Source organism: Paenisporosarcina sp. TG-14, assembly GCF_000297555.1.
In the GTDB taxonomy this organism is placed as follows: domain Bacteria; phylum Bacillota; class Bacilli; order Bacillales_A; family Planococcaceae; genus Paenisporosarcina; species Paenisporosarcina antarctica.
In genome coordinates this window covers 1-55,024 of sequence record NZ_AMGD01000056.1, presented here as the reverse complement: position 1 = coordinate 55,024, position 55,024 = coordinate 1, and the positions used below count along the sequence as shown (strand labels likewise).

Sequence of the window (55,024 nt, the reverse complement as noted above, 5' to 3'; positions counted from 1 at the left end):
ACTTAAAATGATAATCTACAAAACTAAAAAAGACATAAACAAATTCTTCTTTTCAGAAGAATTTTGTTTATGTCTTTTTTAAACGATTTTTAATGGGATAAATGTGTAGAAGAGTGTAGTAGAATTATAAGTATGGAGAATAATTGGTGCCTTGTGCCTCCTGCAAAAGGTTCTCTTTATGATTCAATATCTATCCAGTCCAAAAATCTGTTTGAGATACCAAATAAAACGAGAAAAACACGGCCTTGTAAAAAAAGTTTAAAAGACCGCTAATTCAAATGCGAATTAACGGTCTATTTTGATGTTTAATTTGTTTTGTAAAGCGAACTGAACTGCCTGCAATAGCTTTTATAGTCCCTTTTTATGTGGTTTTAATGTCTTGCATTCCGGTTATCAATTCGGCACCTTGTCTCATTTAACTGATCCACTTACAAATGTATGGTCTTTATAGTACATATTTTTCACTAATACGTTTGGACCAAGGCATTTTACAGCGGGACAATGGCAGTTCAGTTCTTTTGCAAGAGGCGAGTCTAGCCATAGATCGAATATGAAAGGCAAAGAATCACTTTTGAGATTGCCAAGTACAGGGGCGTCACCAAAATCAGTCACAATGACTTCTCCAGAGAAAATATTAATATTTAAACGTGAACGTCCATCCGGGTCATTTCGAACAGTTACATTCAATTCTTCTTTCAGTCTTTGTTGTAGTTTGCGATCCTCAATGCTATCGCTACATGGATAAAATGGCAATGTGCCAAATAACATCCAGGTGTTCTTATCTCGGATATCCAGTAAATGATGAATAGCTTGCCGCGTTTCTTCTAGAGTCAAAGATGACATACTGCTAGCAAAATCAGAGGGGTACATAGGATGAATTTCGTGTCTTGCGCATTTCATTTCTTTTACCACTTGGCGATGTATATGCTCTAAGTAAGGTAAAGTTTTTTTATTTAACATGGTTTCTGCAGATACCATTACACCCGCTTCAGATAACATACGACTATTTTCAATCATTCGCTTAAATAGTTTAGCGCGTTGCTCGTAGGATGGTTTTCTCTCCATTACGGCAAACCCGGTTTCCACAAACTCGTCCACCGTTCCCCAGTTATGTGAAATATGTAAAACATCTAAGTAAGGAGCAATCATCATATATCGCTTTGGATCAAGTGTTAAATTCGAGTTAATCTGTGTGCGTACCCCTCGCTCATGAGCGTATTTTAATAGAGGGAGAACATAATTTGTCACCGACTTTTTGGATAACATCGGTTCACCACCGGTTATGCTTAACGTTTGTAAATGTGGAATTTCATCTAGACGCTGGCGCAAAAGGTCAAAGGGTAATGCCTCTGGATCTTTCGTTTGTAATGTATAGCCAACTGCACAATGAGCACAACGCATATTACAAAGTGTTGTTGTAGTGAACTCAATATTCGATAGGGTTAGCTTCCCGTGGTTTTCCATATCTAAATAGGCTTCCCAAGGATCGTAGGATGAGGTAAGTCTCTGCATTGTTGTGTTCTTCATTAAGTGATCATCCTTTCTAACATGAAACATTGTCCCATAACTACTTCTTATTGAAAACGTTAGATTGTAGATTTCAAACGAATTCAAGTAATATAAAAAGAAAAGGTGAATTTTATGGAGTATACAAATCCAATTCTTTTCTACGATGGAAACTGTGGTTTTTGTCAACGTTCGGTACAGTTTGTATTGCAACATGAACAAAGTGAAGTAATGCACTTTACTCCACTTCAAAGTGAACTTGCTACTCAAATTAAAAAAAAATACCCGGAACTGCAAAAAATTGATTCAATTGTCTTACTTAAGGGAAAAGAACTATTAGTAGAGTCTGATGCAGCTATAGCACTTGCATCCTACTTACGTGCACCGTACCATCTTTTGAAATACACACAATTTGTACCGAAAGTGTTTCGCGACAGTGTATATAGGGTTATTGCAAAGAATCGACACCGCTTGCTACGCAATACCGAATCGTGTTTAGTACCTACAGCCCACCAAAGGAAAAGATTTTTGAGTTAAAGTAAAGGGGATATTTAGATGTTTTTAGAAGACAATAATGCAATCCGAAAAGAGTTATTTCAGACAGTTGAAGGATTAACGGACGAACAGTTCAACAAAATCCCATCAAATGGAGGTTGGTCTGTAAAACAAATATTTGAACACCTCGTGCGAATGGAAACAGTAATTGCGACAAATATCGCAAGAGAACTAAAAAATCCAGATAGCCCAAAATCGATGAAAAAACCGATTGCACTTTCTACGAATCGTTTAATAAAAGTGAAAGCCCCAGGTTATACTGCACCAACCAAAGATTATAAAGTAAAACAAGAAATGGAGAAAGAACTCCATGATACACGTCTATTCTTATTAGATGTCTATGAATCAAGCACAAAAGATGTCTTTCTTAACAAATCATTCAAACATCCCATTTTTGGTCAAGTTCCATTGATCCAATGGTTTCCCTTTGTTGGTCTACATGAAAAAAGACATTTAAAACAATTAAAAAAAACAATCGAAATGTTGTAAGGTCATAACAAATACTTATCACAACCTATAATCTTTATGTAATTTACTTATAAACTAGACTGAGTTATGATTAGAATTGGAGAAAAGTCCCTAGCAATAGATGAGAGCCTTTTCATAAATTAAAAGGAGGAATTAGACATGGCAAAAAGTAACTTGCACAATAGCCGCACTTCTTTCGAATTGAACGGTAAAACGTATAACTACTACCGTTTAGCAGCATTAGAAGAAGCAGGGGTAGCAAATGTTTCCAAACTTCCTTATTCAATTAAAGTATTACTTGAGTCCGTATTGCGCCAACACGACGGATATGTTATCAAAGATGACCACGTAGAAAAATTGGCAAAATGGGGTAAGGACGTTGATCCTGAAGCGGAAGTACCTTTTAAACCATCACGCGTTATCCTTCAAGATTTCACGGGGGTACCTGTAGTTGTAGATTTAGCAGCACTTCGTTCAGCAATGGCTGAAATGGGTGGAGACCCAGACAAAATCAACCCAGCAATACCGGTTGATTTAGTTATTGACCACTCTGTTCAAGTAGATAAATATGGTACATCTGACTCACTTCGCGTTAACATGGAGTTAGAATTCGAACGTAATGCAGAACGTTACCAGTTCCTTAGCTGGGCTCAAAAAGCTTATGACAACTACCGTGCTGTACCACCGGCAACGGGTATTGTTCACCAAGTTAACTTAGAGTACTTAGCAAACGTTGTTCATGCAGTAGAAAACGAAGATGGTTCATACGAAACGTATCCAGACACATTAGTAGGTACTGACTCACATACAACAATGATTAATGGTATGGGTGTTCTTGGATGGGGCGTTGGCGGAATAGAAGCTGAAGCAGGTATGCTTGGTCAGCCTTCATACTTCCCAATACCTGAAGTTATCGGTGTTAAACTAACAGGTGACCTTCCAAACGGAACAACAGCAACTGACTTAGCACTTAAAGTAACAGAAGTACTTCGTGCACAAGGCGTTGTTGGTAAATTTGTTGAGTTCTTCGGAGCTGGCGTAACAAAACTGCCACTTGCTGATCGTGCGACAATTGCTAACATGGCACCAGAGTACGGTGCTACTTGTGGTTTCTTCCCAGTTGATGAAGAAACACTCGCATACATGCGTTTAACAAGCCGTGATGAAGAGCACATCCAAGTAGTAAAAGAATATTTAACTGCAAACGGTATGTTCTTTACGGCTGATAGTGAAGATCCAATTTACACAAATGTTGTAGAACTTGATTTATCTAAAATTGAACCAAATATGTCAGGACCTAAACGTCCACAAGATTTAATTCCTTTGTCTCAAATGAAACTTGAGTTTAACAAAGCGGTTGTAGCTCCTCAAGGCAACCAAGGATTCGGTCTATCTAAAAAAGAATTCAAGAAATCTGCAACAATTACATTAGATGACAAGGAAGTAACAATTCCTACAGGTGCTATTGGAATTGCAGCGATTACATCATGTACAAATACTTCTAATCCATTTGTTATGATTGGTGCGGGTCTTGTTGCGAAAAAAGCAGCAGAAAAAGGCTTACGTCCACCAGCATTTGTGAAAACTTCACTTGCTCCAGGTTCAAAAGTAGTAACAGGTTACTTACGTGACGCTGGACTTCTTGAACCACTAAGTGCTGTAGGATTTGACTTAGTTGGCTACGGTTGTACGACTTGTATCGGTAATTCAGGTCCAATGCTTCCAGAAATCGAAAAAGGTATCATTGAAAACGATTTGCTAATTACATCTGTCCTTTCAGGTAACCGTAACTTTGAAGGTAGAATTCACCCATTAGTGAAAGCAAACTACTTAGCTTCACCACCACTTGTTGTTGCATATGCATTAGCGGGTACGGTAGATATTGATCTTCAAAATGAATCACTAGGGCAAGACCAAGCAGGAAACGATGTATTCTTTGCTGACATTTGGCCAACAACTGATGAAATCAAAGCAGTTATGCTAAAAACGGTTACACCTGAATTGTTCCGTAGTGAATATGCACGCGTATTCAATGAAAATGAGCGTTGGAATGCGATTGAAACATCAAACGATGCATTGTATACATTTGATGAAGATTCAACGTATATTCAAAATCCTCCATACTTTGAAGGATTATCAATTGAGCCAAGCGATATTCAAGCGTTAGCTGGACTTCGTGTAGTTGCGAAATTTGGGGATTCAATTACAACTGACCATATTTCACCAGCTGGTGCAATTGGTAAAGATACACCTGCAGGTAAATACTTGCGTGACCGTGGAGTAGAAGTACGTAACTTTAACTCATACGGCTCTCGTCGTGGTAGTCACGATGTAATGATGCGCGGTACATTTGCTAATATTCGTATTCGTAACCAAATCGCAGCAGGTACAGAAGGCGGATTCACAACTTACTGGCCAAACGGCGAAATTATGGCAATTTATGATGCTGCTATGAAATATCAAGAAGATGGCACTGGCTTAGTTGTTTTAGCAGGTAAAGATTATGGTATGGGATCTTCACGTGACTGGGCAGCTAAAGGGACTAACTTACTAGGCATTAAAATAGTTCTTGCTGAAAGCTATGAACGTATTCACCGTTCGAACTTAGTGATGATGGGTGTTTTACCACTTCAATACATGGCAGGTCAAAGTGCAGAAACACTTGGCTTAACAGGGAAAGAAGAAATCAGCGTGAATATTGCTGAAGGAGTAAAACCTCGTGATATCTTAAAAGTTGTAGCTAAATATGCTGACGGTTCTGTAAAAGAATTCGACGTTTTAGCACGATTTGACTCAGAAGTAGAAGTTGATTACTATCGTCATGGTGGTATCTTACCAATGGTATTACGTGACAAATTGAAAAACTAAAAACTGTGAGAAGACTGTCCTTTTGGGCAGTCTTTTTTTAATTATTAGAAAGATATTACTTTTTAGCTCTTCTGCTCTCACGGACACCAGATCTTCTACACCAGAATCTAAGGAATGCAAGAGAAGAGCGAAGATGTGTTCTTGTCATGATTAATACGGTTCTTTCATTTATGAAGACCTAAAGATACTTTTAATTTAGGGAACTAATGTTCTATAATACTTTTAATTATATAAAAGTTGATAATGACCGTGAGAGCAACTGAAATTCTTAAAGCTATTCAAAATTAAATCCATCAGAGAAACACTTATTAATAGAGTATTTAATTGATTATTTTACTGTATCTTCCTCCACCGGTAATGTTATGCAAGATATTTAGTAGAAACATGGACAAAAAGGGCACTTGATAAGGAAGGTAATCTAATTGCAGATAAATTGTTTGGAACGAGTGAAGGTAGATATATTGATTGGTGAAGCTCCAGCTAAAAGAGAGAACTTCCATATAATTAGGATTTATATTTTTCTACTAATATCAACATTAAACTTTAACAGAGCCTTATTTTAAGGAAAGTAAAAAGAGGTTGAAATTAACTAAAGTTACTGGCATCATTTGAGGTCACCTGAAATACTTGTGAATTAAATTTAGTAAGTGTAAGGCGGCATTTCGTTTGAATTTAAACGAAATGTCGTCTTTTTCTTTCATATCCCTTACTTTGATTCTTTCAGCAATGTCATAATTCATTTGAGATTTACTGCGAATATGGCCATGGCCCTTGCATTTGCATACCAAATAAACTCGCATATGATGATACATCATACCAATATAATATGCTCTATCAGAACTCGTGGGAGGCATCCACAAAGCGCTGAAGCGTGTATTATAGGAGTCAATATTGGTAGACTTTTTCAGTGGACTACACCATTTTGCCGGGTTTTTATTATGATTCGTTCTTGAAATTATGATGAAGTATGTTTACGATTCGAAGCTAACCAAAAATCCAATTCATATAGTGTAAAAAGATACATAGAATAAAAATAATTGATTGCCGATAGAAAAAAAGAGGGTGCATTACTTTTATCACTGAATTTTCAATCAAATTAAATATTGCTATGATATAATTTTGGTAAATAGTTTGTAAGAGAGGGAAATTTTACATGGAAGTACCTTTATTGAAGTCAAAAATCGTTCCACCCGTGACCAGTGAAACGTATATGCGTAGGGCTTCTTTAACACGCACATTTAAACAAATCTCTTCAAAAAAAAGTGCGTTGATTTCAGGTGGGGCAGGATATGGAAAAAGTTCTGCTATCGCTCAATTTATCGCGGATAGTAGAATCAATTGTTCGTGGTACACCGTGTCATCAGAAGATGATGATTTGGTTCCGTTTTTAAGATACTTAATCGGTAGCATCCAACGTATCGTTCCTAGCTTTGGGCAACAATTGCTGAAGGACTTATCTATTCAACCTTCTTTTACTAGTGATAAAGAATTAATCACTTGGCATGCATGGTTTGTAAGTGAGCTAGATCAAATCGCTGAACCTTTGGTAATTGTCATTGATGATTATCATTTAATCGATCATGTTTTCTCTATCAATTTTATGGTGGAGAGAATTATAGAACACTGTCCATCATATGTACATATTGTTTTGATTTCTCGATCAAAACCTAAATGGACACAGTTATTAAAGCTGAAAATGAGTGGACAATTAATAGAAGTGAATGAAAAAGACTTGGTTTTTACAGAAGAAGAAATAATTGTGTATTTTGAAGATTATTTTGAGCGTCATTTAACAAAAGAGGAATCCAAGTATATTTTGGAAATTACAGAAGGTTGGGCAATTGCTATTCAATTAATGGCGGTTAAATCTGTGAGCGAAGACAGTAGTTTTAATGTTTCTCTAAAACCAGCTATGGAAGATTTATTTCATTATTTGTCCGAAGAAGTATTTTCAAGATACAAAGAAGAAGAGCAAAGTTGGCTCATGCAATTTTCAGTTTTCCTGACGTTTTCTTTGAAATTCATTCAGTTATTTTTTGGTAAGGAAGCTGTGCACTTCTTACAATCGTTCCGTAATCAACACGGCTTCATTCAACAATTAGGTGAAGATTCGGTTTTTCGGTATCACACATTATTTCAACAATATTTAATTACTAAATGGAAAAACACTAATCTAGCAGGATTTCAAAAGGCGCATAAATTAGCTGCTGAACATTTTGAACAGAAAAGCGATTCTATTCGTTCTATTTATCATGCACTTCAAAGTAAAGATGTTCATTTTATCACTCAGATTGTCTTGAAAACTGTGCCTAAGCTATTAAAATTAGGGCAATTTGATTTAATTATAGATAGTTTAAAAGAGATACCTCAAAGTTATTTTGACGAGTTTCCAGCACTTTATTACTTTGAGGGAGAAGCGAATCGTTATCTGGCATATTATGAAAAATCAAAACAAGCCTATCAAAAAAGTTTATTATTAGCCACAGCTAAAAAAGACGCATTTTATTCGAGTTATGCACATGCAGGGCTTGCGCATATTTATTTAGATACGATTCAGCCGGGTTTGGCGGATCCGCATTTAGCCAATGCCATATCTTTTGCGAATCAGACGGAGACCATGTCACAGAAAGATATGAACAATTTAAAGCGACAATTTGCAGAAAACCTAGTGAATTTAGGGAAAACAAAAGAAGCAAAAACTTTTATTGAAGATGAGCAATTACCAGAGACTTTATTAATCAATGGTAATTTAGATGCACGAATATTATTAAGGATGGGAAAATTATCTGACTCACTTCAATTATTAGAAAATCGTTTGAAAGAAGAAGATATGGTGCCAGACTCACATCGCGAAACAGCTGTTCTATTAGCTTTACTTAATGCAATGATAGGCAATCTTTCTCAGGCTAGTTACTATGCAACTAAAGGGATTGAAAGTGGGATCAGGGAAAAATCCAAATTTGTAGAAGCCGTTGGATTGATTAGAAAAGGTCATGCGGAAAGTGTAGATCGACATCATTTTTTAGATTCTCCTGATTCTGAGCGTATGTACCTACAAGCAATCGAAAAAATGGATCAACTGAATGTATCAAGAGGAAAAGCAGAACCATATTTGGGGCTTGCGCTTTTAAAAGCTAAACAAGGATTTCAATATGAAGCGTTGATTCTTGCAGAAAAGGGATTAATAGAAACTGAACGTGTTCAAGATGCCTGGTTATCTGCATTTATAAAAATTGGCATAACAATAATTTATTGTACATTTCATCAGTATGATCAGGCGAATAGCTATGCAAAACAAGCAAAAGTTGACTTTACTTTATGTGGAGATTCATTTGGTAAAATGGTTGCTTCGTTTTGGTTAAGTATTTGTGCATTTGAATTAGAAGACAAAGAACAATTTTCACAAGAAATAAAACAGTTTGCTCATATACTTTTGGAAGAACAGTATATATTTTTTATTGAAAAAATAACGATGTATGGACCGCTTGATATTCAACAATTCTACCCGCTAATTCAGTATGCGATGAAGAACTGTCCTGATAATGAAGAAATTCATCGAATAGGTCAACATTTACAGGTAGAGCAACATGTTATTTACCCGGGTTATACTTTACATGTTCAATTACTAGGACCAATATCTATTTCTTTAGGTAGAGAGGAAGTAGAAGATCGTAAATGGCAACGTGAAAAAGCAAAAGATTTATTTGTATATTTATTTATCCATAAAAATAGATTTGTTCCAAAAGAGGAACTGGTGAGTGAACTATTTGGTGATCAGGATGAAAAGACAGCTGTTCGAGATTTTAAGGTGGCACTTAATGCACTGTATAATGTACTAGAACCAAAAAGATTTCCTCGTGCGGAATCTTATTTTATCATTCGTAAACAAACAATGTATCGAATTCATCCTAAAGCAGCAATCGTAAGTGATGTCGAAAAATTTCAACAGCTAGTTGCTCAAGGATTAGATGAACGAAATCCACAACAGGCTAGTGCATTATTAAAATCAGCTATAGCTTTGTATAGAGGAACTTATTATTTAAATCAAAATGTTTACAATTGGTTTCAATTTGAGCAAGACCATTTTCACCAAATGTATTTACAAGTTATTGAAAAGTTAGCTCAGAATGCTACTAGACTCCAGCAATTCAATCAAACCATTTACTGGGCTGAAAAATTAATAAAATTGGATTATACATGGGAAGAGGCATACCGCCTTTTAATGTACGCGCACTATCAAAAAAACAATAGATCACAAGCGATTAAGTGGTATGAAAAATGTGTGCAAATGCTCTTAGAAGAGTATGAATTGAAACCCATGGAAACAACAGAACGAATGTTTGAACTGATTGCTAATGGATATGCCTAACCTGTTTCGAGTAAATCTCGATACAGGTATTTTTATATTTCTAAATTGTAACTCATTTGTAACTAAGGTTTTATATGATAAAAACGAAACAAGTAATCGCTTACAAAAAGTACAAAGAGGAAGGGGATTTTCATGAAAAGAAAGGCATGGTTTTTTCTGTTTTTAGCTTTCGTATTAATCATTAGTTCTGCTTGTACAAACTCAGACACTACAGAGGACACCAAAGACAACGAAGGGAAGGTTCCAGTAAGCGGTACTGGGGAAGAAGGGGGCACTATTAAAATTGGCGTGTTAGCGTCTTTAACTGGAGCCTTAGAATCTTATGGTAAACAAACACAACGTGGTTTTGATTTAGGGATAGAATACGCTACAGAAGGAACTATGGAAGTGGCAGGCAAAAAAATTGAAATTGTTTATGAAGACACTGAAACGAAACCAGAAGTAGCTGTTCAAAAAGCGACTAAGCTACTAGAAGATGATGAAGTGGATTTTCTTGTAGGATCTTCTAGTTCTGGTGATACGTTAGCAGTCTTACCACTAGCAGAAGAATATGAAACAATTATGGTAGTTGAACCAGCAGTTGCAGACAGTATTACAGGAGCTGAATTTAACCCATACATTTTCCGTACATCACGTAACTCATCACAGGATGCAGTTGCTGGAGCAGCGGCAATTGCAAAACCAGGTGTTAAAATTGCAACGTTTGCACCTGACTATTCATTTGGTTTAGATGGCATTGCAGCATTTAAAAAAGCAGCAGAAGAACTAGGAGCTGAAATTGTTTTGGAAGAGTATGCAGATCCAGCGGCTACAGATTTTACTTCTAACTTACAAAAAGTAATTCAAGCAAAACCAGATTACTTGTTTGTCGTTTGGGCAGGAGCAAACTCACCATGGAATCAAATTGCAGACTTGAAAATTCAAGAAAAAGGCATCAAAATTTCAACAGGTGCTCCTGATATACCAGCTTTAGCGACCATGGAGCCTTTAATAGGCATGGAAGGATTCTCAGTTTACTACCATACATTACCTGATAACGACGTAAATGATTGGTTAGTAGAAAAACATAAAGAAAAGTTTAACGGGGAAGTTCCCGACTTATTCACTCCAGGAGGAATGTCAGCTGCTATATCAATTATTGAAGCATTAAAGAAATCTGAAGGAAATGCAGATGGTAATGAATTAATCGGAATTATGGAAGGGATGTCTTTTGACACACCGAAAGGAACCATGACATTCCGTGAAGATGATCATCAGGCTTTACAAACGTTGTACTCCATTAAACTTGAAAAACAAGAAGGTATTGATTATCCAGTGCCGGTGTTAATTCGCGAATTATCACCTGAAGAAACAGAACCACCAATTCAAAACTAAACTACTGAGACGGCCTGTTCATTCAGGTCTGTCTCTCTCCATGTGTGAGAACCAGTCTTGATTATGGAGAGAGACAGAAGAAAGGATGAAACCCATGACAACGATATTAAAAACTGAAAACTTAACCATTCGTTTTGGTGGACATATAGCTGTAGATCACATCAATTTCGAAATGCCAGAAAATCAATTCAAATCAATTATTGGACCAAACGGAGCTGGAAAGACCACTTTCTTTAATTTAATTAGTGGAGAATTAAAACCAACTGAAGGTAAAGTTTATTTTAAAGATGAAGATATGACCCGTTTTTCTTCTGTTGACCGCACGCGAAAAGGGTTGGGTCGTTCATTTCAAATTACGAATGTGTTCCCCAATTTAAGCGTGTTAGAAAATGTGCGTATAGCTGTACAGTCCAAAGAAAAAATTCGCTACCAAATGATACGTCATATTTCAAAGTACCCATCTCTTAGTCAAAAGGCTGAAGAGTTGCTAGGACTTGTTCGACTCTATTCAAAAAAACATGTAATTGCAAGTCAATTATCTCATGGGGAAAAACGCAAACTAGAGATTGCGATGTTACTAGCTTTAGACACGGAAGTTTTATTGTTAGATGAACCGACAGCAGGGATGTCACTCGAAGAAGTTCCCGCAATATTGGAAGTCATTAGACGGATAAAGGAACAAGGAAATAAAACAATTCTATTGATTGAACACAAAATGGATATGATTTTAGATTTATCGGATTCCATTATGGTGCTGTTTAATGGCAAGGTTTTAGCAGATGGAACCCCTATAGAAATTATGCAAAATGAAATGGTTCAAAATGCTTATTTGGGAGGATTATACGATGAGCACATTGCTAAAAGTTGAGGACGTTCACACCTATATTGGACAATATCATATTTTGCAGGGGGTAAACTTTCAAGCAAATGAAGGAGAGGTCAGTGTATTACTTGGTCGTAATGGTGCAGGGAAAACAACCACACTTAAAACAATATTAGGTTTAACACCCGCTACCAAAGGACGTATTGCCTTTAAGGGACAAGAGATTACAAAAAAACAAACTCACGTGATAGCAAACAATGGAATTGGGTATGTTCCAGAAGATCAAGGAATTTTTGCCACATTGACAGTTGAAGAAAATATGAAAGTGGCTATGCGTACTGAAGATGAAATAACTATAGGGAAGCAGGAGTATGTATTAGATTTATTTCCAGATTTAAAAATATTTTGGAAAAAAGATGGGGGTCTATTATCAGGCGGACAAAAACAAATGCTAGCTATGGCACGCGCCTTTGTAGGAAACAATCAACTTCTTTTAATAGATGAACCTTCAAAAGGGCTTGCACCTATTGTAATAGAAAAAGTAATGGAAGCCATTATTGACATGAAAAAACATACAACCATCGTATTGGTCGAACAAAATTTTATGATGGCAAGCCGAATTGGTGATACATATACACTCTTAGATGATGGTGAAACCGTCCAATCGGGATTGATGCAAGACTTAATACAAGATGAACAAATAAAGCGTAAATATTTAGGGATAGGATAAGGAGGTACAGTCATGGAACTACTCATGAATTTGACCATAAATGGGCTAGCCACCGGTATGTTAATCTTCCTTTTAGCTGCCGGGTTAACGTTGATTTTTGGATTGATGGACGTACTTAACTTTGCTCATGGTGGATTATTTGCATGGGGCGCATTTTCTTCAGTTTGGTTTTATTCACTTACGGAAAGCTTTGTACTTGCTATTCTTGGCGCTATTCTAACGGGTATCCTCCTGGGATTTATTACAGAAAAGCTAATTATCAAACCTGTTTATGGCAATCACGTCCAACAAATATTAATCACATTAGGTTTTATGCTCGTGTTAACAGAAATGTTAAAAGTCGTGTTTGGTCCAAATCAAATTGCTGCCAAAACCCCAGCTTACTTTGCAGGTAGCTGGGAAATCGGGGACGTAATTATTATTAAATACCGTGTATTCATTATCGTTGTAGGTTTCCTTGTGTTCGGTGTTGTTCAATATATTTTAAAGAAAACGAAAGTTGGTTTAATCGTTCGTGCAGGTGTAATGAACAAGGAAATGGTTCAAACACTCGGTATTAATATAAATAATGTGTTTCTATATGTATTTATTGCTGGAGCAGTATTGGCTTCTCTCGGTGGTGCTTTGATGGCACCATACTCAGGTGTAATATACGCAGAAATGGGAATGGAATTTGCCATATTAGGATTCATTGTCGTCGTAATAGGAGGGATGGGAAGTTTTCCAGGATCCTTGCTAGCAGCAATTTTAGTGGGTTTAACAGGAAGCTATATGGCTTACTATGTTCCTTCCCTATCGTTAGCAGTAAACATGTTGATTATGGCGATTGTATTAATTTTCCGACCGCAAGGATTATTTAGAGTAAAGGGGTGAAGAGATGACTACAAAATATCAATGGAACAATATTTTCCTATCCATTATTGTCATTGTGTTGTTCATCTTCCCTTTTGTAACAGACTCAAGGACTTGGACAATACTTTTAACACAAATTTTCATTTTTTCGATTCTAGCAATGAGTTATGACATTTTACTAGGATATACAGGTATTGTGTCATTTGGGCACGCGATGTTTTTCGGAATTGGTGCGTATACCACAGGAGTAATGCTAGATCGCGTTGAGCCAACGATAGGTATTTTTATTTTATCAATTGTCATAGGCATGATCATTGCAGGCATTATTAGCTTTCTCGTGGGTTTATTGACTCTACGATTAAAGAGTCATTTTTACGCTATGTTAACACTTGCTCTATCAGGATTATTTTTAGTTCTTGCTGAAAAATGGCGTAGTTTAACTTCAGGGAATGACGGTTTTACGTTCCGGGCACCAGAAGTTTTTAAAGATCGTGCGGTGTTCTATCTAGTCGTACTAGTGTGTTTAGTTGTGACCTATATATTACTTAGACGATTTGTTCAATCCCCACTTGGTCAAGTATTGGTAGCAGTCCGTGAAAATGAGCAACGAACAAAATCATTAGGTTATAAAGTGCTACATTACAAAGTGATTGCATCAGTTGTGGCTGGTGTTGTTGCTAGTTTAGCAGGAGCACTCTATGCAATAAGTTTACGATTTGTAAATACCAGCGTCTTGACGATGGATATTACATTAGATGCCTTATTAATGACAATCATTGGAGGTGTTGGAACACTTATTGGACCTATAATAGGCGCTGGGGTAATAGAGTTATCGCAACACTATTTGTCAGGTCTTGCAAAAGATTATCCTATATTTGAACGTTGGATTATTTTCTTTGGAATTCTCTATATTTTAGTGGTAATTTTCTTCCCGGCAGGTATTGTCGGAACGATACGACAAGCTTATTATAAAAGAAAAAAACCACGTGAAGTAGAAGGTCGATCTAACTCGGAGGAATTATAATGCATATTGGAATCGCTAGTACCGGTGTATATATCCCTTCACAATTCATGTCGGCAGAAGAAATTTCATCTTCTTCTGGAATCCCATTACATGTTGTCAAGAACAAAATGGGGATTACAAAAAAAACTATTCCTGGACCCAATGATCATACTGTTCAAATGGCTATATGGGCAGCTCAAAACGCACTTGTAAGAGGTCAAATTGACCCGAAATCAATCGATTGTATCATTTATATTGGTGAAGAGCATAAAGAATACCCTTTATGGACTGCAGCAATTAAAATTCAAGAAGCAATTGGTTCCTTCCACGCATGGGGTTTTGATGTTTCACTTAGATGTAGTACAACAACTTTAGCTTTGAAGTTAGCGAAAAGCTTAATGTTATCTGATGATTCAATAGAGACTGTGCTTTTAACAGGTGGTTATCGAAACGGAGATTTTATTGATTATTCAAATGAACGAACACGGTTCATGTTTAATCTTGGTGCTGGTGGAGCTGCAATAGTTTTGAAAAAAAATCATGGTGAGAATATAGTTCTTGAATCAGACATTATGACAGATGGATCGTTTTCTGAAGATGTTGTTGTTCCGGTAGGGGGCACAAAAACCCCCTTAACAGGAGAGTTATTAGCTTCAGGTGCATATAAACTTGATGTTTTAGATCCCAATGGTATGAAAAAGCGGTTGGAACTAAAATCTATGCAAAATTTTCTACAAGTTATTAGACATTCGTTGGTAAAGAGTGGGTTTTCAGAACAAGATATTTCATACCTAGCTATACTTCACATGAAAAAATCAGCACATGACTTCGTATTACATGAACTTGGATTATTGGAAGATCAGTCGATATATTTACATGAATATGGACATATTGGCCAACTAGATCAAATCATTTCTTTGCATCTAGCAGAACAACATGGAAAACTGCAAAAAGGAGACATTGTTGTATTAGTTAGCGCAGGTATCGGTTATGCCTGGGGAGCTACAACAATAAACTGGGGATAAAAATAGGGAGGAATTCACATGACGTTGCAAAAAGTGTTACTAGGTAACGGGGAAACGATTTCTTATCGTGAACGGGATGGTGGAGAACAAGTGATTGTGCTCGTTCATGGAAATATGACATCTTCCAAGCACTGGGATATCTTGATTGATGAATTAGATTCGAAATACAAATTGTATGCACTCGACTTAAGAGGTTTTGGAGAATCGAGTTATCATACTCGTGTTCAAGGAATTGAAGACTTTGCTCATGACTTAAAAGGTTTTGTCGATGCTTTAGGACTTGATGCATTTCATTTAGTGGGATGGTCAACTGGTGGTGCAGTTTGTATGAAATTTGTTGTTGAATATCCTGGTATGTGCGAAAAACTCATCCTTCTGGCATCAGCATCCACTAGAGGGTATCCATTCTATGGAACGAACGCAGATGGAACGCCCGACATGCAAAGACGTCTACGAACTATTGAAGAGGTAGAAAATGATGCAAAAACAAAAACCATTCAATGGTTATATGATACAAACAATCGTGAAGGATTAAAATCGGTTTGGAATGCGTTAATTTATACACATAAACAACCAGATGAAACAAAATATGAAGAATATGTAACGGATATGTTAACACAACGGAACTTGGCGGATGTTTATTATTCTTTGAATAGGTTTAATATAAGCGGCATTCATAATGGGTTAATTGAAGGGTCAAACAAAGCTAAAAATATTTTAATACCGGTATTAGTTTTAAGAGGAGATCGGGATTTTGTGGTTTCTCAACAAATGACGCTCGAAATAGTTGAGGACCTTGGAAATGCGACATATATTCCGTTAATAAATTCAGGTCATTCTCCACTTATTGATGATTTGTCACAACTCACACAACAAATTGAAGCGTTTTTAGGGTAGTAGATTATAGTTGAATGATGTGAAACAGGAAGGAGGGGAACCAATGTATAACGATCAAACCTGGTTTTTAAAACGTGCAAAAATGGTCCCTTCTCACCTAGCGTGTATAGATATCGATAGTGGTCAGCAATGGACGTATGCTCAATTTACAAATTTAATTAAGGAATGGGTCCATCGGTTATCGCTTGAAAAGTTGCAACAAGGTGACAGAGTTGCAATTCTTGCTAACAATCACCCAGAGTTACTGGCCATTTTATTTGCATGTGGGTTGAAAGGTTATATATACGTACCCTTAAATTTCCGTTTAAGTCTAATGGAACTGACAGAAATTCTTACTAATTGTGAACCAGCCATTCTAATTACTGATCATTCTTATGAAGTGCTTATATACTCATTGCCTGTTAAAAAGATGCTAAACCGTGAAGTGCTACTAGAAGGGAAATCATTTATTAATGAGTCAATTCAAGTGACATCTATTTCTGCTGATGAACCATGGATGATAATCTACACAGGAGGCACGACAGGTAAACCTAAAGGAGTACAACTTTCTTATAACAACGTAAATTGGAATGCAATGAATACTATTGTAAGCTGGGGGCTTTCTGCTAGAGATTGCACGGTTACATATATGCCTTTATTTCATACCGGAGGTCTAAATGCACTTTCAATCCCTATCTTAATGGCGGGTGGCACAGTAGTCATTGGTGACCGATTCGATGGGCAGCAAGCGATAGAGGAAATAATTAAACGTAAAGCCACTATTTCATTATTTGTACCGACAATGTATCAAGTGATGACGCAAACAGAGACATTCAAAAATAGTGATTTTCCAAACGTTAAAGTTTTTTTATCTGGAGGTGCTCCTTGCCCTTTTGCTATATATGAACAATTTGAAAAAAAAGGATTACCCTTTAAAGAAGGCTATGGTCTTACAGAAGCGGGTCCTAATAATTTTGTGATTGATGTAGATGCTGTAAAGTTTAAGAAAGGATCAGTAGGTAAGAATATGCAATTTGTAGATACGTTAATTGTTTCAGAAATGAATAAACCTACTGCTATTAATGAGGTTGGTGAACTCTGGATTCGCGGTAAACATGTATTTACAGGTTATTGGCGAAATGAAAAGGAAACAGCCGATGTCATGAATGACGAGTGGTTAAAAACGGGAGATTTAGCAAAAATGGATGCTGAAGGCGACTATTATATTGTTGGAAGAAAGAAAGATATGATTGTGACAGGTGGAGAAAATGTGTATCCTCAAGAAATTGAACATTGCTTACTCCAACATAGAATGATTAGAGAGGCAGCAGTTATTGGACTTCCTGATGAGAAATGGGGGGAAGTTGTTACTGCATTTATTTCTCTTACAGAACCTACTTCGTATTCAGAAAAACAATTAATTGACCATTGTCGTCAGTATTTAGGTGGCTACAAAGTTCCAAAGTCATTTATTATAGTAGAAGAATTACCTAAAACACATGTTGGAAAGATAGATAAAAAACAATTGCTTTACTTAAAACCTTAGGCGGCAAGGCATTACTCAAGGTTTTTCAACACAAACTTCAAAATCATGGATTAAATGTATATTTTCTAATGAATTATGGCAGATTGTACTTGGGGTAGTTTTTTTGCTAAGGAAGTATTCTCCATTTTTAGAAACTTAGCGTTAAATATTTTCTCAATATTTAGTTTTTAGTACTAATTTCCTTTCCTTCGGGAATTTTTGGAACGATTCGATAAGCTTTTCATAAAATGAAGATAATACGTGTGGTAGAAATGAACAATCAAATTGAGAGAAATATGATAATTATACCGTTACGCAAAAGGAGACAATGTCTTATGAGTTAGGGAGGCTATAGGTTATGCTTGGTGAGCAATAGTAATTAATTGGATTTATAAATACGAGTATTTATATGACATTAACCAATTTCTTATCTTGAACGCTATGGTGTAGGCTGCTTAATGATAATTTATCACAGCTAACACAACGAATTGACGAATTATATATAGGGGGTCATTTTTTGCGTTTACAAAATCAAATTGCCATTATTACCGGGAGTGCAAATGGCATTGGATATGCAGCGGTCGAACGTTTTGCAGAAGAGGGAGCTCAAGTCATTCTTGCTGATTATGATGAAGTAGCGGGGACAGTAGCTGCTAAACAGTTAAAAGAAAAAGGATATGACGTGACATTCATACACGTAAATGTAGCAGATCGTGAAAGTGTACAACAATTAATTGATCAAACGGTTAAAACGTATGGCGGTATTGATATTTTGGTCAATAATGCAGGTATTACAAGAGATGCAATGTTAGCTAAAATGGACCCTGCTGATTTTCAGTTTGTATTAGATGTCAATGTAAACGGTGTCTTTAACTGTACACAAATTGTACTGCCACACTTAATTGAAAAAGGAAAAGGGAAAATTATTAATACTTCTTCCGTAAGTGGTGTATATGGAAATGTAGGACAAACGAATTATGCTGCCTCAAAAGCTGCTGTGATTGGGATGACTAAGTCATGGGCAAAAGAGTTAGGTCGCAAAGGTATTAATGTTAATGCAGTCGCTCCAGGATTTACCCGTACTTCAATGGTGGAAAAAATGCCTGATAAAGTTATTCAACAAATGACGTCAATCATCTCTTTGCAACGATTAGCTGTGCCAAAAGATATCGCAAATGCTTACTTATTTCTAGCATCATCAGAATCAGATTATGTGCATGGTCACGTCCTTCATGTTGACGGCGGAATAATGATGTAAGAAATGATGGAAGGAAGGGTACATTTGTATAATGGTCAATCTTCTTTGTTAAATTGGACCTTCTCTCCAAAGCTATTTGTATAGCTAGTGATCGAAATGAACCTATGCCCAGTTATCACATCTAATTGAAGATATGAATGAACTCCTTACATACTCGATATATGCCAAAATTCTAACCCGAGTTGTTCTTCCACAAGTGATATTATTCATTATTAAGCAACTACTCGTAGCTTCAATTTCAAGAACTGCTTTTTCTTGTTCAATTTTGTATAATGGACGAGAGGTGAGCAAGATGTTTGTGAGTGAAAAAGAAATTGAAATACGCTACGCTGAAACAGATCAAATGGGCGTTGTTTATCATGCCAACTATTTAGTATGGATGGAAATTGGCCGAACAAGTTTGATTGAAGACTTAGGATATACCTATGCTGGTTTAGAGCGAGAAGGATATTTATCTCCTGTTACGGATTTGACGATTCAATATAAAGCATCGATGAAATATGGTCAGAAAGCTACCGTTCGAACTTGGGTAGAATCACATGGTAAACTTCGAACTACTTATGGCTATGAAATTCTTCACGCAGACGGAACTATAGCAGCGCTAGCTAAGTCTGAACATGTACTGGTAAAGAAAGATACATTTCGACCGGTGTCACTTAGAAAAGTGGATGCACATTGGGATGCTAAATATACTGAAATTGCAAAGGTCAAAAGCTAATGGCTTTTGGTCTAAAACGTCCAGAACTACTATCATGGAAAGAAGCTGTCAGCAGAGGGGATATTGCTTTTCTCACTCATTACTGGTTAGATGATCGTTTCCCAGGTTGTAAAACGGTTACGAAAGTCGGTTGTTCAGATATTGACCGACTTATTAAGTGGGGAGCTCAATACGGCTTAAAACCTGAGTGGATCGATTATAAAAAAGAATATCCACATTTTGATTTATTCGGACATCATCAAGAAACTATTTTGCTTAAAGAAGGCATGCTAGACCAATTACAACGTTTCACACATAAATAAAATCCACTATGAGTAAACACTCATAGTGGATTTTATCTTTATTTCTTATATGAATAGGTAAGTTCTTTTAATTCTTTGTCAACGTTTACGTGTAAATCATGATGATCAAAATACCATTCATCTCGACTTTCAATATAGAAATGAATGTTATCTTCTTCATACTCAACTGAAGGATCCATTGGTTGTTCTTTGGTTACACCTAATGAAAAAGCATCATGCAAAGAACTTGAACCACCGTAGCGAGCATAAAAATGAATATATTCTCCAGATTTCGTTTCCATTTCCTCTTTAAACCAGGTCATTGCTTCTTTTGATATGACAATTTTCATTTTTACACACCCTTTCATAGTCTATACGTATTGTATTATAGCCACTTTACTTTTGGCTCGGTTCCTGCCTTTATTCGTACAATATTTGCGCGATGGCGATATAATACAAATGATGTTAACAAAATAATAACCATTAATAATGGGATATCAATTTCATAAAAAACGTTGTATAGGGTGGTATAAACTAAACCAATAATACCAAGAACCATTGACGTAAATGATACCATTTTCGATAGTTTCAAAACGATAAAAAAAGACACGAGCATAAGGATGAATATCGGCCAGTGATACGCTAAAAGAACGCCACCAGAAGTCGCTACAGCTTTACCACCCTTAAAGTTAGCGAAAATCGGATACATATGACCTACAACTGCCACTACACCTAAGATGAGCGGGTGTATGTCTGTAACTGAGAAGAAAGGAAGGAGCGGTAACAAAGTAGCTGCCGTTCCTTTTAAAATGTCCAAAATAGAAACAATTAATCCTGCTTTAACACCTAATGTTCTAAATGTATTTGTTGCGCCTAAATTTCCACTGCCATGTTTTCGGATATCTGTTTTGTAAAAAAGTTTTCCAATCCATAAAGCAGAAGGAATAGATCCTAGCAAATAAGCTAGTAATAAGATAATTACAATGTTCATAGAGTGCTCCTTTTAAATACGTTATACTTCTTGATATGTACAACCTAGTTTATCACTTGTCACAACACGTCACAACCAACTTCAACGCTTAACAAGAACTTTCATTAACCTAAATAAATTACTTAAAGATCATGTATTAAAGCATGAGACTCATTGCAATGGCGACTTTCATTCTATACAATGAAAACATCTGTTTGTTTTTTGGAGGAGAACGATTTGGCAAAAAATCAATCATCAACAGCATATAATGACGATGCAATTCAAGTACTCGAAGGCCTAGAGGCGGTTAGAAAACGTCCTGGGATGTATATTGGTTCTACGGATGCTAGAGGATTGCACCACTTAGTGTATGAAATTGTCGACAACTCTGTGGATGAAACCCTAGCTGGATATGGAAATCATATTATTGTAAATATTCATGAAGATCAAAGTATCAGTGTTCGAGACTTTGGACGTGGGATGCCCACTGGTATACACAAGACCGGAAAACCAACTCCAGAAGTTATTTTCACTATACTTCATGCAGGAGGTAAGTTCGGACAAGGTGGTTACAAAACAAGTGGGGGGCTACACGGTGTAGGTGCTTCCGTAGTGAATGCCCTATCGTCATTTTTAGAAGTTACCATTCATCGTGATGGCAAGAAGTTTCGTCAACGATTCGAAAATGGCGGACACCCTGTAACAACACTTGAACATATTGGTTCAACAAAAGAATCAGGAACGTCTATTCATTTCTTACCGGATTCAACAATCTTTTCTGTTACAAAATACAACTATGAAACCATCAGTGAACGTTTACGAGAGTCTGCCTTTTTATTAAAAGGATTAAAAATCGAGTTAAATGATTTACGTTCCGGCAAACAAGACATCTTCTTCTATGAAACTGGCATTGAGGCATTCGTAGCTTATTTGAATGAAGAAAAAGATGTCTTACATCCGGTTTCCTATGTAGAAGGAATACAAGATGAAATTGAAGTCGAATTTGCTTTTCAATTTAATGATGGGTATTCGGAAACGATTTTATCATTTGTAAACAATATACGAACGCGTGATGGTGGTACGCATGAAACAGGTGCGAAATCTGCTCTAACCCGTGTTTTTAATGAATATGCTAGAAAAACTAGTTTATTAAAAGAAAAAGATAAAAATTTAGAAGGTGCAGACATCCGTGAAGGTGTTGCAGCGATCATTTCAGTTCGTATACCTGAAGCAATTCTTCAATTTGAGGGGCAAACGAAAAGTAAATTAGGAACAAGTGAAGCGCGAGCAACTGTTGATGCAGTAGTTTCTGAGAAACTATTATATGTATTAGAAGAAAATGCAGAGTTGAGTGCATCACTTGTTCGTAAAGCGATTCGAGCACAACAAGCACGAGAAGCAGCCCGTAGAGCACGTGAAGATGCTCGTAATGGTAAAAAGTCTAAGAAATCAAGTTCTATATTGTCTGGTAAGTTAACACCAGCACAGTCTCGTAATGCAGCAAAAAATGAGCTTTATTTAGTAGAGGGAGATTCTGCTGGTGGTTCTGCCAAACAAGGTCGTGACCGCAGCTTCCAAGCAATTTTGCCTCTCCGTGGGAAAGTCATCAATACGGAAAAAGCGAAACTTGCAGATATTATGAAAAATGAAGAAATATCTACCATTATTCATGCAATTGGTGGGGGAGTAGGCGCTGATTTCTCAGTTCCAGACATCGCCTACGATAAAATTGTCATTATGACAGATGCAGATACAGATGGAGCACATATTCAAGTGTTACTTTTAACATTCTTTTATCGATATATGAAGCCGTTAATAGAAGCTGGAAAAGTATATATTGCTTTACCACCACTGTATAAAGTATATAAAGGTGCAGGAAAGAAAGAAGTCCTCATTTACGCATGGACCGAAGCAGAACTTGATGTAGCTATTCGCAAAATCGGTAAAGGGTACTTGATTCAACGCTATAAAGGTTTAGGTGAAATGAATGCCATTCAATTATGGGAAACTACGATGAATCCAGAGACAAGAACGTTAATTCGTGTAGAAATTGACGATGATGCTCGTGCTGAAAGACGTATCACTACGTTGATGGGTGACAAAGTTGAACCAAGACGGAGATGGATAGAAAACAATGTTAATTTTGGCTTAGATGAGAACAGTAACATTTTAGAAAATGAGCTCATCCATGCCGAGGAGGATTCAGAATGACACAAACCGAACGCTATCAAGATTTACCATTAGAAGAAGTCATCGGCGACCGGTTTGGCCGTTATAGTAAATACATCATCCAAGATCGTGCATTACCAGATGCAAGAGATGGCTTAAAACCAGTGCAACGTCGTATTTTATACGCGATGTTCCATGAAGGTAACACGAACGAGAAACCGTTTCGTAAATCAGCTAAAACTGTTGGTAATGTGATTGGTAACTATCATCCGCATGGTGATAGTTCCGTTTACGAAGCCATGGTACGAATGAGCCAAGATTGGAAAGTTCGACACATGCTAATTGAAATGCATGGTAACAATGGTTCTGTAGATGGTGATCCACCAGCAGCTATGCGTTACACAGAAGCACGGTTGTCAGCTATTTCTGGTGAAATGCTTCGAGATATTCAGAAACAAACAGTAGATTTAATACAAACATTTGATGACTCAGAATTAGAACCAACTGTTTTACCAGCTCGTTTCCCCAATTTACTAGTTAACGGTGCAACTGGTATTTCAGCAGGATATGCAACAGATATGCCACCTCATGCGCTACATGAAGTATTAGATGCCGTATTAATGAGAATGGCTAACCCTGAAGCAACTGTAGATGAACTTATGACCGTAATAAAAGGGCCAGATTTTCCTACAGGTGGCACTATACAAGGTATTGAAGGCATTAAAAAAGCGTATGAAACCGGTAAAGGGAAAATTGTTGTTCGTTCAAAAGCTGTAATTGAACCGCTAAAAGGCGGTAAAGAACAAATCGTGATTACCGAAATTCCTTTTGAAGTCAATAAAGCGGTTTTAATTAAGAAAATTGATGATCAACGCTTGGATAAACGGTTAGACGGCATTGCAGATGTCCGTGATGAGTCTGATCGAACAGGTTTGCGTATTGTAATTGAATTGAAAAAAGAAATAGATGGTCGAGGCATTTTGCAATTCTTATTTAAGAACACAGATTTGCAAATTGCATACAATTTCAACATGATTGCGATTCATAATCGTCGACCAACCATGATGACACTCCCAATACTATTAGACGCCTATATTGGACATCAAAAAGATGTGGTGACTAGACGTTCTAATTTTGATTTACAAAAAGCAAAAGATCGAATTCATATTGTTGAAGGTTTAATGAAAGCTCTCTCTATTTTGGATGAAGTCATCATTACCATTCGTGGATCTCAAGATAAGCGTGATGCGAAAAATAATTTAATAAGTGAATTTGCTTTTACTGAACCCCAAGCAGAAGCAATTGTTTCTCTTCAACTTTATCGATTAACAAACACGGATATTACAGACTTGAGAAATGAAGAAGCAGAACTTCAAAAAACAATTAAAGAGTTATTAGCCATATTAAATAATGAATCTATTTTAATTAAAGTTATTCAACAAGAGATGCAAGCCATTCGTAAGCAATTTGCTGAACCACGAAGATCAATCATCGAGAACGAAATCGAAGAAATTAAAATAACGCTGGATGTTATGATTCCAAGTGAGGAAGTCATTGTTACTGTGACGAAAGATGGCTATGTAAAACGTACAAGTACGCGTTCTTATAATGCTTCAAACGGCAAAGACTTCGCGATGAAAGACTCGGATTATCTGTTATTTGAGTCGATGCTAAACACACAACATCACATATTATTATTTACAAGCTTAGGGAAATATATATATCAACCCATTCATGAGTTACCGGAGATTCGTTGGAAAGACTTAGGTCAACATGTATCCAGTATGGTTTCTCTTGATGCGAATGAAACGATAATAAAAGCAATACCAATCGACAACTTCGATGAAGATCGTTTTATCTTAGCCGTTTCAAAATTTGGTCAGATTAAGCGTTCGACGCTTGCAGAATATCAAGTTCAACGATATTCACGTGCGTTAAATACTATGAATTTGAAAAAAGGTGACGAAGTCATTCATATTGATTTAGTCACACAATCTGACGATGTCATTATCGTGACTCATAGTGCTTATGCTGTACGATTTAATATGGAAGAAGTCACTGTAACTGGTGTTAAAACCAGTGGTGTTAAAGGGATAAACTTAAAAGAAGAAGATGTTGTAGTAAATGCAACTACCATATCAGCAGGTGTACGTGGTGATTTATTACTTGTAACACATCGTGGTGCCGTTAAAAAAATGTCGTTGAAAGAATTTGAAAATGGTACTCGTGGTAAACGCGGGATTGGTGTATTGCGTGAATTAAAATCAAATGCTCACAGAGTAAGTGGCGTACTTTTCGTACAAGATAACGACCAAGTGATGATTGAGACATCAAAAGGTGTACGTGAACTTGTTGATACGAAACCTATTCGTGTAACAGATCGTTATTCGAACGGCTCATTTATTGTCGATACAGACAAAGATGGAGATGTCGTACGATTATGGAAGGTTCTGAAAAAGAAGGAATATAGTAAGAAATCGTGAAAGGATACAACGGGGGAGTCAATGTAGCTTCCCTTGTTATAAATAGTGAAAAATATGTGGAGAAATCGTAATGTGTGGATTATTTTAGTAGGCGAATTGATTGCAGGTCTTGGATTATGGACGGGAATCATCGGAAATTTGGAGTTTATGCAAGAACGAATTCCATCAGATTTCTTAAAAGCAGTTATTATGGCCATTGGTTTATTAGCAGGTATTTTAGTTGGTCCACTTGCTGGAAAAGTAATTGATCAATCGAAGAAAAAGACCGTCCTCTTAATATCTGGATTTGGTCGAATGATTAGTGTTTGCTTTATGTTAATTGCCATTGGCACGGGATCAATATGGTGGATGGTTGCATTTATGATTAGTATCCAACTATCAGCAGCATTTTATTTTCCAGCGCTACAAGCAACCATTCCTTTAGTTGTTAAAGATGCACAATTGCTTCAAATGAATGGCTGGCATATGAACGTAGCGACGATGGCTCGTGTCATTGGAACAGCGCTTGCGGGTGTAGTATTGGTGTATTGGTCGTTAGAATCCCTTTATTTCATATCAATCTTTGCTTATGGTGGTTTGCTGATCTTTACATTTATGCTACGTATCGATGAGGAAGAGGGAACAGAGGCACTAGTAAAAGTTTCCGCACCAGGTAAAGGCGGATTTATGGAAGTTTTTCCAATATTAAAGTCGTACCCAGCTGTCATGATGACATTAGTGATGACATTAATTCCTTTGTTATTTATAGGATCATTTAACTTATTAGTCATTAATATTAGTGAATTGCAGGATTCAGCATCGATTAAGGGAACCATATATGCAGCAGAAGGTATTGCGTTTATGATTGGTACGATTGTTGTGAAATATATCGCTAAAAAATGGAGCACAAGCACAATATTATTCTTTTTTGCATTTGTCATTGGTTTTGCAGAGTTAATCTTAATATTTGCAGCTAATCCATTATTGTCGGTAACAGCATTTGCAGTGTTTGGTTTCGCAGTTGGTTGTTTTTTCCCAACGGCGATGACGATTTTCCAGAAGCAAATGCCAAGAGCATTCCATGGAAGATTTTTCTCATTCCGAAATATGTTGGAGCGAGTAATTTTCCAAGTCGTTTTGTTAGCAACAGGAGCATTATTAGATTTAATTGGCTTACAATGGATGGTCGTCGTATTTGGCGTTATAAGTTTATCATTAACAACCATTTTTTTAATTCAAATGAAGCAACGGAACATAAAATTAGATACAAATGATAAAACCGCTGAAATAGCATAATTTCAGCGGTTTTTTTATTTTGTCTCACTGTTTCAAGTATACTTGGTTAATGAGATACAACTTCCTATAATTTATATTATGTAAACTAAAATATAAATAATGAAATAAGGAGTTCTCATTTTCCTTTGAGACTCCTCTTTACGTTTTTTAAATGAAATAGTCATTCATGTTTAGTTTATAATGTTTTCAGCCACTTTTATATCATTTAATAATTGTTTATCATACGGTCTGTCTGCTTAATTATTTTACTGAATGTAAAATCTTTCTGAGAAAGTAAATTCTTCATTCCACAATAAATGATTAAAATCTGTATTACGTAATGCTTTTGCTTTTAACGTAACTAACAACGAGTTACTTATATTCGGTCTAAATGAAATTCAAGTACTAATTGATGTTCGAACAATTTTACCATCAACAATTTTCCATAAAGGAATTTTCTATCGTCTTCAATCAAATAAAAATCAACAGAATGTTGGGTCATATAAACTCTTTTATAAATATGGGAATCCTCGGGATAATTTTTAGAAAGTTTTTGTAGCTCTAATTTGCCTCTAACCAAATAGTTACATTTCCATTTTGTGTTTTCATTTCAGTTATATATCAACTTTCAAGATTGAAAAACTTCTAAAAGACCTTCTGCAAATCTAAAACTACCAGATGTAACCTTCATTTGGTACCCATCACTCCCTGCCCAACCGTCTCCGTCTATTACACCTCATACAATGGAAGCTAGATATTCTTCTGGAACAATTGAAAATGGAACAATTAACGATTTTCTTGAAGTGATACCCATTAACACCAAATCCTTTTCACCTTTTTAGAATTAATAATTAAAGTCAGCGTTGTTTTCGTTTTCCCGAATGATGTTAACAAGTAATATTTAGTCCATTATTTACATTGGGCTTATAAGAGTGTTTATATAATTTACTGCTACCTACATCACAATTCGATTATCTTTTTCTGTAAACCGACTTTTACTTCTAGTGTACTCTATATCCTCAATATTGACCGTATGTCATCTTCAGTAAGTGTTGATGAAACTTTCCCCTCGGAATCGAATACTTCTTCAATTAGAAGTCTCTTTTTATCTTGAAGTTCATTCATTTTTTCTTCAATTGTTCCTCGAGCAACAAGCTTTATGACGTGAACAACATTTGTCTGTCCAATGCGATGGGCGCGATCAGCTGCTTGCTCCTCGACTGCAGGATTCCACCAATTATCATATAGGATTACCGTATCAGCACCCGTTAAATTTAGTCCGGTGCCTCCTGCTTTCAAGGAAATGAGGAATAGATCACGTTCACCATCATTAAATTGATTGCAGATATCCACCCGTTCCTTTGATGGAGTTTTTCCATCAAGATAGAAATAGGGGTGCCCTTTAATCGCCAATTCTCTTCCTATTAGCTCAAGCATTTTAGTGAATTGGGAGAAAATCAACACTCTTCTCCCTTCGATTTGGGATTCCTCTACAATTTGCAGTAACTGTTCAAATTTCGCTGAGCTTCCTTTATATCCGTCTACAAATAATGCTGGATGACAACAAATCTGCCGTAACCGAGTCAAACCAGCCAGAATTTTAATGCGATTTTTTCTGATACCATCTTTGTCCAGGTGCTTCAACGTATCATGTCGTAGTTTCGCTAAATAGGCAGCGTATAGCTTTTTTTGATCAGGAAGCAACTCGATTGATTCTATGGATTCAATTTTATCAGGAAGCTCTGAAAGTACATCCTCTTTTAAACGGCGTAGTAAAAATGGTCGAATCCGCCGGGCAATTGTTTCCTTAGAAAGGTTACTATATTCCTTTAACCCCATAAATAATTCCGGAAAAACAACATGGAAAATTGACCACAATTCTTCAAGTGAATTTTCCACAGGTGTTCCAGTTAGAGCGAAGCGATAATCTGCCTGTATCTTCTTTACAACTTGTGCTGTTTGTGTCCAATGATTTTTAAATGCTTGTGCCTCATCAAAAAAAACAGTGTGAAAAGTTTGTTTTTCAAACCACATTATATCTCTACGTAACAAAGGGTAGGAGATAATAACAACATCAACTTCCATTGCAATCTTTAACTTTTTAGTCCTTTCTGTTTTATTACCATCAATGACAACAGCTTGTATATTTGGAGTGAATTTTGTGAATTCATTAAGCCAGTTATAAGTCAATGATGATGGGCAAACAACAAGGACTGGAAAATTCTTTATTTGGATTTCTTTAAGTTCAGACTGAATAAATGCTATACTTTGTAGCGTTTTCCCCAGCCCCATATCATCCGCAAGAATTCCTCCAAAACCATAGCTCGACAGAGTTTTCATCCATTTATAACCACGCTTTTGATAGTCTCGCAATATAGATTCAAGACTATTGGGTACCTGAAACTCCAAACTACCTGGATTTCGGATGTTTTCTAAGAATTTCTTGAACGACTCCTCTAAGGTGAATGATTGTTCATCAACAGAATTAAATAGTTGAAGCCCCTTGACTATTGGTAAATATAAGCCATCTTCCAGATTTTCATTTTGGACTGGTGATGCATTTAGAAAGCGCCTAATTTCTTCAAATTCCCTTGTTTCTAATGAGAGTAATGAACCATTTCGCAAACGATAATACTTCCGTTTTTCTTCTAGAGCTAATAGAATATCACGTATATGCTTTTCAGGAATGCCATCCATTTCAAATTTGAATTCAAGCCAATTAGTGCGCTCTGTTTGCACTTTTACCCTAATCCGTGGACGAGCATTTTCTCTGAAAATCCGATTTCTTACTGCGGTAGTTGCATATATTTCTACAAGATTTTGTATTTGGGGGATTACGTGATACAAAAACGAATACTCCAACTCTTCATTATGTAAAAAATACCCACCGTCCGTCTTGATAAACAAGCTATCTTCTATCATCTGAAGGATTACATTTTCCTTCTCCACTTCCCTAATAATCATGGAATCCATCAAAAGTTGCCGACTTTCAAAAGGGTCAATTATAATATTTCCATAATGAAACTCTAAACCGGCAAGCAATCGATTTTTCACACGGTCCAAGTATAGTTTGGCAATTAAAGGTGGACTCTTATCAAAATTTTTCGAGTTAGCTACAGGTAGTTGAACATCTCCTAGTCTCTTCAATCCTGGAACTACTTTTTCCAGAAAAATATCTATTTGCTCATATGGTATTAAAATACTATTTGACCCTGAAGTATTAAGCATCTTTTTCAGGTCAGATAGACGGTTACAGTCTTCACTTTTCATCTTTATTACTTTTCCCTCTGAGATGACAGTGCTATATGAATTCAATACAACTAATTGATCTATTCCATTGATCCTCAGTTCATAGGCTGAGTTCTCTGCTTCAGAAATGTCAAACTGTATAGAAAGTCGTTCGTTTGATACGCGAATACCATCATATATTATTCCGTCATATTCGAGCTTAAGAGCTGGTGCTTTCTTAAGTATCGGCAAAAGCCTTGCCCATGAAGACGGAGGAATCAGTAATATATGGTTATTCCTCATAAAATTCGATTCATCCGACAATTCATTTATGTACAGCTGTTCATCGTTTACTATTTGTATGAGTTGCTGAACCACAGCATCTGCTTCATTTTGAATGCAATGAGTGCTTTGGTCATACGTGAATGAAATGGATAGCAAAATAGGAATTCCTTCATTCACTTTTTCCAAAAAGTCCCGAATATTAGCAATATGTGTTGAACCAATCTTAACTTCTATTCCGAACATGAATTGCCCTTGACCTATATAAACGGGTTTACATGTAAACTTTACATCAAGTGCTTGCCTTTTCTCAAAGTAAAGCTGGTGATTACTTGATCGTTTAGGCTGATTATTGAAAAGGGTTAACAAACCCTCTGTCAGGTCTTGAGTTGTTAACGCTTTCGAGTGTTGTTCACTAATATCAATAGGCATGGTTCCTTGAAGCTGATGTTCGTGAATTGACAATAAAACTGCCGCAATATGCTGACAATTCTTTTGAAAGGAAGCAAGCTTAGGACAGCTACATTTTGTGAGAATCCCTCCGTTAGAATCCTTTTTAATGTTGACGTAGAAGTCTTCAGATCCTGATACTATTGCATCACAATGGTTAGCGTTGTAGGTTTTAAATGTCACATTATTAGAACGATAAAAAGAGTCCCCTTTTTTAAAGGAGACTATTCCGCACATTTCTTTAATGATTTTTTGATTAATTTTTATATTCAAATGCCGTGCACCTTCTTAAAGATATTTCGCTTCAGTTACCAAGGGCTATTTATGTGGAATTTTCAAGTTTAAATTAGGTGGATTTATAGTTCAGACTAAGACAATCATTAAAACCTTTATCACAATTGTATCATATAGGTTTTCTAATCTAATGAGATATAGATAATCAGTATATAGTCTTAAAATACAATGAATTTGGGATTCCGTTACTTGATCAACTTAAAGTATTTCTATATCAACATCCACCCTTTTTTACTATTGTTCAACATATTTATGTCTAATTTAATTCATTCGAAATTCGGTTTGAAGTTTCTTGTAAGTAGCATTGTTCTACTTGAAATTATTACTTATAACTCAACTATCACCCCAAATTATCCAGCCAATCAACTATAAAAAATCCATCTCTAACTCAAGTGAGAGTTTAAGAGATGGATTTATATAAATTTTTATTCGATTATTTTCTTTTTCAATAATCCAGCCATTACTGCGGTAACTATTGAACCAGCAATGATTGCCAATGCATAAAGCATAACTTTAGCGATTCCCCCGTCAACAAGTCCCATGACGAATACTCCGCCGTGAGGAGCACGAAGACCAATGTCGAACAACATTACAAGACCACCAGCTAAAGCTGCTCCAGTTACTGCTGAAGGAATGACACGTGCAGGGTCTGCAGCTGCAAATGGAATTACACCTTCTGTGATAAAGCATGCCCCTAGGACATAAGCAGTTTTCCCAGCTTCTCTTTCTGACTTAGTGAATCGGTTTTTGAATAATGTCGTCGCTAACGCCAATCCAAGTGGAGGTACCATACCTGCTGCCATAACTGTCGCAATATACGTAAAGTTTTCTGCATCGAGCATCGCAATGCCGAAAGTATAAGCAGCTTTATTGATTGGCCCCCCCATATCGATAGCCATCATTCCACCTAAAATTAATCCCACGAGTACTGCGTTTGTGCCACCTAGTCCTTCTAAAAATGAAGATATTCCTGTATATACTTTTGTTAACTGTGGATTCACAAGCATCATGATAATCCCGGTAATCGCAATACTAAATAGTGGGAAAAATAATACTGGTTTCAAACCTTCAAGAGCTTCTGGTAATTTCGAGAACATTTTCTTAACAAACAGCGTGACATAACCTGCAAGGAAACCAGCAATAATACCACCTAGGAAGCCAGACCCTCCACTAGCCCCTTCTACACCTGTTACTGTTATTGCGATTAATCCACCAATCATACCTGGTGCAAAACCTGGACGATCCGCGATACTGCTAGCAATAAACCCAGCCAATACTGGTACCATTAGGAAGAATGCTTTAGCACCACCAATTGTGCCTAGCATCGCTGCAAATGCATTGTATTCTGGACTGTCAGGGTTACCCGAATTAATCCCCCAGAAGAATGAAATAGCTATTAAAATCCCACCACCGACGACAAATGGCAACATGTTAGAAACACCATTCATTAAGTGTTTATAAAACCCATTGCTCGATTCTTTTCCAGTCGTTTCTTCTTTCGATGAGTCGTGCTGGTAAATTGGTGCATCATTTGTGATTGCACGATTTAATAAGTTATCAGTCTCGTAGATTGCTTTACCAACTTTGACCTGAATGACAGGTTTACCATTGAAACGAGACATTTCTACTTTCGTATCTGCAGCAACGATGATGGCATCTGCTTCTGCGATATCTGCGTCAGTCAAGCGATTCTTCACTCCACTTGAGCCGTTTGTTTCTACTTTGAGTGAAATGCCTAATTCTTTTGCTCGTTCTTTCAGCTTTTCAGCCGCCATGTACGTATGAGCAATCCCTGTTGGACAAGCAGTGACTGCTAGAATTTTCTTAGAAGATTTTACAGCATCATGTGTTTGTTGTGCTCCTAAGTCTTCTTCAGGTCCATCCACTTCCGTTTCCTTATCGGTCACAGCTCTTAATACTTCGTCAATTGATGTTGCTTCAAGTATTTTCTGTCTGAAATTCGCATCCATCAAGAATGTAGCTAATCTTGAAAGAGCTTCTAGATGATCATTATTTGCGCCTTCACTTGCCGCAATCATGAAAAACAGATGCGCTGGTTGACCATCAAGTGATTCATAGTCAAGACCAGTAAGTGATCTCCCAAACGCGATGGCAGGTGCTTTTACAGCTGTAGATTTAGCATGAGGAATCGCAATACCGTCACCAATGCCAGTGGTACTCTGTTCTTCGCGTGCTAATATGTCTCTCGTAAACGCCTTTTTATCTTTCAGCTTGCCTGCTTTGTCTAGTTTGCCAATTAACTCTGTCAACACATCTTGTTTGGAACCTGCTTGTAGATCCAAAATAATCGTTTCTTCTGTCAGTAATTGTGTGATTTTCATCCTGTCACATCCTCTTCCTGGAATGGGTGTAGTATTACTTGTTCTAGCAATGCTTCAACATCACTTTTTTCACATAAATCTGAGCGGAAAGCGGTGGCACTTCCACTTGCTACACCATATCGAAATGCCTTTTCTGTATCTTGTTCTTTTGTATAGGATGCGATAAATCCAGATATGACTGAATCTCCAGAACCCACGGTGTTTACAACTTTTCCTTTCGGTGCTTCTGCGGAAATAATATGGTCTTTTGTGACGAGAAGTGCCCCTTCTTTTCCCATCGAGACAATAACATGTTGAACACCTTGATTTACTAATTTTTTTGCATAATGGCAGGCTTCCTGTTTATTCGAAATGATCGTATCGAATAATTCGCCTAGCTCATGTTCGTTCGGTTTTATTAAAAATGGCTGTGTGTTTACCAAATCTTTAAGTGCAGGTCCGGATGTATCAAGTACAAAATGAACACCTTCGTCACGGCAAATTGAAGCAATTTTCATAAAAAACGTTTGCGGAATCGACTCTGGTAGACTACCAGCAAGGACAAACCAATCGCCTTTTTTTAATATTCTGATTTTTTTTATTAAAAGATCTTGTTGCTGTGTATTTATGACTGGACCAGGACCGTTCAATTCTGTTTCTTCTTGTGCTTTAATCTTCACATTGATTCGTGTAATCTCTTCAGTTTCTATAAAGTCGGTTTTAATCCCTTCGTTCTCTAAAAACTGTTCAATATAGTTTCCTGTAAATCCACCGGCAAATCCGAGTGCAACGCTATTGACGTCTAAACGTTTTAACACTCGTGATACATTGATCCCTTTACCTCCTGGATAGTAATAAACTTCATCTGAACGATTGAGTGTAGCTATATGAAAATCGGGTAAATATGTGGTGTAGTCAATTGATGGTGTAATGGTGCATGTATAAATCATGTCTTCTCCACCTTTACAGTAGTCTTATTCTGTAATGATTCAATGGCTTCCTGTGGGAGGTTATCTACAAGTAAAACAGCCTCTTCTATATCTAGAATTTTAGTGAAACTTACTTTTTCATATTTTGTATGATCTGAAACCACATACGTTTGTCTAGCAAGTGAACTCGCTAGTTTCTTTACTGAAGCCTCTTCAGGATCTGGTGTTGTATATCCATAGCTCTCATGAAAACCATTTACACCAAGAAAACATTTATCAAATCGATAGTTTTGTAATGCTTGGATGGTTTGTGAGCCAACAAGCGCTGCCGTTCTAAACTTGATTAAGCCACCAGTCAAATACGTTGTAATTCCGTATTCATTTAGTGAATCAATATGTGTAAGTCCGTTAGTAACAACAACTACATTTTTATCTTTCAAATGAGGAATCATTTGAAATGTGGTACTACCAGCATCAAGAAAAATGCAGTCTCCTTCTTGAATGAACGAAGCGGCAAACTTAGCTAAGCGTTTCTTTTCTTGAAGGTTTTTGGTAGACTTATCTAAGATGCTGGGTTCTAATGAATTCCGTTCTGTTAACATGGCCCCACCGAAGACTCGTTCTAACTTATGTTGATTTTCTAGCTCAGTTAAATCTCTTCTTATCGTCGACTCTGAAGCACCCGTAGCGTCTACAATATCTTGCATTTTTATTGTTTGTTTTTCGTCTAACAAGCTTAATATCATGTCATGCCGTTCGTTTGTTAACACCTTGGCACCTTCTTTATTTGTTATTAAATAGATAATACTTGAAATCGCTTTCAAAATCAATCATAATCAATCAAGAACAGTCAAAAACATTCAAAAGAAACATAGTTGTCATGTATGAACCACAAAACTAGAGGAGGAATTTCAATGATTGAAAAACGATATAACATCACATCAGCAGAAGGTATTCATGCTCGTCCAGCAGCAGTTTTAGTAGGGGCTCTTGCTCCATTTAAATCGGATATTACACTTGAGTGGAATGATAAAAAAGTTAATTTAAAATCAATATTAGGTGTCATGTCTCTTGGCGTTTCATCTGGTGCAAGCATTAACATAGCGGCTAACGGAGAAGATGAAGAACAAGCAATGGCGAAAGTATCAGAGATTATGGAAACACAAGGACTTGGGAACTAATGAATCAAAAATTATCCGGAATTGCAGCGTCAAATGGAATTGCCATTGCTAAAGCTTTCAGACTTGAAAATCCGGAATTGATTGTTAAAAAATCATCTATTTCAAATATTAATGCGGAGCTGGCTCGCTTTGAATCAGCTATGGCTCAATCGAAATCAGAACTTGAAACAATTAAAGCGCATACGGCTCAACAAATGAATGATGAAGAAGCCGCGATTTTCAGTGCTCATCTTCTTGTGTTAAGTGATCCAGAATTACTTGGACCCATCACCGAAAAAATCAAGTCAGAAAATGTGAATGCAGAGTTCGCCTTACAGGAGACTGCTAATATGTTCATCGGATTATTTGAATCGATGGACAATGAGTATATGAAGGAACGTGCTGCGGACATCCGTGACGTTACTAAACGTGTATTAGCTAATCTATTAGGTGTTTCCATTCAAAGTCCTAGCATGATTAAAGATGAAGTAATTATCATTGCAGAAGATTTGACTCCTTCAGATACTGTTCAGTTGAATCCTCAATTTGTAAAAGGCTTCATAACAGATATCGGTGGACGCACATCGCATTCTGCCATCCTAGCACGGACACTTGAAATCCCTGCTGTTGTTGGAGCAAAAACAGTTATGTCCACTATTCAAAATGACATGATTGTGATTGTTGACGGACTAGACGGCGACATCATCGTCAATCCAGATACGGAGACAATTGCTCGTTATAAGGACAAAAAAGCTAGCTACGAATTACAAAAATCCGAATGGGCAACGCTGAAAAACGAAGCTACTATAACTTCTGACGGTCATCATGTGGAACTAGGTGCCAATATTGGTACGCCTAAAGATGTCGTGGGTGTTCTTGAACACGGTGGTGAAGCAATCGGTTTATACCGTACTGAATTTCTTTATATGGGACGCAATCAGTTCCCTACTGAAGAGGAGCAATTTGAGGCTTATTCATCCGTTCTTAAACAAATGGATGGCAAACCTACAGTTGTTCGTACACTTGATATTGGTGGCGACAAAGAACTTTCCTATTTACAATTACCGAAAGAACTGAATCCATTTTTAGGTTTACGAGCTATTCGTCTTTGTTTAGAAATGGAAGATATGTTCAGAACGCAACTTCGTGCATTGCTGCGCGCTAGTGTTCATGGGAATTTGAAGATTATGTTCCCGATGATTGCAACACTTGAAGAATTCAGACAAGCAAAAACGCTTTTCCTTGAAGAAAAAGCTAAACTTGAAGAAGAAAATATTGAAGTTAGTAACACAATCGAAGTCGGAATTATGGTTGAAATTCCATCTACAGCAGTCATGGCAGATGTTTTTGCTAAAGAAGTAGACTTCTTCTCTATAGGAACGAACGATTTGATTCAGTATACAATGGCTGCTGATCGTATGAATGAACGTGTTTCCTACCTTTACCAACCGTTTAACCCTGCTATCCTTCGCCTCGTGAAAAACGTCATTGACGCTTCGCACAAGGAAGGTAAATGGACAGGTATGTGTGGTGAAATGGCAGGAGATGAAATAGCTATCCCTATCCTTCTAGGACTCGGACTAGATGAGTTTTCAATGAGCGCGTCATCTATCTTGAAAGCCCGTTCGCAAATTAAAAAACTATCTAAAGAGGAAATGGAAAGTCATACTGATGCTATTCTTTCTTTATCTACCTCAGATGAAGTCGAGTCGTATGTTAGAGCCTTAACAACAAAATAATGTAACTGACAAAAAGGCATGTAGATTCAATTTTGAATCTACATGCCTTTTATATTTGGTTCTTATTTCTGAGTGATACAAGAATCCAGTAATTGCTTTCTCAAAACACTAACAATTACCCACCAATATAGGACATGCCAATTTTCTTGCGACTTCTTGAGGTTTGTTCAGTGCGCTCATCTGAGTAGCGGTCAGTACGTTGCACCCATACGCTGCTAATTGCATCTAACAACTCTTCATCGTCTAAGTCGCTTCGAAGCAGTTTTCTGAGGTCAAAGCCCTCAGTCGCAAACAAGCATGTATAGAACTTGCCATCTGACGACAACCGTGCTCTAGTGCACGATGAACAGAAAGATTCCGATACCGAAGTGATAAAACCAACCTGTGCATGGCTATCTTTGTAGCGGTAACGCTTGGCAACTTCTCCGAAATAATCCTTGTCTACCGGTTCCAGGTCGTAAACAGACAGAAGACGTTCGTGAATTTCCTTTTTAGTAACGACTTTTTTAAAACTCCAACCATTATCGTTGCCAACATCCATGAATTCGATGAATCGAAGCGTAATCCCTCGTTCTTTAAAGTGAGCAGCCATCGGTAGAATTTCACTATCGTTGACACCTTTTTGGACGACCATGTTCACTTTGATTTCAAACCCTACCTCTATTGCGTGATCAATCTGTTTTAAAATATGCGATGGTCTGACTCCACGTCCGTTTAGTTTGCCGAACAGCTCCGGATTGAGGGCATCCAAGCTGATGTTCAGTCTCCGTAAGCCGGCATTATATAGAGGCTGAGCTTGTTGGCCAAGCAATAGACCATTCGTTGTCAGCCCAATATCCTCGACCCCATCAACTGATAAGATTTTCTTCACAAGTTCTGGAAGACCGCGTCGCATGAGTGGTTCTCCACCGGTTAACCGGATTTTCTTGACTCCCAGTGAAACAAACAGCTTTGTCAGCCGATGAATCTCCTCAAATGACAGCAAATCTTGTTTTGGCAAAAATACATAATCATCGCCGAAAACCTCTTTCGGCATACAATACGAACAACGGAAATTGCACTTGTCCGTTACAGAAATTCGCAAATCACGAATGGGTCTTCTAAGCTGGTCTTGTAGCGGATTGTCAGCCATGTTCATCACCCTCCCTTCCTATTAATCAGTTGTGTTAATGTTTCTGAAAATAGTTTTATCGTAATGAATTAGCTCTGAATGCACCCATTTAGTCTCTACTTTATCTAAAAACTTCATCACACTTAGTTGTTTATTTATGACTTCTCGCTTCAAGTCCTTTTTCACACGATGATTCCAAATGCTGAACAACGGAATGTATTCTTCGCTAGTTCTTACAGCGGTCACATCATGTGTCCCTTCAGCCAATTGGATAAGTTCCGCAGTTTCTTTTTGACCGATAAACGGCATATCACACGGCAACACGAGATATTGATCAGCTGGACGCTCTGTCATTGCTGTATAAATACCTGCGAGTGGACCGAGTCCTGAAATTGATGGAAGATCGATAATCACATCTAATTCCTCGGAAAAAAGGGGAACCAGTTCTTCCCTTGTAACGACGACAACGTGATCACAGACAGCGTCTAGTGCACGACGCACATGCTCGTAAAAGAACTTGTCATTTATACAGGCAAAAGCTTTTGGCGAACCAAAGCGTCGTGACATTCCCCCGGCGAGCAAGATTCCGATTGTCTCCATTAGCCGCCACTTACTGGTGGAATAAATGCAACCGTGTCGCCACTTTCGATGACGTCTGAAGGCAGTGCATATTCTTCGTTTACCGCAATTCGCGCAGAGCTATTCCGGATACCCGGGTATTTTTCATCGGCCCATTTCCACAAGTCCTCTACCGTTTGATTGGTGAAATTGACGCTCTCTTTTGGAATTCCTGTCAGTACTCGAATTCCAGCAAAATAATGCAATTCAATCATACGACTTCCTCCTTAGGCTTTTTCTTCTGGTCACCTATCCATTCTTCGCCGTCTTCCCAAATTTCCTTTTTCCATATTGGAACAATTTCCTTAATGCGTTCGATAGCGTATTCATTTGCTTCATAAGCAGTTTTACGGTGAGGAGAAGAAACCGCGATTACAACAGCAATGTCACTAATCTGTAACTCCCCGATTCGATGAGCAATCGCGACCCTTGTCCCTTCCCACTTGACTTCGATTTCTCTCCCTATTTCTGCTAGCTTTTTCTCAGCCATTGGTACATATGCCTCGTACGAAAGGTACATTGTCCGAACACCTTTCGTCCATTCACGGACATGACCAGTGAATAGTGTTACTGCGCCAGCTTCCGGTCGCAGTACGTAATCAGCGTAAAGTTGGGGATTAATTGGTTCGGTTACCACTTCAAATGCTTTCATTTGTTTCACCTGCCATCCATTTAGCAAACCACTTGTATATATCATCCAAACGACTTCGATCTAAGGTATTAATTCCTTTAAGTTCCACGCCTTCATGAACGATGACCAGAACAATGTTGTCGAGTTCCCGCAATGTTTCCCAATCTTGTTGTGATCGAACAAGCACAATTTTTTTAAACACAGCTTTTTTAAAGCCTTCGATGAGTACGATGTCCGGTTTTGTTTGGCACGACAATTCGATAAGCTCATCAAGATTACCTGTGTTGTTTTGCATATGTATCTGTACAACGCCATCGCCATATGCAAGGGAACTTTGTGCGCCATGATTAAAAAATTGCATGCTGTCCGTTTCTACAGGAGGTAATTCAAGTGCACCTCCGTGGCCATGATGTTTAATGGTAGAAATCGTTTTTCCATTGTTCTTCGCTAAGTCAAGAAAGCCTGTGATTAACGTTGTTTTTCCACTGTTCTTAAAACCGACCACTTGTAACACTTTTACAGTAACCATTTCACTGTTCCTTCCTCTACACCAAGAAGTAGCACGTCTACTTTGTCGCCTACAGTGAAGCCTCTTGAACCTCCTGGGAGGACAATGAGAGCATTGCCTCTAGCGATGGAAGATACAGCGTTGGACTTATTAAATCCTGCAGGTCGTATTGAAGCTCCATCATATACAGCCCGGATAAACCGGCTGAACGGATTTGCTTTTGTGAAATCCTCCGCAAGAACTGCTGTTGTTTGTGGTAAGTATATTTTTTCGGCACCCATCATTTTCAGTAGAGCAGGTCGTACGAACAATTCGAATCCGGTAAAACAGGCGGAAGGATTGCCAGAAAGTCCGAATAGATATCGCCCGTTTGCCACTGCTACTGTCGTCACACTTCCTGGACGCATTGCCACTTTATTAAATAGTACTTCCGCTCCCAAACGTTCATAAATGGCTGGCAGAAAGTCAAAATCCCCCACTGAAACACCGCCTGTTGTGATCAAGCAATCTGTTTCTTTCGCGGCTCTTTTCACAATTTCTAAGCTTGATTCAAGATTATCTGCAGACAACCCATACATTTTGAAACAGATGCCCATTCGTGCTAGTTGTGCTGCAATCATCGGCCCGTTACTATTACGTATTTTGCCTGGTGCAAGTTGTTCGCTAACATCCAGTAGCTCTGTCCCAGTTGATAGGATTCCGATAACTGGTTGTTTTGCCACTCGGACCTTGTCATAACCAAACGTAGCAAGTAGTGCCACAGTTCCGGGATGAATCAAACTTCCGACTTCAATAATTTCTTCGCCTTCCTTCAAATCCTCGCCTTGTAACGATACATTTTCAAGTGCATCAAATGGCTTCCGAATGGTAAAGGAATCACCCGATTCTATGGTCTGCTCAAACATGACAATTGCATCTGCACCAGATGGAAGCGGTGCTCCAGTCATGATTCGAACTGCTTCATTTTTGGTTAGGGTTTTATTTGATACTACCCCCGCTCCTATATGATCCACAACACTGAATTCGATACGGTTGTCACCTGTAGCCCCAGCAGAATCTACTGAACGAATGGCAAACCCATCATACGGGGAACGATCAAAATGTGGTACATCATGTACAGCTATAATGGGTTCTGTAAGAATACGTCCATAGCTTTCAAAAAGACCCACGGTTTCTTCTCCTAGCAGTTGCGCACACTGGATTACACGTTCAATCGCATCTGCTACAGATATGGGTTTACGCTGTTCCATCATCGTCATCAACTCCTTAGTCAATCATGATATACTGAAATTATTCAATCCGGAAAGGATGATTCACTTGTCTGAACTCACTCATTTTAACGAACAAGGTCGTGCAAAAATGGTAGATGTGTCTGAAAAACATGACACGGTCCGAACCGCACGAGCCAAAACATCAATTCTATTAAACGAAGCTATTTACCACCAGATTAAAGAAGGGAGCAATAAAAAAGGAGACGTCTTTGCTGTTGCACAAGTTGCTGGCATCATGTCTGCCAAAAATACGGCTCAAATTATTCCGATGTGTCATCCGCTAGCACTTAGCGGGGTCGATATTAAATTTGAATGGAATGTCGATGAAGAAACGTCACATTACGAAGTGATTTTGTACGCGGTTGTAAAAACGAAAGGACCTACTGGCGTAGAAATGGAAGCCCTCACTGCCGCCTCCGCTGCCGCCCTCACAATTTACGATATGTGCAAAGCCTCTGGTAAAGAAATGGTGATTGGTCCTACTATGTTACTTGAAAAAACAGGCGGAAAATCTGGAGATTACATTCGAAGCTGACGATGCTTCGTTAGCTCAAATACAATATGCCGGATTTCCGGTAAAATGAGTCTCTCCATTGCAAGCTTCACTGCCCCGCGGGAACCAGGTAGGACAAATATGGCTTTATTCGATGCAACTCCTGCTACTGCGCGGCTAAGAAGTGCTTTTGATCCGACATCTTCCGTAAAGCTTAAATAACGGAACAACTCTCCAAGTCCAGACATCTCTTTTTCAAAGAATGGCTGAATAGCCTCAAGCGTAACATCGCGCTTAGCAATCCCGGTTCCACCCGTCGTAATAATGGCATCCACACTTTCATTCTTAAGCCACACTGATAAAATTTCTCCAATACTTTCAGAGTCGTCTTTCCTCACTTCATATGCCACTACTTCTAGTTCGTGATCTAGAGCGAGTTGATGCACAAGTGCTCCACTTTGGTCGGTGTGCTTCGTCCTTGTATCACTAACCGTTAAAACAGCAATTCGAATCTGTCTATCTAATTGAAATGATTGCGACATTTAGGTACCTTCCTCTCGTATTTAACCGAACAACTGATGATACAGCTTCCGACCTTCCGAAACATTTCTAATACCATGGATGAGAAGACGACCATTGCCGAACAGTACCATACGGTGATCGAATATATATAACTCGACAAAATAAGGTGTACGCTTCACAGGAACTTGCATGTGTCTGCCAATTGTTTCTGCGTCATCTAAGGTAATAGGACGTTGTGGATCAGGCAGTACTTGTACCGCATCTCGTCCGCACAGAACAGCATAGGACGGACTTTTTGACAAATGCAGTGACGGGAATGTCGGCTGAATACCACATGTTTCACAGTGCTCATTTTGAATGCGGGAAATGCCGATATCCAACTGTGTATTTTCCCATAAGTTAAAGTGATGCACTTTTTTACGCATAGCTTCCCTGTTTCCGCTCAACCACTTCATTGCCTCCGCGCATTGCAAGGCAGCCGTGATCTGTACAGCAGGCGAAATAATACCTGTTGTGTCACACGTTTCATTGATAGCGGGTAGGACAGGAATTAAGCAACGAAAGCAAGCCGATTCAGCTGGTACGAAAGGAAAGATAACACCTGAGCTCCCTACGCACGCGCCGTAAATCCAGGGTACTCTATGTTTCACGGCTGCATCATTGATTAACAGCCGTGTTTCAAAGTTATCAGTTGCATCCATAATGAGCGTGCTAGCAGATGCAAGCTTTTCGATGAGTTGTGCATCTAGATTGTCAAGATAAGTGTATAACCGGACGTCTTCACGTATATCTTTCAGGCGTTTTTCTGCAGCAGTCACTTTTGGTAACATCTGCGCAGCGTCTTCTTCCGTGAACAGCTGCTGTCGTTGTAAATTCGACAGCTCTACGTAATCACGGTCGACCAGGTGAATCTCACCAACTCCAGCACGGACTAATGTTTCAACGATGGAAGAGCCGAGTGCACCACAACCAATTACAGTAACCACAGTTTTCTCAATATTTATCTGCCCTTGAGTTCCTATTGGTTTAAATAAAGTTTGTCTTGAATAACGTTCATCCACTGAAAGTCACTCCTTTCAATTAACTTAAGAGCACTTTCTCATATCCGCCCTTCTTTTCCAATTCAGAAGTGATGTCAGTGAATGTGCCGACATAACGGACATTTTTACCGGTATCATCCTTTACTGCACTTATGTTTAGCCATTGTAGGTACTCTTCGCCACTCTTCTTCTTATTCCAAATTTCTCCCTGCCACATGCCATGCTTTTCAATATCTTTCCACATGCCATAATAAAAGTCAGGAGATTGTCTTTCTGACTTCATCAAGTTAGGGTTCTTACCAATGACATCTTCTTCGTCAAAGCCAGTTAGTTTCGTAAAAGCCGGATTAACCTTCTTGATTATTCCACTAACATCTGTCACTAGAATTCCTTGACCGGTAGAATTAAAGACATCGGAAGCAAGTGTAAGACGGTCCTGATAATACATCCATACAACGAGTACTAGACTTGCCAAAGCTACTTGAGAAAGTAGCATAAAACCAATTGAATATTGACCGGTGATAGAGTAGATTGCCGATAACACAAGCGGTGGAAAGAAACCTCCGAGTCCACCCATCATTGAAACAATTCCATTGACGATTCCGGCCTGTTTGTTGAAATAGAATGGTACCAGCTTAAAGATGACCCCATTTCCAATTCCTGCGCTGACCGCAATTGCCAAAGTGGCGACAGTATATAGACCGATAGATGGAGAGAATGCTAGAACAATTGCTGCAATGGTGTAAACGAAAAATGTCCCCATTAACAGTAATAACGGCTGTAGTTTATCCCCAAGCCAACCACCGACTGGACGAAGGAATGTGGCAACTGCAATGAAACCCGCTGTTCTCATACCTGCATCCACTTTCTCCAATCCGAAACTCGTCACAAGGAAGCTTGGTAGATAAATTGTAAATGCGACAAACGAGCCGAAGGTAATGAAATAAAATAGTGAGAAAAACCATAGTTTTTCATTTTTATAGACGCCTTTAATCTGTTCAAAAATTGGTGTTTTGACTTTTGTTTCATGTCGGTCGCCAAAAAAGAAATTTAAGGCAACGAACACGAGCAAGAGGATTAAATATAACTTTACTGTTGCTGACCAGCCTATTTGAGTTGCGACTAGTGGCGCAGAAAAAGTCGTAATGGCTGTACCAATATTACCTACTCCATAGATCCCATTGACAAGACCATGCTTTTCTTTAGGATAATATTTCGGCAGTGAGGTTACCCCGACAGAGAACACAGCTCCACCAATTCCAAGGAACAAACCACCAATAATTAGATCCATTACTGATGAAGCCTCACTTATGTAAAAGACCGGGAACAAAAGGAGAATAAAACTGATTAGAAAAATAACACGTGCACCAAATATATTTGCATAATAGCCGAGCGGAATTCGTAAAATCGATCCAAGTACGACCGGAATTGCTGTCAAGAGTGCCAATCTTTCCGGTGGAATAGCGATGTCTTCACTTATAAATGGCATAAGCGAGGAAATGATAACCCACACCATAAATCCTACAACTAAGTTCAACGTCTGAAGCGTCAACTGTACCTTCTTAATCATCCAACTCACCTTTTTCACGTGTTTTTCATTACAAGTAATTAATATCGATTCCATGTCTTTATTGTATCTTGTGAAACTATTCTTTTTAATAAGGGAGTCCCCTCACGTTGAAAAGGGAATCCCTTAAAATAAAAAAAAACCACTTCACAAGGAAGCAGTTGGAATTATCTTATGTGATAAGCGTATTCATTTTTACAAATAATTCATCTTGATCTACCGCTTTCATAAGCTTTTCTGCCATTGGGAATAATACCGTTTCTTCTTTCACAAAATGGACAGTTAGTACCTCAAATGCTTCACCTGCATTTCCCGCCACTGTTCTGATATCCTCAAGTGAAAACAAATCGATATTGCCTCGAGTATGGTGGAAGAAATGTCCGATGTAGCCGTCGATTTCTTGGTGTTCTTCTTGTATTCCAACGAGTGGTCCTTGTTCAAAACCGATATAGGTACCCAAGGCAGGAAAGAAATGCTCTTCTTCTTTATCCGTATGGTTCTTTAACGGTTCGACGAATTGAAATAAAAGTTGACGAAGTTGTTTCAATTTTTCACGGCCAACTTCAAGACTCATTCCATCATTCTCGAACTCTAAGACAATAGCATGCCATTCTTCCATTAGGTACGACAAATACTTATGCTCGTTTTCGAGGAGCCGCATACCAGGCTCTGTAAACCGCAGTAATGCTTGTTCAGCCATGGGGAAATCCCTCCCTGTTATCATTTAAAAATTCAACAATTTTTTCTTCATTGCGTATTCAACCAATTCCGGCCGGCTCTTGAGGTTCAGTTTTCCCATAATTTTCGCTTTATGAGCTTCGACCGTTTTAACAGAAATAAAAAGTAATTGAGCAATCTCCTTGTTTCCATAGCCTTTAGCAATCAATGGCAAAACTTCAATTTCACGCTTGGACAGCAATTCAAATGGATCCGACTGCTTAATCTTCTTATCCTTGTTGACGAATTCACGTACGAGGGATGTCGCCATTTTGGGGTGTATGTAAGTACCCCCAGTATGAATCGTTCGGATTGCAAGTATTAATTCCTCATCTGGCGCATTTTTCAGCATATATCCTGAAGCCCCGTTTTTCAACACGTAAAACAAATACTCCTCATCATCGTGCATCGTCAGAATTAGAATTTTCGTATTAGGGAAATCTTCTTTAATCTTGCCGGTGGCAATTAACCCACTTTCCCCTGGCGGCATACTAAGGTCTAAAATTAATATGTCGGGTTGGTGTTTTGCTACCATCCGATATGCTTCAATGCCATCTGAGGCTAAGGCAATCACTTCCATGTCTTCTTGAAAGTTTAGAATCATCGAAAATCCACTACGTACAATCGCGTGATCATCAGCTATGACAATATTTATCATTAGTTCATCCTTCCTTCCGCAAATCTCCCACAGGCACGTACAAACGCACCGTTGTTCCTTTGCCGATACCCGATGACACTTCAAAATCTCCATTCATAATTTCTGAACGTTCACGCATACCAAATAGGCCTAGCCCTGTTCCTATAGGTTTATCTAAAAGATTAAAACCAATTCCTTCGTCTTGCACAATCAAATGAAGTGTATTCCCTTTTTCAAAAAGAAACACTTTTACTACGTCCACTTGAGCATATTTAATAGCGTTTAGCATTGCTTCCTGGCAGACTCTATAAATGACCGTCTCAATTTCACTTCCATACCGCTTTTTTGAGATGTCAGATTTAAAATCTACAATTAAGCCGTAACTCTGTTGAATTCGCTTAAAATGAGAGCGAAATGCTGCTTTTAATCCCAAATCATCAAGCGCAGCTGGGCGAAGTTCCACCGACAAATTCCGAATATCATCTAGAAGCCTTGTCATTGTCGCTTCGGTTTGTTTTATTTTTTTTAGTATTTCTTCTTTAGAAGTCATGTATTTCATTACACGAATGTCGACTAAAGCACTTAGCAACTCTTGAGCTACGCCATCATGCAATTCGCGAGAAATTCTTTTTCGCTCATTTTCCTGAGCTTCTATTACGTGCTTCATCATAGTGTTTTGAGATAGTCTTTCTTGTGTCTTAAATTGCTTTGTCATGTTTCTGAGCATAAACACACGAACGTCGTTTTCTGCATCAATCGTATGAAAAGTGGCCGTGTAAGGTATAACCCCTGCATCTCTCGTCTCCAAATATACTTGGAAAGAAGAAAAATCATCAGGCTGAGAACTGCTTAGATAACAGTTAAGGCAAGTATGAAGATTGGTGTCGCTCGTGTAACCTCTGCAAGACTGACAGAGTGCTCGTTTGGCTCCTTGCAAGAGTTGTGTCAGCACTTCAGGATCGATAATTTTTTCTGCTGCGGGATTTATTGCAATAGCAGTTCCTTCCGGATCAAAAAAGAAAATGGCTTCTGTGCTATTTTCAAACATTTTCATCATCAAGGAATTCAACTGACCATTCTTTGAGGACATCAATTTAGCATCAATTCCTTCCTTCCATCCAGTTTCCCAATTCCCTTCACTGACATTTCAAGCATGCACTGCAATAAATCGTCCGTCATCCGGAGATCTTCACGGAATCCTCCAAGAAGCACACCCGCTACACGACCGTCATGCCATAGCGGTAAAGCTCCGATACTTTTCAGTTTTTCTAGTGTCAAAATCGGATAATTGAACAAATTATCTTTTTCCAAAAAATCGGAAATTGACGACATCAGAAGTGGTTTGCCAGTCTTGAAGACAAGACCTGCAACTCCTCGCCCTGATTGAAGTACAATTTGTTTAAAGCGATTATTAAGATTCCCTGATGCATACTTCCATTTTAGTTCATATTGATTTTCCGCGGTTTCAACTAGCGCTAATGCTATAATATCGCAACCAGTTGCTAAGCGGATACGTTCAATTTCTGTTTGATAGTCCGCTTTATTTGTCATATTAATGTCTCCTATTAAAAAGAAAAGAGGCAAATACCTCTTTCCAATTTAGTTTGTTTTATGTTTCCTGTATAGGATATAACTTCTACCGACATAAATCAATGGAACGCTCCAGACATGTACGAGTCGTGTAAACGGCCAAAGTGCAAAAATAGCAAAACCAGCAAGTACATGAATTTTAAATGACATTGGCACCCCAGACATTAACGCAGGATCTGGACGTAGAAAGAACAAATCACGGAACCAAACCGAAATCGAAGAGCGATAATCGAATTCAGGTTGTACAACATTTGTTACAAGTGTAGCGTACATTCCCATAACGACGATAAATAGAAGTAAGGAATTAACAACTAGATCGGAAGCTGAGCTTAACATCCGGACGCTTCGTATCGTAAAACGTCTAAATGTCAGGATGATCATTCCTAGAAGGGTCATAAAACCGAAAAATCCGCCAACATAAATGGCACCGATGTGATAAAGATGATCATTTACGCCGACTGCATGCATCCATGATTTCGGGATCCCAAGTCCTGAAACATGGCCCAAAATAACTGGGATAATACCCAGATGAAAGAGAATACTGCCAATCATCAATTGTTTCTTTTCAATAAATTCACTTGATTTTGCTGTCCAGTGAAACTGGTCTGTCCGGTATCTATAAATATGACCGAAAATAAATATAGCCATACAAGTGTAAGGGAATATAACCCATAAGAATTGATTAACCATGTTGGGCTGGAGCCCCCTGTTCTATACAAACTTTAAATGTTTCCCGCAGTCCCTTCACGAGATGAAAGTAAGGACTTTCTTGTTTTTTAAGTGAATTCAATAAGTGATAGGTTCCATCCTCAAGAACAGCAATCAACATCCCAAAACTTTCAGGTGCTCGCGAATCTCCAATCCATTCTGCCGCGTACAGAAACTCACACATAAGTGGAAGGAAATCCGATAACTCCTCCTCCGGCATTTCCAGACCGAACATCTCATACATGACTTTTAATTTAGCAAGCATTTGACCACGTTCTTTAGCGTCTTCAAATTTGAAGTATGTCATGAACAATGTACAATCTTTTTGGAAATCAAAGGTTTCAGTATACAGTTCTTTGATATCATCCAGATTTGGGTTTTGCATTAAAGAAAAATACATTTTCACGTGTACATAAGCTGGATGGGTTGAATCAAAAATATCTTCAACAAGTGACGGGTGAAAGTCTAACTTTTTAGGGTAAGAAAGCTGATGGGCAAAAAAACCGAATGAATGCTTATAATCATATAATTTTTCTAGATTAATCACGCCAAATACCTCCGTAGAAATTCTCTTCATATATTTCTTTGCCTGTTTTCATAGCTGTTCCAGTTAGGCTTTGACTCGGGCTCGGACTCGCTGGCCCACAGCCATCACATGATCCTCCTGTATCTCCTCCCATTCCTCCACTTTCATAGCCTTCTGATCCTTGTGCACGGTAAGGATTATTTTGTCCTTCTTTATGTGATGTAGGAATGACGAACCGATCATTGTATTTAGCAATGGCAAGTAGACGGTACATTTGTTCTGTCTGATGGGCTGTCATACCGATACGCTCCAAACGGCTATTATCAAATTCTTTACCTGAAGATAATGCACGCATATAAGACCGCATCATCGCCATCCGTTGAAGAGATTTCTTGACAGTTTCTGTGTCCCCAGCCGTCAGCATGTTTGCAAGGTACTGGATAGGTGTGCGCATTTCTTCAATCGCCGGGAAAATCATATCAGGGTTTTTGATTGAATCTTTCCCTTCAAAATAGTTCATAATTGGGCTTAGAGGCGGTACATACCACACCATCGGCAACGTACGGTACTCAGGATGGAGCGGAAATGCCAATTGATGCTCAATCGCAAGTTTATATACTGGCGAGTTTTGTGCGGCTTCGATCCAATCTTCCGAAATGCCATCTTTCTTTGCTTGCGTAATCATTTCAGGGTCATTTGGGTTTATGAATATGTCACATTGCGCTTTGTAAAGATCCTTTTCATTTGGGGTAGAAGCTGCTTCTAGGACGCGGTCCGCATCGTATAAAAGAACACCGAGATAACGGATACGTCCAGTACATGTTTCAGAGCAAACCGTTGGTAATCCCGCTTCTACGCGTGGAAAGCAGAATGTGCATTTTTCAGCTTTATTTGTCTGCCAGTTGAAGTAGACTTTTTTGTAAGGACAACCCGTCATACAATAGCGCCATCCCCTACAAGCTTCCTGATCAACGAGCACGATTCCATCTTCGTCTCGTTTATACATTGCCCCTGAAGGACATGATGCTACACAGCTCGGATTGAGACAATGTTCACAAAGCCTTGGTAGATAGATCATGAATGACTGCTCAAAGTTGAATTTGATTTCTTCTTCGATTTTTTGAATGTTTGGATCAAGCGGACCCGTTATATGTGCTCCGGCTAAATCATCTTCCCAGTTTGGACCCCATTCGAGGTCCATTTTTTTGCCGGTTATGACGGAATGAGCTCGCGCAACAGGTGAATGATCTAGCTCCCCTGCATTCGTTAAATGTTCGTAATTGTATGTCCATGGTTCATAGTAATCTTTCATTTCAGGCATATCTGGGTTGTAGAAAATTTTCCCAAGTGCCACTTTGGACAATTTATTACCTGATTTAAGTTCAAGTTTTCCTTTACGAAGTTGCCATCCACCTTTGTAAAGCTCTTGATCTTCCCATCGTTTTGGGTAGCCAATACCAGGTTTGGTCTCTACGTTGTTGAACCACATGTATTCTGCACCCTTACGATTCGTCCAAGTGGTTTTACACGTTACGCTACAAGTATGGCAACCGATGCATTTATCCAAATTCATGACCATTGCAATTTGCGCTTTAATTTTCAAGCCAGTTAACCTCCTTCATTTTCCGTACGGCTACGTATTCATCACGCTGGTTCCCAATAGGTCCATAGTAATTGAATCCGTAACTTAGCTGGGCATAGCCTCCAACCATTTGTGTCGGTTTAAGATGGATACGGGTAGGGGCGTTATGACTGCCTCCTCGTGTATCAGTAATCTCTGACCCTGGTACGTTAATGTGTTTGTCTTGAGCATGGTACATGAACATGGTGCCTCGTGGCATGCGATGACTTACAACAGCACGCGCTGTGACAACACCGTTGCGGTTATATACTTCCAACCAATCATTATCATTGATATTATGTGCGTCCGCATCTTCGTTGTTGAGCCAAACAGTTGGACCACCACGGAACAATGTCAACATATGCTGATTATCTTGGTAAGTAGAGTGAATGTTCCACTTGCCATGTGGTGTTAAGTAGCGCAACACTAGTGAGTCCATTCCGCCCTTCACTTTCTTATCATTCGGACCAAAAACCATTGGTGGTAATGTAGGTTTATAAATAGGTAATGCTTCTCCGAACTGTAGGAAGATTTCATGATCAATATAGAAATGCTGTCTTCCAGTTAATGTCCGGAACGGAACGAGACGTTCAATATTTGTTGTAAAAGGTGAGTAGCGACGACCTAACTTGTTTGAACCGCTAAATACCGGTGTTGGAATGACTTCACGCGGCTGTACTGTGATGCTTTCAAAGGTGATTTTCTCTGCTGCTCGGTCTGCAGAAATATCTTTTAGTTCAACACCTGTATCTTTTTCAGCTGATGCATATGCTTTTTGAGATACTCGACCGTTTGTCGCAGACGATAAATTCAAAATAGCATCCGCTACTTGACGTGCTGTCTGAATTTTTGGTAAGCCGTTTTTGATGGTTTCATCATAGAAAGTACCGTTAATCTTTTTAAGTTCTTCATATTCTTCTGCTACTGAGAAGCTAACACCGTGTGCACCGGTTTTCCCGGTAGCCAAATTTGGTCCAAGCGTAATATACTTGTCATAAATTTGTGTATAGTCGCGTTCTACAATGCTGAAGTTCGGCATTGTTTTACCTGGGATGGCTTCAATTTCCCCTTTTGTCCAGTCTTTTACCAGTCCCATAGGCTGAGAGATTTCACTCACGGTATCATGCGCGAGCGGTGTAGTGACTAAATCTTTGTAAACACCTGGAAGATGGGTTTTCGACATTTCCGAGAATTTTTCTGCCAGTTTTTTATAAATGTCCCAATCAGAGCGAGATTCCCATAATGGATTCACCGCTGGATTGAACGGATGAACAAATGGATGCATGTCTGTTGAAGACAAGTCAGTTTTTTCATACCAAGTTGCAGCTGGTAAGACGATATCCGCATAGATGGGTGTAGATGTCATACGGAAATCAATGGCAACCATGAGATCGAGCTTCCCTTCAACATCCTCACGCCAAACGATTTCTTCCGGTTTCTCTTCCACATTTGGTGTCGCAAGAAGCCCGTCAGATGCCCCGAGTAAGTGCTTCATGAAATACTCTTGGCCTTTTGCTGAACTTGAAATGAGATTCGAGCGCCAAATAAAGAGTGTACGCGGGAAGTTTTCAGGTGCACCAGGGTCTTCGACAGAAAATTTAGCTTTACGTGATTTAACTTGTTCAACTGTATGCTTGATAATTTCTTCATTTGAATGTTTGCCTTGCTTCGCAGCTTCTTCAGCAAACAATAAGCTATTTTTATCGAACTGAGGATAGGAAGGTAACCAACCGAGACGCGCCGCCAGTACATTATAATCAGCAGGATGCTGATAGCGAACATCACCTCCAAGTGGTGATTTCAGCGAATCAACCCCACTTTCCTCATATCTCCATTGTTCAGTCGCAAAGTAAAAGAACGACGTGGCATTTTGCAGACGTGGCGGACCTTGCCAGTCTTTTGCGAAAGCGATTGTCGACCATCCCTCAATTGGACGGCATTTTTCCTGTCCAACGTAATGTGCCCAGCCCCCACCATTAACACCTTGTGACGCAGTCAGCATAACCAAGTTTAAAATTGATCGATAAATAGTGTCACTATTAAACCAATGGTTAATTCCAGCCCCCATGATAATCATTGAACGTCCGCCTGTATCAATGGCATTCTGAGCAAATTCACGCGCTATCTGAACAACGATTGATGCTTTTACGCTCGTCACTTTTTCTTGCCAAGCGGGAGTGTAATGCGAGTTTTCATCATAATAATCCTTCGCATTATACGGGCTGTCGATTCTAGCAATCCCATATTGGCTCATCATAAGGTCATAAACTGTAGCTACAATTCGTTCAGTACCATCAGCAAGTGTTATTTTCTTCACAGGAATAATTCGTTTAAATATCCCGTTTCCTGCATTATCGAAATATGGGAAGACGATTTCTACCCATTCTTCACCATGTCCTTCTACGCTGAGTGCTGGTTTAACTTGTGTCCCGTCTTCACGTTCAAGAATCAAGTTCCATTTCTTATCTTCTTCCCAACGCTGCCCCATAGTGCCATTAGGAATCATCATTTCATCTGCTACTTCATCGAAAATGACTGGCTTCCATTCTGCATGTTGAGAAGTGTCACCTAGATCACTCGCACGAAGGAAACGACCGCCTTTTAACGTATCTTCATGTGGGTCGAGCAGAATCATGAACGGCATATCAGTATATTGTTTTGCATAATTGATGAACATTGGCTCTTGGCGATCCTTATAAAATTCATCTAAGATTACATGAGTCATAGCTTGTGCTAATGCGGCATCAGTTCCAGGGTGCGGAGCCAGCCAGTTATCAGCAAATTTCACATTTTCCGCAAAATCCGGTGCTACTGAAACGACTTTAGTTCCTTTATAACGAACTTCGGTCATGAAATGTGCATCTGGTGTACGCGTCATCGGCACATTCGATCCCCACATAATTAAATATCCAGCATTGTACCAATCTGAAGACTCAGGAACGTCCGTTTGCTCTCCCCAAATTTGTGGAGAAGCAGGTGGAAGATCAGCATACCAGTCATAAAAACTCAGCATTTGTCCTCCCAAAAGTGAGATAAAGCGAGCCCCTGAAGCGTAGCTGACCATTGACATTGCTGGAATAGGTGTAAAACCTGCAATGCGATCTGGTCCGAATTTTTGAATTGTGTAAATCAATTGAGCGGCAATAAGTTGTAATGCGTCTTCCCAGTCAACACGGACGTGTCCACCTTTTCCGCGAGCTGACTTGTAAAATTGAGCTTTTTCTGGGTCTTCTACAATACTTGCCCAAGCTTCTACGGGATTTGGGTTAGATTTCAGAGCCGCTTTCCATAAGCGCCATAATTTCCCACGCATGTATGGGTATTTCACACGTAAAGGACTGTATTCGTACCAAGAAAATGTTGCACCCCGTGGACATCCACGCGGTTCGAATTCTGGCATATCCGGTCCACATGACGGGTAATCAATCTGTTGGTTTTCCCAAGTAATGATTCCGTTTTTCACAAACACTTTCCAACTGCATGAACCTGTACAGTTTACGCCGTGAGTCGTGCGGACGACTTTGTCATGTGACCAACGCTGGCGGTACATATTCTCCCAATCTCTACTTTTCTCTTCAAGGATTGACCAGTTGCCTGAATAGCTTTCTATCGGTTTAAAAAAATTGAGTCCAAATTTTTTCTTCATCTTTACTATCACTCCTTTTCAAATGAAAGACATTAAGGGTAATAACTTATATCATTCGTATAGATTCATTATGAAAGCCACTCAATCTAGTTCCCATTAGGGAATGTCCTATTGAACTACTGAAATTCCCTTGTTCCTAAATAAAACAAAAATAGCCTCCCTTTTTTAGAGGCCACTGAAAAAGTACACTTTGATTATCAAAACCACCTAAACTAGATTTATCGAGTTTAGGTGGTTTTTCTTTTTAATTGCCCTGTTAATAAGATTTAGTGATTTTCGTTACAGTCGGACGCTTTCCGCGGGCATGG

At 38.4% G+C, this 55,024-nt stretch carries 45 protein-coding genes and 1 pseudogene; 22 read left to right on the top strand and 24 right to left on the bottom strand.

Annotation, left to right across the window (positions count from 1 at the left end):
- Nucleotides 1-411: 411 nt before the first annotated feature.
- On the bottom strand, nucleotides 412-1,527 hold the full coding sequence (yfkAB, locus tag C406_RS0114880) for a radical SAM/CxCxxxxC motif protein YfkAB (RefSeq protein ID WP_017381447.1): 1,116 nt from the start codon (nucleotides 1,525-1,527) through the stop codon (nucleotides 412-414).
- A 114-nt stretch (nucleotides 1,528-1,641) separates the two neighbouring features.
- Between yfkAB and C406_RS0114875 the strand changes: the two genes are divergently transcribed.
- From C406_RS0114875 to C406_RS0114805, 16 genes and pseudogenes are all read left to right on the top strand, one after another.
- Nucleotides 1,642-2,043, top strand: coding sequence for a thiol-disulfide oxidoreductase DCC family protein (locus C406_RS0114875; RefSeq protein WP_017381446.1), 402 nt, complete (start codon nucleotides 1,642-1,644; stop codon nucleotides 2,041-2,043).
- A gap of 18 nt (nucleotides 2,044-2,061) precedes the next feature.
- Nucleotides 2,062-2,550, top strand: coding sequence for a DinB family protein (locus C406_RS0114870; protein WP_017381445.1), 489 nt, complete (start codon nucleotides 2,062-2,064; stop codon nucleotides 2,548-2,550).
- 138 nt (nucleotides 2,551-2,688) lie between these two features.
- A complete protein-coding gene (acnA, locus tag C406_RS0114865) occupies nucleotides 2,689-5,397 on the top strand; it encodes an aconitate hydratase AcnA (RefSeq protein WP_017381444.1) in 2,709 nt (902 codons plus the stop codon).
- A gap of 243 nt (nucleotides 5,398-5,640) precedes the next feature.
- A pseudogene (locus C406_RS20550) lies at nucleotides 5,641-5,771 on the top strand (IS1595 family transposase); the annotation flags it as partial.
- 779 nt (nucleotides 5,772-6,550) lie between these two features.
- The gene (locus tag C406_RS0114860; protein WP_017381443.1) at nucleotides 6,551-9,766 is read left to right on the top strand and encodes a BTAD domain-containing putative transcriptional regulator; all 3,216 of its coding nucleotides are present in this window, start codon (nucleotides 6,551-6,553) and stop codon (nucleotides 9,764-9,766) included.
- A gap of 132 nt (nucleotides 9,767-9,898) precedes the next feature.
- Nucleotides 9,899-11,140 carry a substrate-binding domain-containing protein gene (locus C406_RS0114855; protein ID WP_017381442.1) on the top strand — a complete coding sequence of 414 codons (1,242 nt, stop codon included), beginning with the start codon at nucleotides 9,899-9,901 and terminating at the stop codon, nucleotides 11,138-11,140.
- A gap of 94 nt (nucleotides 11,141-11,234) precedes the next feature.
- A complete protein-coding gene (locus tag C406_RS0114850) occupies nucleotides 11,235-12,008 on the top strand; it encodes an ABC transporter ATP-binding protein (protein WP_017381441.1) in 774 nt (257 codons plus the stop codon).
- Entirely contained in the window at nucleotides 11,986-12,693 is a 708-nt protein-coding gene (locus C406_RS0114845; RefSeq protein WP_017381440.1) for an ABC transporter ATP-binding protein, read from the top strand. Before C406_RS0114850 ends, C406_RS0114845 begins: the two co-directional genes overlap by 23 nt.
- A gap of 12 nt (nucleotides 12,694-12,705) precedes the next feature.
- Nucleotides 12,706-13,566, top strand: coding sequence for a branched-chain amino acid ABC transporter permease (locus C406_RS0114840; RefSeq protein WP_017381439.1), 861 nt, complete (start codon nucleotides 12,706-12,708; stop codon nucleotides 13,564-13,566).
- A 4-nt stretch (nucleotides 13,567-13,570) separates the two neighbouring features.
- Complete coding sequence (locus C406_RS0114835; RefSeq protein WP_017381438.1) at nucleotides 13,571-14,569, top strand: branched-chain amino acid ABC transporter permease; 999 nt, start codon at nucleotides 13,571-13,573, stop codon at nucleotides 14,567-14,569.
- A complete protein-coding gene (locus tag C406_RS0114830; protein WP_017381437.1) occupies nucleotides 14,569-15,573 on the top strand; it encodes a 3-oxoacyl-ACP synthase in 1,005 nt (334 codons plus the stop codon). Before C406_RS0114835 ends, C406_RS0114830 begins: the two co-directional genes overlap by 1 nt.
- Before the next feature lie 18 nt (nucleotides 15,574-15,591).
- Nucleotides 15,592-16,470, top strand: coding sequence for an intracellular short-chain-length polyhydroxyalkanoate depolymerase (gene phaZ, locus C406_RS0114825; protein WP_017381436.1), 879 nt, complete (start codon nucleotides 15,592-15,594; stop codon nucleotides 16,468-16,470).
- A gap of 43 nt (nucleotides 16,471-16,513) precedes the next feature.
- A complete protein-coding gene (locus C406_RS0114820) occupies nucleotides 16,514-17,995 on the top strand; it encodes a class I adenylate-forming enzyme family protein (protein WP_017381435.1) in 1,482 nt (493 codons plus the stop codon).
- A 496-nt stretch (nucleotides 17,996-18,491) separates the two neighbouring features.
- Entirely contained in the window at nucleotides 18,492-19,232 is a 741-nt protein-coding gene (gene fabG, locus C406_RS0114815) for a 3-oxoacyl-ACP reductase FabG (RefSeq protein ID WP_017381434.1), read from the top strand.
- Between the two features lie 292 nt (nucleotides 19,233-19,524).
- Nucleotides 19,525-19,950: an acyl-CoA thioesterase gene (locus tag C406_RS0114810; RefSeq protein WP_017381433.1), complete on the top strand. Its 426-nt coding sequence runs from the start codon at nucleotides 19,525-19,527 to the stop codon at nucleotides 19,948-19,950.
- The gene (locus C406_RS0114805; RefSeq protein ID WP_017381432.1) at nucleotides 19,950-20,252 is read left to right on the top strand and encodes a hypothetical protein; all 303 of its coding nucleotides are present in this window, start codon (nucleotides 19,950-19,952) and stop codon (nucleotides 20,250-20,252) included. Before C406_RS0114810 ends, C406_RS0114805 begins: the two co-directional genes overlap by 1 nt.
- 38 nt (nucleotides 20,253-20,290) lie before the next feature.
- Here C406_RS0114805 and C406_RS0114800 read toward each other — a convergent pair whose 3' ends face one another.
- Together C406_RS0114800 and plsY are read right to left on the bottom strand one after the other, a co-directional pair.
- Nucleotides 20,291-20,581, bottom strand: coding sequence for a HesB/YadR/YfhF family protein (locus C406_RS0114800; protein ID WP_017381431.1), 291 nt, complete (start codon nucleotides 20,579-20,581; stop codon nucleotides 20,291-20,293).
- A 35-nt stretch (nucleotides 20,582-20,616) separates the two neighbouring features.
- Nucleotides 20,617-21,222, bottom strand: a complete 606-nt coding sequence (gene plsY, locus C406_RS0114795; RefSeq protein WP_017381430.1) for a glycerol-3-phosphate 1-O-acyltransferase PlsY — start codon at nucleotides 21,220-21,222, stop codon at nucleotides 20,617-20,619.
- Nucleotides 21,223-21,438: 216 nt separating this feature from the next.
- On the opposite strand from plsY, the gene parE reads away from it, so the two are divergent.
- The 3 genes from parE to C406_RS0114780 are packed head-to-tail and all read left to right on the top strand — an operon-like array spanning nucleotide 21,439 to nucleotide 27,128.
- Nucleotides 21,439-23,412 carry a DNA topoisomerase IV subunit B gene (parE, locus tag C406_RS0114790; protein ID WP_017381429.1) on the top strand — a complete coding sequence of 658 codons (1,974 nt, stop codon included), beginning with the start codon at nucleotides 21,439-21,441 and terminating at the stop codon, nucleotides 23,410-23,412.
- Complete coding sequence (parC, locus tag C406_RS0114785; RefSeq protein ID WP_017381428.1) at nucleotides 23,409-25,853, top strand: DNA topoisomerase IV subunit A; 2,445 nt, start codon at nucleotides 23,409-23,411, stop codon at nucleotides 25,851-25,853. The genes parE and parC overlap by 4 nt, the downstream gene beginning before the upstream one ends.
- A gap of 54 nt (nucleotides 25,854-25,907) precedes the next feature.
- Nucleotides 25,908-27,128 carry an MFS transporter gene (locus tag C406_RS0114780; RefSeq protein ID WP_026045723.1) on the top strand — a complete coding sequence of 407 codons (1,221 nt, stop codon included), beginning with the start codon at nucleotides 25,908-25,910 and terminating at the stop codon, nucleotides 27,126-27,128.
- A 990-nt stretch (nucleotides 27,129-28,118) separates the two neighbouring features.
- Here the strand turns inward: C406_RS0114780 and C406_RS0114765 are convergent.
- The 4 genes from C406_RS0114765 to C406_RS0114750 form a co-directional block, all read right to left on the bottom strand.
- Nucleotides 28,119-31,340, bottom strand: coding sequence for a DEAD/DEAH box helicase (locus tag C406_RS0114765; protein WP_017381425.1), 3,222 nt, complete (start codon nucleotides 31,338-31,340; stop codon nucleotides 28,119-28,121).
- Between the two features lie 446 nt (nucleotides 31,341-31,786).
- Nucleotides 31,787-33,703 carry a PTS fructose transporter subunit IIABC gene (locus C406_RS0114760; protein WP_017381424.1) on the bottom strand — a complete coding sequence of 639 codons (1,917 nt, stop codon included), beginning with the start codon at nucleotides 33,701-33,703 and terminating at the stop codon, nucleotides 31,787-31,789.
- Nucleotides 33,700-34,632: a 1-phosphofructokinase gene (gene pfkB, locus C406_RS0114755; RefSeq protein ID WP_017381423.1), complete on the bottom strand. Its 933-nt coding sequence runs from the start codon at nucleotides 34,630-34,632 to the stop codon at nucleotides 33,700-33,702. Before pfkB ends, C406_RS0114760 begins: the two co-directional genes overlap by 4 nt.
- Nucleotides 34,629-35,381, bottom strand: a complete 753-nt coding sequence (locus C406_RS0114750) for a DeoR/GlpR family DNA-binding transcription regulator (protein WP_017381422.1) — start codon at nucleotides 35,379-35,381, stop codon at nucleotides 34,629-34,631. The genes pfkB and C406_RS0114750 overlap by 4 nt, the downstream gene beginning before the upstream one ends.
- A gap of 147 nt (nucleotides 35,382-35,528) precedes the next feature.
- Here C406_RS0114750 and C406_RS0114745 point away from each other — a divergent pair, with 147 nt between their 5' ends.
- Both C406_RS0114745 and ptsP read left to right on the top strand, forming a co-directional pair.
- Nucleotides 35,529-35,792, top strand: coding sequence for a phosphocarrier protein HPr (locus tag C406_RS0114745; RefSeq protein WP_192812620.1), 264 nt, complete (start codon nucleotides 35,529-35,531; stop codon nucleotides 35,790-35,792).
- On the top strand, nucleotides 35,792-37,510 hold the full coding sequence (gene ptsP, locus C406_RS0114740) for a phosphoenolpyruvate--protein phosphotransferase (protein WP_017381420.1): 1,719 nt from the start codon (nucleotides 35,792-35,794) through the stop codon (nucleotides 37,508-37,510). Before C406_RS0114745 ends, ptsP begins: the two co-directional genes overlap by 1 nt.
- A gap of 115 nt (nucleotides 37,511-37,625) precedes the next feature.
- Here ptsP and moaA read toward each other — a convergent pair whose 3' ends face one another.
- Genes moaA through C406_RS0114710 form a run of 6 tightly spaced genes read right to left on the bottom strand, consistent with a single transcriptional unit; the run spans nucleotide 37,626 to nucleotide 41,631 of the window.
- Nucleotides 37,626-38,642 carry a GTP 3',8-cyclase MoaA gene (gene moaA / locus C406_RS0114735; protein WP_017381419.1) on the bottom strand — a complete coding sequence of 339 codons (1,017 nt, stop codon included), beginning with the start codon at nucleotides 38,640-38,642 and terminating at the stop codon, nucleotides 37,626-37,628.
- 21 nt (nucleotides 38,643-38,663) lie between these two features.
- Nucleotides 38,664-39,221 carry a molybdenum cofactor guanylyltransferase gene (locus tag C406_RS0114730; protein WP_017381418.1) on the bottom strand — a complete coding sequence of 186 codons (558 nt, stop codon included), beginning with the start codon at nucleotides 39,219-39,221 and terminating at the stop codon, nucleotides 38,664-38,666.
- Entirely contained in the window at nucleotides 39,221-39,454 is a 234-nt protein-coding gene (locus tag C406_RS0114725; protein WP_017381417.1) for a MoaD/ThiS family protein, read from the bottom strand. The genes C406_RS0114730 and C406_RS0114725 overlap by 1 nt, the downstream gene beginning before the upstream one ends.
- Nucleotides 39,451-39,891 (bottom strand): molybdenum cofactor biosynthesis protein MoaE, encoded by a 441-nt coding sequence (locus C406_RS0114720; RefSeq protein ID WP_017381416.1) that lies wholly within the window; start codon nucleotides 39,889-39,891, stop codon nucleotides 39,451-39,453. Before C406_RS0114720 ends, C406_RS0114725 begins: the two co-directional genes overlap by 4 nt.
- Nucleotides 39,878-40,399, bottom strand: coding sequence for a molybdopterin-guanine dinucleotide biosynthesis protein B (gene mobB, locus C406_RS0114715; RefSeq protein ID WP_017381415.1), 522 nt, complete (start codon nucleotides 40,397-40,399; stop codon nucleotides 39,878-39,880). The genes C406_RS0114720 and mobB overlap by 14 nt, the downstream gene beginning before the upstream one ends.
- Nucleotides 40,387-41,631 (bottom strand): molybdopterin molybdotransferase MoeA, encoded by a 1,245-nt coding sequence (locus tag C406_RS0114710; protein WP_017381414.1) that lies wholly within the window; start codon nucleotides 41,629-41,631, stop codon nucleotides 40,387-40,389. The genes mobB and C406_RS0114710 overlap by 13 nt, the downstream gene beginning before the upstream one ends.
- A gap of 64 nt (nucleotides 41,632-41,695) precedes the next feature.
- On the opposite strand from C406_RS0114710, the gene moaC reads away from it, so the two are divergent.
- Nucleotides 41,696-42,184: a cyclic pyranopterin monophosphate synthase MoaC gene (gene moaC, locus C406_RS0114705; protein WP_017381413.1), complete on the top strand. Its 489-nt coding sequence runs from the start codon at nucleotides 41,696-41,698 to the stop codon at nucleotides 42,182-42,184.
- On the opposite strand, the gene C406_RS0114700 is transcribed toward moaC, so the two are convergent.
- From C406_RS0114700 to C406_RS0114650, 11 genes are all read right to left on the bottom strand, one after another.
- Nucleotides 42,169-42,684 carry a MogA/MoaB family molybdenum cofactor biosynthesis protein gene (locus C406_RS0114700; RefSeq protein WP_017381412.1) on the bottom strand — a complete coding sequence of 172 codons (516 nt, stop codon included), beginning with the start codon at nucleotides 42,682-42,684 and terminating at the stop codon, nucleotides 42,169-42,171. The two genes, moaC and C406_RS0114700, sit on opposite strands and share 16 nt — an antisense overlap.
- Before the next feature lie 21 nt (nucleotides 42,685-42,705).
- A complete protein-coding gene (locus C406_RS0114695) occupies nucleotides 42,706-43,725 on the bottom strand; it encodes a ThiF family adenylyltransferase (RefSeq protein WP_017381411.1) in 1,020 nt (339 codons plus the stop codon).
- Between the two features lie 19 nt (nucleotides 43,726-43,744).
- Nucleotides 43,745-45,274, bottom strand: a complete 1,530-nt coding sequence (locus tag C406_RS19655; RefSeq protein WP_017381410.1) for a nitrate/nitrite transporter — start codon at nucleotides 45,272-45,274, stop codon at nucleotides 43,745-43,747.
- A 169-nt stretch (nucleotides 45,275-45,443) separates the two neighbouring features.
- Complete coding sequence (locus C406_RS0114685; RefSeq protein WP_017381409.1) at nucleotides 45,444-45,971, bottom strand: hemerythrin domain-containing protein; 528 nt, start codon at nucleotides 45,969-45,971, stop codon at nucleotides 45,444-45,446.
- 24 nt (nucleotides 45,972-45,995) lie between these two features.
- Complete coding sequence (locus C406_RS0114680) at nucleotides 45,996-46,643, bottom strand: response regulator transcription factor (protein ID WP_036654805.1); 648 nt, start codon at nucleotides 46,641-46,643, stop codon at nucleotides 45,996-45,998.
- A 7-nt stretch (nucleotides 46,644-46,650) separates the two neighbouring features.
- A complete protein-coding gene (locus tag C406_RS0114675) occupies nucleotides 46,651-47,715 on the bottom strand; it encodes an ATP-binding protein (RefSeq protein ID WP_017381407.1) in 1,065 nt (354 codons plus the stop codon).
- Nucleotides 47,715-48,176, bottom strand: coding sequence for a GAF domain-containing protein (locus C406_RS0114670; protein ID WP_017381406.1), 462 nt, complete (start codon nucleotides 48,174-48,176; stop codon nucleotides 47,715-47,717). Before C406_RS0114670 ends, C406_RS0114675 begins: the two co-directional genes overlap by 1 nt.
- A 48-nt stretch (nucleotides 48,177-48,224) precedes the next feature.
- Nucleotides 48,225-48,905 (bottom strand): respiratory nitrate reductase subunit gamma, encoded by a 681-nt coding sequence (gene narI, locus C406_RS0114665; RefSeq protein ID WP_017381405.1) that lies wholly within the window; start codon nucleotides 48,903-48,905, stop codon nucleotides 48,225-48,227.
- On the bottom strand, nucleotides 48,898-49,470 hold the full coding sequence (gene narJ, locus C406_RS0114660) for a nitrate reductase molybdenum cofactor assembly chaperone (protein ID WP_017381404.1): 573 nt from the start codon (nucleotides 49,468-49,470) through the stop codon (nucleotides 48,898-48,900). Before narJ ends, narI begins: the two co-directional genes overlap by 8 nt.
- On the bottom strand, nucleotides 49,463-51,052 hold the full coding sequence (gene narH / locus C406_RS0114655) for a nitrate reductase subunit beta (RefSeq protein ID WP_017381403.1): 1,590 nt from the start codon (nucleotides 51,050-51,052) through the stop codon (nucleotides 49,463-49,465). Before narH ends, narJ begins: the two co-directional genes overlap by 8 nt.
- Nucleotides 51,042-54,716: a nitrate reductase subunit alpha gene (locus tag C406_RS0114650; RefSeq protein WP_017381402.1), complete on the bottom strand. Its 3,675-nt coding sequence runs from the start codon at nucleotides 54,714-54,716 to the stop codon at nucleotides 51,042-51,044. The genes narH and C406_RS0114650 overlap by 11 nt, the downstream gene beginning before the upstream one ends.
- Nucleotides 54,717-55,024: the final 308 nt, after the last annotated feature.

What these genes read in the sequence shown, in the direction of transcription:
- pfkB (WP_017381423.1), bottom strand. Translation starts at nt 34,632, where the DNA reads ATGATTTATACATGCACCATTACACCATCAATTGACTACACCACATAT.
- C406_RS0114860 (WP_017381443.1), top strand. Translation starts at nt 6,551, where the DNA reads ATGGAAGTACCTTTATTGAAGTCAAAAATCGTTCCACCCGTGACCAGT.
- C406_RS0114675 (WP_017381407.1), bottom strand. Translation starts at nt 47,715, where the DNA reads ATGTCCTCAAAGAATGGTCAGTTGAATTCCTTGATGATGAAAATGTTT.
- C406_RS0114855 (WP_017381442.1), top strand. Translation starts at nt 9,899, where the DNA reads ATGAAAAGAAAGGCATGGTTTTTTCTGTTTTTAGCTTTCGTATTAATC.
- C406_RS0114840 (WP_017381439.1), top strand. Translation starts at nt 12,706, where the DNA reads ATGGAACTACTCATGAATTTGACCATAAATGGGCTAGCCACCGGTATG.
- C406_RS0114710 (WP_017381414.1), bottom strand. Translation starts at nt 41,631, where the DNA reads ATGATGGAACAGCGTAAACCCATATCTGTAGCAGATGCGATTGAACGT.
- C406_RS0114780 (WP_026045723.1), top strand. Translation starts at nt 25,908, where the DNA reads ATGTGGAGAAATCGTAATGTGTGGATTATTTTAGTAGGCGAATTGATT.
- C406_RS0114810 (WP_017381433.1), top strand. Translation starts at nt 19,525, where the DNA reads ATGTTTGTGAGTGAAAAAGAAATTGAAATACGCTACGCTGAAACAGAT.
- C406_RS0114850 (WP_017381441.1), top strand. Translation starts at nt 11,235, where the DNA reads ATGACAACGATATTAAAAACTGAAAACTTAACCATTCGTTTTGGTGGA.
- mobB (WP_017381415.1), bottom strand. Translation starts at nt 40,399, where the DNA reads ATGGTTACTGTAAAAGTGTTACAAGTGGTCGGTTTTAAGAACAGTGGA.
- yfkAB (WP_017381447.1), bottom strand. Translation starts at nt 1,527, where the DNA reads ATGAAGAACACAACAATGCAGAGACTTACCTCATCCTACGATCCTTGG.
- C406_RS0114830 (WP_017381437.1), top strand. Translation starts at nt 14,569, where the DNA reads ATGCATATTGGAATCGCTAGTACCGGTGTATATATCCCTTCACAATTC.
- parC (WP_017381428.1), top strand. Translation starts at nt 23,409, where the DNA reads ATGACACAAACCGAACGCTATCAAGATTTACCATTAGAAGAAGTCATC.
- C406_RS0114845 (WP_017381440.1), top strand. Translation starts at nt 11,986, where the DNA reads ATGAGCACATTGCTAAAAGTTGAGGACGTTCACACCTATATTGGACAA.
- phaZ (WP_017381436.1), top strand. Translation starts at nt 15,592, where the DNA reads ATGACGTTGCAAAAAGTGTTACTAGGTAACGGGGAAACGATTTCTTAT.
- C406_RS0114725 (WP_017381417.1), bottom strand. Translation starts at nt 39,454, where the DNA reads ATGATTGAATTGCATTATTTTGCTGGAATTCGAGTACTGACAGGAATT.
- C406_RS0114720 (WP_017381416.1), bottom strand. Translation starts at nt 39,891, where the DNA reads ATGAAAGCATTTGAAGTGGTAACCGAACCAATTAATCCCCAACTTTAC.
- C406_RS0114800 (WP_017381431.1), bottom strand. Translation starts at nt 20,581, where the DNA reads ATGAAAATTGTCATATCAAAAGAAGCAATGACCTGGTTTAAAGAGGAA.
- C406_RS0114650 (WP_017381402.1), bottom strand. Translation starts at nt 54,716, where the DNA reads ATGAAGAAAAAATTTGGACTCAATTTTTTTAAACCGATAGAAAGCTAT.
- C406_RS0114805 (WP_017381432.1), top strand. Translation starts at nt 19,950, where the DNA reads ATGGCTTTTGGTCTAAAACGTCCAGAACTACTATCATGGAAAGAAGCT.
- C406_RS0114875 (WP_017381446.1), top strand. Translation starts at nt 1,642, where the DNA reads ATGGAGTATACAAATCCAATTCTTTTCTACGATGGAAACTGTGGTTTT.
- C406_RS0114820 (WP_017381435.1), top strand. Translation starts at nt 16,514, where the DNA reads ATGTATAACGATCAAACCTGGTTTTTAAAACGTGCAAAAATGGTCCCT.
- C406_RS0114685 (WP_017381409.1), bottom strand. Translation starts at nt 45,971, where the DNA reads ATGGCTGAACAAGCATTACTGCGGTTTACAGAGCCTGGTATGCGGCTC.
- plsY (WP_017381430.1), bottom strand. Translation starts at nt 21,222, where the DNA reads ATGAACATTGTAATTATCTTATTACTAGCTTATTTGCTAGGATCTATT.
- C406_RS19655 (WP_017381410.1), bottom strand. Translation starts at nt 45,274, where the DNA reads ATGATTAAGAAGGTACAGTTGACGCTTCAGACGTTGAACTTAGTTGTA.
- acnA (WP_017381444.1), top strand. Translation starts at nt 2,689, where the DNA reads ATGGCAAAAAGTAACTTGCACAATAGCCGCACTTCTTTCGAATTGAAC.
- C406_RS0114760 (WP_017381424.1), bottom strand. Translation starts at nt 33,703, where the DNA reads ATGAAAATCACACAATTACTGACAGAAGAAACGATTATTTTGGATCTA.
- narI (WP_017381405.1), bottom strand. Translation starts at nt 48,905, where the DNA reads ATGGTTAATCAATTCTTATGGGTTATATTCCCTTACACTTGTATGGCT.
- C406_RS0114670 (WP_017381406.1), bottom strand. Translation starts at nt 48,176, where the DNA reads ATGACAAATAAAGCGGACTATCAAACAGAAATTGAACGTATCCGCTTA.
- C406_RS0114835 (WP_017381438.1), top strand. Translation starts at nt 13,571, where the DNA reads ATGACTACAAAATATCAATGGAACAATATTTTCCTATCCATTATTGTC.
- C406_RS0114700 (WP_017381412.1), bottom strand. Translation starts at nt 42,684, where the DNA reads ATGTCGCAATCATTTCAATTAGATAGACAGATTCGAATTGCTGTTTTA.
- moaA (WP_017381419.1), bottom strand. Translation starts at nt 38,642, where the DNA reads ATGGCTGACAATCCGCTACAAGACCAGCTTAGAAGACCCATTCGTGAT.
- ptsP (WP_017381420.1), top strand. Translation starts at nt 35,792, where the DNA reads ATGAATCAAAAATTATCCGGAATTGCAGCGTCAAATGGAATTGCCATT.
- C406_RS0114730 (WP_017381418.1), bottom strand. Translation starts at nt 39,221, where the DNA reads ATGGAGACAATCGGAATCTTGCTCGCCGGGGGAATGTCACGACGCTTT.
- C406_RS0114870 (WP_017381445.1), top strand. Translation starts at nt 2,062, where the DNA reads ATGTTTTTAGAAGACAATAATGCAATCCGAAAAGAGTTATTTCAGACA.